Genomic DNA, 57,671 nt, shown 5'->3' with positions numbered 1-57,671 from the left:
CTTCAAGCGCGGCGTCATTGGCAATACTTGGCGCATCCGTCATCAAGCACGCTGCGGCTGTGGTTTTCGGGAACGCAATGACGTCACGAATGTTCTCAGTGCCAGACAGCAGCATCACCAAACGGTCCATACCAAATGCCAAACCTGCGTGTGGTGGGGTGCCGTATTTTAGCGCGTCGAGCAAGAAACCGAACTTCTTGCGCTGATCTTGTTCGTCAATGCCCAGGGTCTCAAAGACGGCTGCTTGCATTTCTGGGTTATGAATACGCACCGAGCCACCGCCGACTTCATAGCCATTAATCACCATGTCGTAGGCATTGGAGTTCGCCGCGGCCGGATTGGCTTTTAGCTGCTCTGGCGTGACGTCAGTTGGCGCTGTAAATGGGTGGTGCATGGCGTGCAGGTTGCCTTCGTCGTCTTCCTCAAACATCGGGAAGTCCACTACCCACAGCGGGGTCCAAGCTTGGGTGTCGGTCAGTTCAAGATCCAAACCTAATTTTACACGCAATGCGCCCAGCGCTTCGGTGACTACCGATTTTTTGTCGGCGCCGAACAAGATAATGTCCCCGCTTTGCGCGTCAGTGCGTGACAGAATGCTCTCCACGACATCCGCGTTAAGGAACTTGGCGACGGGCGATTGAATACCGTCAAAGCCGGCGTCGCGATCGTTGACCTTCATCCATGCCAAGCCTTTGGCGCCGTAAATGCTAACAAAATGGGTGTACTCATCAATTTGTTTGCGAGATAAGCTGGCGCCACCTGGCACGCGGATGACTGCCACGCGGCCTTTTTCATCGTTCGCTGGACCAGAGAAGACTTTAAATTCAACATCTTTGACAATGTCGGCCACATCGACGATTTCAAGCGGGTTACGCAAGTCTGGCTTATCAGAGCCAAACCGACGCATCGCTTCTTCATATTTCATGATGGGGAAGGTACCCAAATCAACGTTGAGTAGCGACTGCCACATTTCGCGGATCATTTGCTCGGTCACGTCACGTACTTGTTCAGCGCTCATGAACGAGGTTTCGATATCGATTTGGGTAAATTCTGGTTGGCGATCCGCGCGCAAGTCTTCATCTCGGAAGCACTTCACGATTTGGTAATAGCGATCGAAGCCGGACATCATCAGTAGCTGTTTAAACAGCTGTGGCGATTGTGGCAATGCATAAAAGCTGCCTTTGTGGACGCGGCTTGGCACCAAGTAATCGCGTGCACCTTCCGGGGTTGCTTTGGTCAGTACCGGGGTTTCGATATCTAAAAAGTCGTTCTCATCCAGGAAACGACGGACAAAGCTGGTGGCCTTGGCACGCAGTTTAATGCGATCGCTCATCTCTGGACGACGCAAGTCGAGGTAGCGGTACTTAAGACGCTGCTCTTCAGAGATAAACTGGTTAAAGTCAATCGGCATCGGTGCGCTGCGGTTGATAATCTCCAACCCTTTCGCCACCACTTCGACTTCGCCGGTGGCCATATCACGGTTGATTTGGCTATCTGGACGTGCACGGACTTCACCACGAATGGCAACACAGAATTCGTTACGCAGTTTATTGGCATGTTCGTAAACATCACCCATATCAGGATCAATCACAACTTGCACCAGACCTTCACGGTCGCGCATGTCGATAAAAATCAAGCCGCCCAAATCACGACGACGATTAACCCAACCACAAAGACTTACTTCTTGCCCGACATGGGCTTTATTCAGGTGACCACAATATTGGGTGCGCATAGACTATTCCTGATCTGTTCTGATAATTCTGCTTGCCCCCTTGGGCACAAGCCTGTCAATTCTGAGGGAAATTCGACAACAGCCTTTGTCGTACCTGACGGTACGCCCCCGCGACTGCCGTTACTGTCAAAGACCTGCCATTATAAAGGAAAAGCCCCGCTCTTGGTAAAGCGATCGCGTGTTTTTATTCTGTTTCTCCTTCATATGGTTTTTTTCCCCGGTTGCGATTAGGCTACCGCAACGTGTATTGACTGATCATAACGACGCCATGTCTCTGATGCTACATCAACTGTCCGATCCGCCGTTGCGCCTTGGTTTGACCCAGTGGTCTCATCCCAGTTGGCAGCACCATTTTTATCCTCCAGGTACCCGTTCGGGTGAACGTTTAGCCCGCTACGCAGAGGTATTCAATACGGTTGAGGGCAATACCACCTTTTACGCGTCGCCGTCGCCACAGACGGTGGCGAATTGGGCGGCCGCGACGTCAGACACTTTCCAATTTACTTTTAAGTTTCCCAAAACCATTACCCATCAATGCCAGTTGCGCCATGCGCAAGATTTAACGCGGGATTTTATTCATTTGATGGCGCCTCTCCATGACAAGATTGGTCAGTGGACGATTCAGCTCCCGGCCCGTTTTGGTCCTGAAGGCTTGCCGGATCTGGCCGCCTTTTTGCAAAGCTTACCGGCGGATATCTTTATCGGCGTGGAAGTACGGCACCCGGCTTTTTTTGCCAAAGGCGAGGCAGAGAAGGCGTTGAATCGACTCTTGATCGCCCATCATGCCAACCGAGTGATCATGGACAGTCGCCCTGTGTTCGCGGCGAAACCGGACACGCCAGCGGTGATTGATGCACAAAAGAAAAAGCCGCGTGTCCCCGTGCATGCGATTGCCACCAGCAATGCGCCTATGGTGCGGTTTATTGGTCATCCTGAGCTGGCAGACAATAGCGCATTTTTTGACCCATGGATCCCACGTTTATCTCAGTGGATAGCCGCCGGTAAAACGCCCTATTTAATGATTCATACATCGGACAACGACCACGCTCCGGCACTCGCGGCTCAACTGTATCAACGTCTTGATTTATCAACGCCACTGGCTTCAGTCACCCGCGCCGCGCAAAGTCAGCAAGGGGCACTGTTTTAGTGTATCCACGCAAGGTGCAGGCTCACCGTGCAGACAGACGCTGAAAAATTCACTACAATACGCCGCTTTTGCGATAGGGTTTGCTGGCGTCAGGTGCTCACACTGGCCAGCTGGGCTGATTTGTAGGGGCTTATATGGCTAATCAGGATAAAATTTTCGCGGCGCCGATTGAGAAGATGGGCGACTTTACCTTCGATGAGAATGTCGCCGAAGTGTTCCCGGATATGATCCAGCGCTCGGTGCCTGGGTACAGCAACATTATCTCGGCGATTGGTATGCTGGCGAAACGCTTTGCCACGCCAGATAGCCATATTTACGATCTCGGTTGCTCGTTGGGCGCCGCCACCCTGTCGATGCGCCGCCATATTCCTCATGACAGCTGTACCATCATCGCGGTTGATAATTCACAAGCGATGGTGGAGCGTTGCCGTTTGCATGTGAATGCCTATCGCGGCGCTGCCGATGTTGAGGTGCGTGAGGCTGATATTCGCGATGTGACGATCACTAATGCCTCCATGGTGGTGCTTAATTTTACCCTACAATTTTTAAGCCCGGACGATCGCCAAGCGCTACTCACCCGCATCTATCAGGGATTAAAACCGGGCGGGATCCTGATTTTGTCGGAGAAGTATTGCTTTGAAGACGAAACCGCCAATGAACTGCTGATTGACTTGCACCATGACTTTAAACGCGCCAATGGCTACAGCGAGCTTGAGATCAGTCAAAAACGCAGTGCGCTAGAAAACGTGATGCGTCCAGATAGCATTGATACCCATAAAACGCGATTGAGCGAGATTGGTTTTAGCAGTGTCGCCATGTGGTTTCAATGTTTTAACTTTGGGTCGATGTTCGCGATTAAATAAGATAAGCGATGACATAAAGCGATGCGTCCCGTCATCCTGGAACGCTATTGATCTATTTAGATCATTGATCCAGTTACACCATTAATCTATTTACACCATTAATCTATTTACACCATTGATCGAGTTACACCCTTGATCCAGTCAACCCTTTGATTCAGCGAAACACGCCATTAAGTACGAGTAATCTGATGTTTGATTTTTCCGATTTTTATCAACTGATCGCCAAAAACCGTCTCTCTCATTGGTTAGAAGTTCTGCCGGCGCAATTGGCGGAGTGGCAAACCCAGCCCCATGGCGATATGCCAAAGTGGATAAAAGTGCTGAATAAAATCCCGACCGATGCGCCCGAGCAGGTGGAGCTAAAAGATAGGGTCCAGATTGGCGATGCCACCAGCTTGCCTGCCGGTGAGCGTAAAAAGTTAGAAAATCTGCTCCGTAGCTTTCACCCATGGCGCAAAGGGCCTTATCAGGTTCACGGTATGGATATCGACACCGAGTGGCGTTCGGATTGGAAATGGGATCGGGTGCTTCCGCATATCTCTCCGCTCAAAGGGCGCTATGTGCTCGATGTCGGCTGCGGGAATGGCTACCACATGTGGCGGATGTTGGGTGAAGGGGCGGCTCTGACCGTAGGTATTGATCCCTCTGAGCTCTTCTTAATGCAGTTCGACGCCATTCGTCGTTTAATGGGCAATGATCAACGCGCGCATCTGCTGCCCTTAGGAATCGAAAAACTCCCTGCTCTGCGTGCATTTGATACCGTGTTTAGCATGGGCGTGCTTTACCACCGTCGCTCGCCGCTCGATCATCTAATGCAACTCAAAGATCAGTTGGGGAAAGACGGTGAGCTGATACTGGAAACCTTGGTGATTGATGGCGATGAAAACGCCGTATTGGTGCCATCAGGCCGCTATGCACAAATGCGCAATGTCTACTTTTTCCCTTCGGCGCGTGCGCTCAAAGTGTGGTTGGAAAAAGTCGGATTTGTCGATGTCCGTATTGTCGATGAATGTATCACCACCACCGACGAGCAGCGCAGCACGGCGTGGATGACCCATAACTCGTTGCCAGAGTACCTAAACCCAGATGACCCGACGCAAACCATCGAAGGGTATCCGGCGCCTAAACGCGCAATTTTAGTGGCGCGCAATCCTGATTAAATCGCGCCAGGCGGCGTGTGCTGTGGTTAATTTGATCGAGTGTAGTTAATTTGACCTAGAGCACACGCAACGCTGACGCTGATGTCGCGATCTGCGCCCTTTTATTGTTGTTCACTTTATGCACAAGGGCGCGACTGCCTGTTTTCGGGCAATTTTTCACCGATAGCGTTGAGATAATCAACGTTTAGTCAATTCTGACTAACATTTGACAGAATCCCTCTATCCATCTTGGTCGCATCCTTTAGAATCTGCGTCCACGGCTTGTAGTTTCATCCTTCCTGTCAGGCTAGGCAACATAAACCGACTGATGAAATAAAATCGGCTTCGCGACTAAGTCATCGACAAGCTATATTTCAAGCATATACGAGAATTATCTTTCCAGCGCCGAGGGTTTTACATGGTTTATCGCTACACATTGATTGGTGGTTTGCTCGTTATCGTTTCTGGCTGTACCTTGACTTCACAGCACCAGCACAAAGAAACGCTAAATACCATTCATTCCACCGCCACCCATGTGCATGAGCAACAAACGGCCACACAGGACCAATTAAAAGCGCATGACAAGACCCTGATCGTATTGACCGACGAGATGCGTCAACTGGCTGATAAATTAAACGTCATGCAGCGGACTCAGGCAAAAATGTATGCCAATTTCGCCAACCCAAAACCGGAAGTTAAAATCCAAGAAAAAGTGGTCCGGGTGCCCGTGAATAACGACAAAGTGGTCCTCGGCGGACGTGAATGGGTTTGGTTTGATGAAGTCAAAAGCACCTTCCAGTCGCGCGTAGATACCGGCGCGGCAACCTCGTCGCTCAATGCGGTAGATATTCAAGAATTTGAGCGCGATGGTGATACCTGGGTCAAGTTTAATGTCAATCATAGTGAAAACAATGACCAGCCAGTATTTATGGAAATGCCCGTAAAGCGCTGGGTTCTCATACGGCAATCATCGACCGATAAAACTGACCGCCGCCCCGTGGTGGAAGCGTGGATCCGGGTGGGTAACATTCACGAAAAAACCGAATTTACCCTCGCGGATCGCACCAATATGGAATACCCCGTATTGTTGGGCCGCTCGTTTTTTAAAGATTTAGCCGTGGTAGATGTCAGCCAAGTGCACATTCATCCGCAATATCAGCCGGACACTCCCCCGGAGCCTAGTAATGATGATCGTCAGCCGCCATCAGCGTCTAAAGAATAGGCTTTACGAAAAACTAGGCTCTTCGAAAATAGGCTCTACGAAAATAGGTAATCGACATGGTTTCACGGGTTCCTTTTTACTTTTTGATCGGCTTTTTAATTTTGGCCGGTATCGCACTCAGTGCCTATCGTCACCTAGGCTATGGTGTGCCTTGGCAAGCGGATGACACCCGCCAAGTCTGGCAAATTGAGGCCAGAATTAACTTTGATGCCGACGATGGCCCAGTAAAAGTTAGCCTTGCTGCACCAGATAGCCAACCTGGGCTTACGCTTATCGATGAGAGCACCTCCTCGGCAGGCTATGGTTTTTCATTGCTTAACACTGAACATGGCCGCCAAGCACAGTGGTCGACGCGCCAAGCCAACGGTGAGCAAACCCTTTATTTTAAAAACCAAATGTTAGTCGACGACAGTGCGCGCTATACCATGGCCCCACCTGATGAAGAGCCGGTGACGCTTCCTGTGATGGATAATGCTGCCAAAAATGCGGCCTTAGCACTGCTGGATCGAGCTCGGGCGCGCTCCGCGGACAACATTACGTTGACCCGTGAGCTCATCAAACAATTTAATAGCCCAGATAGTCAAAACGCGGCTTTGTTACTCAATACCCTCGACAAACCCGACGCCCTACGAAAAACCTTGGCACTGGAAGGTGTGCATGCGCGCGTGGTCGGTGGCTTGGAGCTTGAAGATGGGCGACGTCGCCAAACCATTTCTCCCATGCTACAAGTGTGGCAAGACACACGCTGGCACTTGTTTGATTTAACCACTGGGCAAAATGGCCATCACAGTAATGTTCTGCTCTGGAACCAGCACGGCGGACCATTGTTAGAAGTGATGGGCGGTGAACATAGCCAGGTACATTTTTCAATTATCTCCCAAGATATCAGCCCACAACAGGCCACTTCGGCGAAGGTTTCCGCCGATAACCTACTTAACTTTTCTATTCATAGCTTGCCCATTGAAGAGCAGGCGATGTTTAAAACCATTATGCTGATCCCGATTGGCGCGCTGATTGTGGTGTTCTTGCGCGTGATCGTGGGGTTAAAGACTTCAGGGACCTTTATGCCAGTGCTGATTGCGGTCGCCTTTGTGCAAACCCAATTACTCACTGGGATTGTTGGCTTTGTGTTGATCGTCGGCACTGGGCTGGTGATAAGAAGCTATCTCTCCCGGCTTAATTTACTGCTGGTGGCGCGAATTTCCGCGGTGATTATCACGGTCATTTTAATTATTTCGGTATTTAGCGTGATCGCGTTCCGTATCGGCTTAATGGAAGGGCTAACCATCACCTTCTTCCCAATGATTATTCTGTCATGGACCATCGAGCGGATGTCGATTTTATGGGAAGAGGAAGGCGCAAAAGAAGTGGTCATTCAAGGCGGTGGCTCACTCGTCACTGCGGTGTTGGTGTATTTGGCGATGACCAATGAGTTGGTCCGGCATCTGACCTTTAACTTTATTGGCTTGCAGCTGGTGATCTTGGCATTGATATTAATGCTGGGTAATTACACCGGCTACCGCTTGTCGGAGTTGAAGCGGTTTCGCCCGTTAGCACATCAGGATGGGAGCGGTCGTGATGATTAAATTCTTTTCAAGGTTCGCCTCTCCCTTTCGCCTGAGTCACGCCGGCATCATGGGGATGAACCAGCGTAATATCCGTTACATTGGTCGTTACAACGACAGGCGTCTTTATCCATTAGTGGATGACAAACTTAAAACCAAGTTGATCGCCCAGCAAGCCGGCGCTACCGTCCCTGAGTTGATCGGCGTGATTGATAGCCAAGCGCACGTCAAACGTATTCATCACATGGTGGCAAATTGGCCCGGTTTTGTGATTAAACCGGCGCAAGGCTCAGGCGGTAAGGGCATTTTGGTGGTGACGAAAAATCATCAAGGTGTTTATACCAAGGCCTCTGGCAAGACCGTGAGCCACATCGATGTTGAACGTCATATCACCAATACGCTCGCGGGCCTGTTCTCGCTCGGAGGCAAAGCGGATGTCGCTGTGGTCGAGAACTTGATCGCGTTCGACGATAGCTTCAGCGGTTTTAGCTATGAAGGGGTCCCTGATATTCGCGTGATTGTGTTTCAAGGGTATCCGGTGATGGCGATGATGCGGCTGTCGACCTCAGCATCTGATGGCAAGGCCAATTTGCACCAAGGGGCAGTAGGCGTCGGGCTAGATATGGCCACCGGTAAGGCGCTAAAGGCGGTGCAATTTAACCGCCCCATCACCCATCACCCGGACACGGAACATGACCTTTATACCCTGAAAGTGCCTCATTGGCAGCAGCTGCTCACGCTGGCAGCCAGCGCCTGGGAGATGACCGACTTAGGTTACATGGGGACAGATATGGTATTAGACAAAGAGAAGGGCCCGATGGTACTCGAGCTTAATGCACGGCCTGGTCTTGCGATCCAAATTGCTAATGGTTGCGGATTGCTGCCAAGGTTACGGCTGATTGAGTCACTTCCACCTCGGCGCTACCCGCTGATGCCAGACGATCGCGTGGCGTTTTCGATGCAGCATTTTGCTGGACAAAGTACGCAGCCATTGTCGCCCCAACTGGCACAAACCGGATAAAAAAGCACTAAAGTTTACCGTACGCGGCCGATACCCTATTACACATCCGCACAATCACGATATGAATTAGGGTAACCGCAGTGACTATCCATACCATCGACAAAGCGCAGCTTATTAGCGACGTCCAGTTTGGGGGCAACCTCAATCAGGCGGTGGTGCAAGGGCGTCGTTCCGACTTTGCGTTGATGATGGCGCTGCTTTCCGGGGATGCGAATGAGTCAACGCCACTCACACTCACCGATAACCCTATCAGTAATGATGCGATATTGCGCCAGCAGTTCCAGCTGGCAGAGCCGCAACCCTTGGCGGCCAGCAATGAAGAAGATTATCAGCGCGCCAGTGCCCAAGCCGATGCCTTTCACCGTGGCGGTTTAGCCAGCGCTAATTTGCGCTTTCAACTTGCTCCGGCCGCTATGCATTATCCGCCCCAGGGTACGCACGGCTTTGATGAAGCGGTCTACCATAATCTTTCCGGTCATGAGCGTCGTCACTTAGCTGATGCAACCCCAAGCCGCCCCGCTTTTAACCCTGCCACCTTGTATGAAAAACTCACCACATCGCATTGCTTCGATAAAATGCGTGTAAGCGCATAACAACGAAGATCGCAAGTTGATCCTGAGAGGGTTTCATGATCCTTATCGAAATTGTGATCGTCTCTCAATTCCCAACAATATTTCTGCCAGACGACCAGACGTTTTGAGCCTTTTTTTCGCAGTCGGCGTAATTATGGTCCAGTATTATCTTCCCACGCTTGAATAAGGTGTGAGTAAGCTGTCATTTTCACGTGATTAGCTAGAGTATAAAAGGCAAGGCGTGATGCGCTAATTTATTGATACTATTAAGGAATTGACCATGAAGATCGATAACGCAGTGGTCGTTATTACCGCCGGCGGCTCATCATCGGGACGCGCAATGGCAGAGCATTTTTGCTCGCTTGGTGCTGACGTCGCATTGCTCGATACTGAATGGCCAGCACTGCGCTTAAGTGCCGATCAATGCCGTCCCTATGCTGGGCGCGTCCAGCCGATTTGTTTGGCCGATGATCAACCGGCTTCTATCCATGATGCGTTCGCACAAGTGACGCAACTTTTTGGCGGCATTGATGTGCTCATTAATCAATGGCAAGGCGACATATTGCCCAGTTTATTTAACAATGGTGCTTGGTGTGATATGCCGAGAATGCTGACCAATACAACCTCGCCGTGTTATCTGGTGGTTCAGCACGCGGCAGAGTGTATGCAACAACGTGGTCGCCCCGGTGTGATCATTAATGTCGCTGGCGCTCATCTTACCCCTGATACGGTTGCCAATGCCATGATTGGCGGCTTAACCCAGCGCTGGGCCAAAGAGCTTTCCGGGCTAAAGATCCGCGTGGGAGGCATTGTGCCACGCCACCGACATCGCGCAACCTTTGAGATGGATGACGAATTAATTCGAAACGCGGAGTATATTGTCTCGAATGATTCTTTTAATGGCCGGTTGTTAGAAGCAAGTGGTTAGAAAGAGCAAAACCCCCAATGCAAGCACGAGGCTGCTTTCTCTAGTCTCTAGAAGCGAAGCGTCTCGTCTCTTTCCGTATTCCGTAAGCGAAGCGCTCTGAATTCCAATTCCCGAATATCGCGTAGGTCGGCATAAGCGCCAGTCCGATGTAAGCCTCGTGCATCGATGTGCCCTGCGCGCCATCCGACATTGAGGTCAAATTTGGCGCTGATCGTGACAGGCGCCCGTTGACAATGTGCACTTATCCAACATCTTGCCGGGGCTTGTGTCACCTACGCCAATGGCACCACCGATATATAAACCAGGCGTAGGTCGGTATAAGCGCCAGCACAACGCCAATCATTATCACGATGTGGGCCGCGCGCCATCCGACACCGGGGCCAACGATTAACCTCGATCGTGACAGGCGCCCGTTGACAATGTGCACTTATCCAACATCTTACCGGGGCTTGTGTCATCGTCGCCAATGGCACCACCGATATATAAACCAGGCGTAGGTCGGTATAAGCGCCAGCACAATGCCAATCATTATCACGATGTGGGCCGCGCGCCATCCGACACCGGGGCCAACGATTACCCCGATCGTGACAGGCCCCCAGGAAGCATAGCGCATCATTGTTGACATCTTACCGGGGCTTGTATCATCGTCGCCAATGGCACCACCGATATATAAACCAGGCGTAGGTCGGTATAAGCGCCTTCTCGATCGCGCAAGCTTGGTGTGATTTCCGCCGCGCGCCATCCGACACCGGGACCAACGATTAACCCCGATCGTGACAGGCGCCCGTTGACAAGGTGCACTTATCCAACATCTTGCCGGGGCTTGTGTCATCGTCGCCAATGGCACCATCGATGTATAAATTTTGTCATTGTATGCATTCCCACGCAGGAGCGTGGGAACGAGCAAGAAGCGACACGTCTCGTCTCTTTCCGTATTCCGTAAGCGAAGCGCTCTGTATTCTCGTGTCATCGTCGCCACGGGTAAAATCAAAAAGACCCGCCGGTGGCGGGTCTTTTTCGTTAAGCGGTTGCCTAGGTTACATTAGGCGTCTGCTTTTTGGTCCTTTTGCTCAGCTTTCGCTTTTGCGTCAGCTTTAGCCGCTTTGGTCTGCGCTGCAGCGGGTTGGTCATCTCTTTTTTTGATAACCGTGGTGCCTTCAAAGGTTTCACCTTCAACGTAAGGCTTGCCATAGTAAGACGCAACCAACACTTCTTTCAGCTCTTTGATGAGTGGGTAGCGTGGGTTTGCACCGGTACATTGGTCATCAAACGCTTCTTCCGCCAGCTCGTCCAGTTTGGCCATGAAGTCTGCTTCTGGTACACCCGCCGCTTGGATAGAGGTTGGGATGTCTAGTTTCAGCTTCATGTCTTCAAGCCAGGTTAACAAACGCTCAATTTTCTGTGCGGTACGGTCACCGGTTTGAGCCAGACCCAAGTGGTCAGCGATTTCTGCATAGCGACGACGTGCTTGTGGGCGGTCGTACTGCGAGAATGCCGTTTGCTTGGTTGGGTTGTCATTGGCGTTAAAACGTACCACGTTTGAAATCAATAATGCGTTCGCCAGGCCATGCGGCAGGTGGAACTCAGCACCGAGTTTATGCGCCATGGAGTGACACACACCCAAGAAGGCGTTGGCAAACGCGACACCGGCAATGGTGGCACCATTGTGCACTTTCTCACGTGCGATTGGGTCGTTAGCACCGTGCGTATAGCTTGCTGGCAGATAGTCTTTCAGCAGTTTCAGTGCTTGCAACGCTTGCCCTTCCGAGTACTCATTTGACAGGATAGACACGTAAGCTTCCATCGCGTGAGTAATCGCATCGTAACCACCAAAGGCTGTCAGCGACTTCGGCATGTTCATCACCAGGTTGGCATCAACAATCGCCATTTGTGGTGTCAGCTCGTAGTCAGCCAGTGGGTATTTCGCACCGGTTTCGTCGTCAGTCACAACCGCAAACGGCGTGACTTCTGAACCAGTACCTGAAGTGGTTGTTACACAAACCAATTCGGCTTTTTTACCCATTTTCGGGAATTTGTAGATACGTTTACGGATATCCATAAAGCGCATTGCGAGCTCTTCGAACGCGGTTTCTGGATGCTCGTACATTACCCACATAATTTTCGCTGCGTCCATCGGTGAACCACCACCAAGAGCGATAATCACGTCAGGCTGGAAGCTTTGCATCGCTTCAGCACCTTTGCGTACCACACTTAGCGTTGGATCCGCTTCCACTTCGAAGAAAGTGTTTACATCCATGCCTTGCGCTTTAAGCAGTGACTCAATTTGCTCTGAATAACCGTTGTTAAACAGGAAGCGGTCAGTCACGATCATCGCACGTTTCTTGTCTTCCAAATCACCCAGTGCGATTGGCAAGCTGCCGCGGCGGAAGTAGATAGATTTTGGTAGTTTGTGCCACAGCATATTCTCAGCTCGCTTCGCAACAGTTTTCTTGTTCATCAGGTGTTTAGGCCCAACGTTCTCAGAAATTGAGTTACCACCCCATGAGCCACAACCCAGTGTGAGTGACGGTGCAACGTTAAAGTTGTACAAATCACCGATACCACCGTGCGTCGTTGGAATGTTCACCAGAATACGTGCTGTTTTCAGGCGGTCACCGAAATACTTAATGCGGTCTTGGTTGACATCTTGGTTGGTATACAGGCCTGATGTGTGACCGATACCGCCCATTTCTACCATTTTGCAAGCCATGTCGACGGCGTGCTCGAAGTTTTTGGCACGGAACATACCCAGGGTTGGTGAGAGTTTCTCGTGTGCAAATTCTTCTTCAATGCTGATTTCCAGGCCTTCACCAATCAGAATTTTTGTGTCTGATGGGACGCTTACGCCTGCCATATCGGCAATTTTTGTTGCTGATTGACCGACGATATCTGCGTTCAGGTTGCCGTTAATGAGCAACACTTTACGCACTTTGTCGGCGTCGGTTTTACTCAATACATGGCCTTTGTGAGAGGCGAAACGTTCTTTGACTTCGTCATACACTTCGTCCATCACGATAACCGCTTGCTCTGACGCACATACCACGCCGTTATCGAAGGTTTTAGACATGAGTACAGAAGCTACAGCACGCTTAATGTCTGCAGTCTCGTCAATCACGACAGGTACGTTACCCGCACCCACGCCGATAGCTGGTTTACCAGATGAGTATGCCGCTTTCACCATGCCTGGGCCACCCGTGGCCAGAATCAGGTTGATGTCATCGTGCTTCATCAGTGCGTTAGAAAGCTCAACAGACGGTTGATCAATCCAGCCAATAATGTCTTTAGGCGCACCGGCGGCAACCGCGGCGTTGAGAACCAGTTTTGCGGCATCATTAGTGGAGTTTTTCGCACGTGGGTGTGGCGAGAAGATGATGCCGTTACGGGTTTTCAGTGAGATCAGAGATTTGAAGATCGCTGTCGACGTTGGGTTCGTGGTTGGAACGATACCGCAGATAAGACCCACTGGTTCGGCAATGGTCATGGTGCCGAATTCGTCATTCTCTTCAAGAATGCCGCAGGTTTTATCGTCTTTGTATTTGTTGTAGATGAACTCAGACGCGAAGTGGTTTTTGATAACCTTGTCTTCGAGGATACCCATGCCTGACTCTTCGACGGCTTGTTTAGCCAGCGGGATACGCGCGTTGTTTGCCGCCAGTGATGCAGCACGGAAGATCTTGTCTACTTGCTCCTGTGAATAGGTAGCAAATTCTTGTTGTGCCTTTTTGACACGCTCAACCATCGCGTTGAGTTCGGCAATATTAGTAACAGGCATAGTTGTCTCCTGGTTCATATTTGAAAATCATTTAGTAACTGCTTGCGACCACCAGCGTACCCGCTTGGTTGGGTTTTTGATGGCTGCCTGGCGTTTGACCCCTCTAACCGAGATTTCTTCACCCTAACAGCATCGCATTTAGTAAATAACTTTCAAAACTGAGTATAAGTTTTCACAGCGATAGCAACTTGATCTCGATCATTTGTTATCAAATCAATCACAACGAATTTATTGCTTAACCCCCATGTACATTGGGTTTATTCATCATGTAGCACACAGGCTACGTGTCCAATATTTTCACCAAAGTAACACGACCTTTACATGCGAGGCCAACAAAAGCGGTGATTTTGTATTATTTTTTCAACAAAAAGTGAGTGTCTACCATAAAGCTGTTTCTTTTATTCTTGTAAGCCCACCAATGTGACTCTTTTTCCTCTAGTGAGTAAAAACCGTTTAGTGGCTCAGTATAGTCTGCGCTAACAATCTTGCTCACTCATTTGGGGACTTTTTTGCTCCCTCCCATGACTTCACTAAAACCGCAATCAAGACTTGCAGAAAATGCTAGGTTAAGCGGTTGGTTTTTAAGCTGAGGTCGCTATACTGGCCCCACCTTTTAACCCGAGAGAAACTGGACTTCCTCACAGCATCACGAGATTCGCCATGGCCGTTTTTGACACCATGATTTTTGTACAGTTTTTTGTCGGGCTTTTTGCCGCCGTGAATCCCATCGGTATTATGCCCGTTTTTGTGACCCTTACCGTGCATCTTGATAAGCAAGAACGAAACCGCACTGCGTATACCGCAGCGATCGCGGTGGCGATTATCTTGATTGTGTCCTTGCTTGCCGGTCAGATGTTGCTCGACTTGTTCAGTATTTCTTTAGACTCTTTCCGTGTCGCCGGTGGCATGCTGCTGCTCAGTATCGCTTTTACGATGATGAATGGTAAGTTAGGAGAAGGTAAACAAAACAAGCAGGAGCAGTCAGAAACCATCAGTCGTGAGCAAGTGGGCGTGGTGCCGCTTGCCATGCCGTTGCTTGCGGGCCCCGGCGCGATCAGTTCGACCATTGTTTACGGCTCCCAATACCCTGATACATGGAGTACGGTCACGCTTATTTCAACCCTGGTGATCTTCGCCGCTGGCATTTGGAGCTTATTTAAAGTGGGACCTGCGGTGGTAAAATTCTTGGGACAAACCGGTATTAACGTGATCACTCGAATCATGGGTCTGATTCTCGGCTCTCTCGGGATCGAGTTTATTGCCTCTGGCATGCGGGCTTTGTTTCCAGGCCTTAACTGACCCTGTCGCAGATTGGCCTTAGGCTACACGGTAAACAAATATCAAAAACCGGCACGTTGAGCTTTGTAGCCATGTTATGTGTTGCAGTGTCGGTTTTTCAGCTCAATCATCATGTTTTTCGAGCAAGGAAAGCCCATGAACAAACCACAAAGCCGATTGCAGCATTACTTATATACCACAATTTTTGGTACGGAAACCAAGCACGGTAAGGTGTTTGATCTGGCATTGATCGTCATGATTTTGGCATCAATGGTGGCATTGATGCTGGAGTCGATCGCAAGTGTCCACGCCCGCTGGTCACAATGGCTATATTGGATTGAGTGGGGATTTACTGGCATTTTTACCATTGAGTATTTGCTACGTCTTTATTGCTCCCCACGCCCATCCGCCTATGCACGTAGCTTTTATGGCGTCGTGGACCTGCTTGCCATTCTCCCCACTTACATCGCCGTATTTGTTCCGGGCACGACTTATATGATGGTGGTGCGTCTGCTCCGTGTATTACGTATTTTCCGTATACTGAGACTCATGCGCTTTTTGGAAGACTCCAATATTCTGATGCGTTCGATGATCATGTCATCACGCAAGGTGATGATTTTCTTTTCCACAGTCATGATTCTGGTCACAGTATTCGGCGCTCTAATGTATGTGATAGAAGGACCAGAGAATGGTTTCACCAGTATTCCTTATGCCATTTATTGGGCGATAGTAACGCTTACCACTGTCGGATATGGCGACTTGGTCCCCCAAACGGATATTGGTAAGACGCTGGCCTCTTTCACTATGCTGATGGGCTATTCCATTATCGCTGTCCCCACCGGGATCATTACTGCTGAAATAGGCCAACAAATGACACTGCATCGCCAGTTAGTCAAATGCCCAAATTGTTCAAAAGGGGGGCACGAGTCTGATGCGGACTTTTGTAAACATTGTGGTAGTGAACTGCCTGAGCCCGATAAGCGTGAAGTAAAGCCTGGACGGTAATCCAGGCCGGTGCCTTCACGCATTTGACCTTCTGTGTCACACGATTATCACACCGACAATAACAAACGGAGCCTTATTTGGCTCCGTTTTCATTAAATTGCTATTATCCTCGGCCGGATGGCGCTTTATCTGCTTACTTACGGCGCCAGGTGGTGCCTTGTGGGCCGTCTTCCAGCACAATACCCATCGCTGTGAGCGCATCGCGCGCCGCATCGGCTGCCGCGAAGTCTTTGGCTTTACGGGCATCATTACGTGTTTGAATTAAGGCTTCAATGTCAGAAACTTCATCATCAGCGCCAGCATCACCTTGCAAGAAGTTATCGGCGTCTTGCTCGAGCAAACCAAGAATAGACGCCAATTTGCGCATTTGCGCGCCCAGCGCAGACGCGGCGGCCATATCGTCAGCACGGAGGCGGTTAATCTCACGGGCCATATCAAACAACACTGAATAGGCTTCTGGCGTATTGAAGTCGTCATTCATTGCCGCTTCAAAACGCGCCACGTATTGGTCGCCACCTGCCGGGGTTGCCTGAGTGTCTAAACCACGCAATGCGGTATAAAGGCGCTCTAATGCTGAGCGGGCTTGGTTAAGATTTTCGTCGCTGTAATTAAGCTGGCTACGATAATGGCCTGACAGCAAGAAATAACGCACGGTCTCAGCATCGTAGTGCACCAGCACGTCACGGATGGTAAAGAAGTTTCCAAGTGACTTAGACATCTTCTCACGATCGACCATCACCATGCCGCTGTGCATCCACGTATTCACATATGGGGTGTCATGGGCACAGCACGACTGAGCAATTTCGTTTTCATGATGCGGGAACTGTAGGTCTGAGCCGCCGCCATGAATATCAAAGTGCTTACCCAGAAGCGCTGAGTTCATCGCTGAGCATTCAATGTGCCAACCTGGGCGGCCCGGGCCCCAAGGGGATTCCCACGTCGGCTCGCCGGGTTTCGACATTTTCCACACCACAAAATCCAGCGGGCTGCGTTTCGCAGTTTCAATATCCACACGGGCACCAGCTTGGAGCTGATCCAAGTCTTGTTTAGACAACTTACCGTATTCATCAAACTTAGCGACTTCAAACATTACATCGCCGTTATCGGCCACATAGGCAAAACCACGCGCAATCAGCGTTTCTACCAAGGTAATGATTTCGTCAATATAATCGGTCGCACGCGGCTCGATATCAGGACGCACCATGTTTAAGGCATCAAAATCTTGATGCATTTCACCAATCAAACGTTCTGTTAACGCATCGCAGGTCTCGCCATTTTCAGCGGCACGCTTGATGATCTTGTCATCAATATCCGTAATGTTGCGCACGAAGGTCAGATCAAAGCCCAGATAACGCAGGTAACGAGAAATCATGTCAAACGAAACGAAGGTGCGCCCATGTCCGATATGACAAAGATCGTAAATCGTCACCCCACACACATACATACCAATTTTTCCTGGCGTGATAGGCTGAAAGACGGCTTTTTCTCGCGTCAGTGAGTTGTAGATCTTTAACGGGGGGGTTTGCATCGACATAATAATTAGATGACTCGTTACAGTAATGACAATGAGTAAAGTGAAGCTGCTATTACACCTTTTCTGCTAGCGTGACGCAAGCATCGACCCGGTGTCTGGCCCGATAAAGCGCGACGACCGAGTTCACAAGTTAAGAGAAAAAGCACGATTTGAACCAAAACCGACCAATCGGTGCTTGAGTTGGGTCGGGGTGATCATTTATTTTTCGGTAAAGAATCTTTATCGATAACCATTATGACAAAAAATTCAACGCGCACGCACCCAGCAACCACGGCTGCTTCAAAAAGCCAAGAACAAGGTGTTACCCCATCACAAGCTGACAAGGTTGATCTCATTCTGAGCCAGTGGCACAGCGAACGCCCTGATATTGATCCGAGCCCCATGGCGATTACAGGCCGGTTGGCACGTATCAACGGCCACATTAATCCCAAACTGCAGCATGTTTTCGGCCAATACAATCTAAACCCAGGGGAATTCGATGTGCTGGCCTCGTTACGGCGTGCGGGCAAACCCTACACGTTAACCCCAAATCAGCTGCTGGATGCTTTAATGCTCACCTCCGGCGCCATGACTAACCGCATTGATCGGTTGGAGCACAAAGGCTTGGTGGCACGCAGCCCCGATCCCAACGATCGCCGTGGGGTCTATGTCTCACTCACCGACGCAGGGCTGGATTTGATCGATAAGGCGGTGACCGATCATACCAATAACTTGCATCAGCTCCTGGCTGGACTCACCACCAGTGAGCAAGCCAACTTAGCTGATTTACTCAAAAAGTTGCTCGGGCATGTTGAACCTGTATCGTCAGAATGATCTCGATGAATAAAAGTGATCTTGAGAAATAAAAGTGATCTCGAGGAATTAAAATGACAATGCGCCCCTGCAAATCGGTACTTTGGGGTCACTTAGCGATGATTAATTCCACATCCAGGGCGATCATGCTTGATCACCCGGCTCGTTAGGCTAAAATCTGTGATCCTTTTTAGCCAAGCCAATGACAGGATTACATCATGGTAACTCTTCATACCACGTTCGGTGATATCAAACTCCGCATGTATGCAGACGAAGCACCGGCCACGGTCGAGAACTTTTTACAATATTGCCGTGACGGCTTTTATAACGGAACCCTGTTCCACCGTGTTATCGACGGCTTTATGGTCCAAGGCGGTGGCATGGCCTCTGGCATGGAAGAAAAGTCGACGCGTGCACCGATCAAAAACGAAGCGGATAACGGTTTAAGTAACCTTACCGGTCGTTTATCCATGGCGCGTACCATGGAGCCGCATTCAGCCAGTTCACAATTCTTTATTAACGTGAATGACAACTTATTCCTGGATCACAAAGCCAAGACGCCAGACGGTTGGGGCTACTGTGTGTTTGCCGAAGTCGTCGACGGCATGGACGTGGTCAATAAGATCAAAGGCGTTGCCACCGGCAATTGGGGTTATGTACACCAAGACGTCCCTGTTGAAGAAGTATTAATCAATAGCGTGACTATCGAAGACTAAGCCGCACTCGTCAACAAGGGTAGCTAAAGCTACCCTTTCTTTTTGAGTGAGCCGCTCGTTTTGCCAATAAAAAGCCAATACATGCCACATACCCTCTTTATTGCTGATTTACACCTCAGCCCTACTCGGCAAGATATCACTGATTGCTTTTTACGATTTATGTCCGAGGAAGCGGTCCACGCTGATGCACTCTATGTGCTGGGAGATTTGTTTGAGGCTTGGATTGGCGATGATGATCACAGCCCCTTTCATCAGCAAATCAAAACCGCCTTTGCGACCCTCACACAGCAAGGCGTACCTGTGTACTTTATTCATGGCAATCGTGATTTTTTAATCGGAAAGCGTTTCGCCCGTGAAACAGGCATCACCTTGTTGGATGAGCACACATGCATTGATTTATATGGTACGCCGACCTTGATTCTCCATGGCGATACCCTATGTTTGGCGGATGCCGACTACCAAGCATTTCGTCGCAAAGTCCACCAGCGCTGGCTACAACACGTGTTTTTATGCTTACCCTTAGCGTTGCGACGTCGTATTGCGGCCAAAATGCGCGCGGGCAGTGCCAATGCCAATCAGCAAAAGTCGTCCACCATCATGGATGTGACGCCACAAGAAGTGCAGCGCCAGTTAGATAACGCGGGAGTGGTTAACATGATTCACGGCCATACCCATCGCCCCCATGTCCATCAATGGTGTGATCAAGGCCACGATTACCAGCGCATCGTGTTAGGCGATTGGTACCAACACGGGTCGGTATTAGTGTGTGGCCCGCAAGGCTGTGACTTACAAACTCGCGACTTTATCCATCACTAAGCTGTTCAGCCTATCGTTAAGAGATCTTTATGCAGACTGATTTATGCCCTTGTTGTAGTAACAAACCCTACGCCGAATGCTGCGCGCCCGTTCATCAACATCCGGCCAACGCTGCCCACCCTGAGCAATTGATGCGTGCTCGCTACAGCGCACATCCGAAAGGCTTGGTGGACTTTATTGTCGCGACCTATCACTGCGAATGCGGCGCCGAGGCATTTCGGGATGATATTGCCATGATGACCGACCATCAGTGGCAATCACTTGAGGTGCTCGATAGCGAGGTATTAAACCACGGTGAGCTTGGATTTGTGACCTTCAAAGCCCACTTTATTGCCGACGGTGAGCCTCAGTGTTTGCATGAGCGGTCTCGGTTTGTCCAAGAAACAATCAATGGACAGCCTCAATGGCGATATATCGATGGTGTTTTCCCCGGCCATATCAAAGCCGGCCGTAATGACCCTTGCCCGTGTGGCAGCGGGCGTAAGTTTAAAAAGTGTTGCAGCTAGCCCCCTAGCCTCGCCATTCTAAATAACTTATGGTTAAAAAATCATCAAGTTTGGTGCTTCGTGGTCGATACTAATAGTAAGACCAAAGGAGGACCCATCATGAACTGGCTTGGCAATTTGAGTCCTGTGTATCGCACGCCGCATGCACCGCCCACGAAAGTATGGGCGATCCGCAAATCGGAACACATTGATGCGCGTAAAGAGCGGCGGCTAGACGATCTCAATGATCACGCTCAGCAACCGCACCAAGAGCACGAGGAAAAAACACCTAAAAAAGACGGTGAACTCGATATTTATGTCTAGCCTCGGTGTCGACGCTCTCGCTGTTCATGGCGATGGCGACGCTTACGGCGATAGCGACGCTTACTTAGCATGAAGACACGTGAAAAAAACGCGCTTTGACTGGTTGCAATCCAAACGGATTTTGATATGGTCATAAACAGTTAAGCTTTTTGGTATAGAGCTTATTTTTATCACAGAGCGTACTTTCGTTAGATAATGGACGACCAACAATGATTTCAGCACTAATGACCATGCATCACCACCATCATCCTGACTAGTCTTTCGGGAGGAATGGTTTCGACTGGAAGACGAGTAAAAAGCGCTTCCGTCGGTCATTAGCAAGCTAACAGATTCAGACCCTCGGGAGCATCGTCTTCCGAGGGTTTTTTCTTTTTTAGCTTTTCATTTTTAGACAAGGAAGCACACATGCAAACACAACGCTTACGTATCGCCATCCAAAAAAAGGGCCGCCTCGCCAAAGAATGCCAAGAGCTGCTTAAACGCTGCGGGGTAAAAATCAATTACACCGGTGAACGTTTAGTGGTCCACGCCGAAAACATGCCCATCGATCTGCTACTGGTTCGTGATGATGATATCCCTGGCCTTATCATGGACGGCGTAGTCGACTTAGGTGTGATTGGTGAGAACGAATTAGAAGAAGTTCGCCTTGAGCGCATCAAGTTGGGTGAGCCAAGCCAGTATCAGCTGCTTCGTCGCCTCGACTTTGGTGGCTGTCGTCTTTCCATTGCGCTGGATAAAGACCAAAATTACAACGGCCCACAAGATCTCGCTGAGCAACGGATTGCGACCACCTATCCCAATATTCTTAAAGCCTACATGGACAAGCAGGGTGTGAATTTCAGCACCTGTATGCTCAATGGCTCCGTGGAAGTGGCGCCACGTGCGGGGCTCGCCGATGCGATTTGTGATTTGGTCTCAACGGGCGCCACCTTAGAGGCCAACGGCTTGAAAGAAGCCGAAGTCATTTTTCGCTCCAAGGCAGTGTTAATTCAGCGTGAAGGCAGCTTCAGCGAAGAGAAAACCGCATTAATTGAACGCTTGCTCACTCGCATGCAAGGCGTGATTCAAGCCAAAGAGTCGAAATACATCATGCTTCACGCGCCAAGCGAGGCGCTAGAAAAAATTGTTGAGCTGCTTCCCGGTGCCGAAGACCCGACCATTTTGCCGCTCGCACACGAAAAAAGCCGTGTGGCGGTGCACCTTGTCAGTACCGAAAACCTGTTCTGGGAAACCATGGAAAAGCTCAAACAATTGGGCGCAAGCTCAATCTTGGTCCTGCCGATTGAAAAGATGATGGAGTAAGTCACCATGCGAACAGTAGTCTGGAAATCACTCGGAGAGTCACAAAAAGAGGGCTTGATGCGCCGCCCTGCGATCACAACCGGTGCCCAAACCCAAGCGAGCGTCGCGGAGATTATCGCCGATGTCCGAGAGCGCGGAGATGAAAGTTTAAAGGCGCTGACAAAAAAATTTGATGGTGTCGACCTCGATAGCATCAAACTCGACAAAGCGATCTTGGCCGATGCCGAAGCGCGATTGGGAGAAGATATCAAACTCGCCTTGCGCCAAGCCTACGACAACATCAGCACCTTTCACCGCGCACAAAAAGCCCAGCCGTTGAAAGTCGAAACCATGCCAGGGGTGGTATGTGAATCCATCACTCGCCCGATTAACCGCGTCGGGCTGTATATTCCTGGCGGGAGCGCGCCCTTGCCGTCTACTGTTTTGATGCTGGGCGTGCCGGCGCAAATTGCCGGCTGCCGTAAGGTGGTGCTGAGTACCCCGCCGCCGGTGGCCGATGAAATCTTATACTGTGCCAAACTGTGTGAGATTGATGAAATTTATACCCTTGGCGGCGCACAAGCGGTGGCGGCGATGGCCTTTGGCACTCAAAGTGTGACCAAGGTGGATAAGATTTTTGGCCCGGGCAATGCCTATGTCACCGAAGCCAAACGTCAGGTGAGCCTTGCTGCCAATGGCGCAGCGATGGACATGCCTGCCGGCCCCTCTGAAGTCTTGGTGATTGCTGATGCCGGCGCGGATCCCGACTTTGTTGCCGCGGATTTACTCAGCCAAGCGGAGCACGGCCCCGATTCACAAGTAGTGCTAGTGACGCCGGCACCCGAGATGGCAGAAAAAGTCGCCGATGCGGTGCAGCAGCAATTAACCACGCTCAGTCGTGCAGAAATTGCCAAGCAAGCGCTGGGCAGCAGTGTGATTATTATTGCCGATACTCTCACCCAATGCGTGTCGATTTCTAACCGCTACGGGCCAGAGCACTTGATTGTGCAGACTCAGCAGCCTCGAGATTTGTTGCCACTGTTGGATAACGCTGGCTCGATTTTCTTGGGCGCCTATTCGCCCGAATCCGTGGGTGATTACGCCTCAGGCACCAACCATGTGTTGCCGACTTACGGTTATACCCGTACCTACAGCAGTTTAGGGCTGGCCGACTTTAATAAGCGGATGACAGTGCAACAGGTCAGCGAAAGCGGCTTACAAGCACTGGGCCCGACCGTGATGCGAATCGCAGAAGCCGAGGGCTTGGATGCGCATCGCCAAGCGGTCGATATTCGTCTAAATAAGCTACAACAAGCCCAAGCCTCAGAGGACCCGTTAGTATGAGCATCGATAAACTCGCCCGTGAGCAAGTACAAGCGCTCACGCCCTATCAGTCAGCTCGCCGTATCGGTGGCAGCGGGGATGTGTGGCTCAATGCCAATGAATCCCCCTTTGACAATGCTTATACCCTGAGCGGCCAAGGACTCAATCGCTACTCCAGCTGTCAGCCGGCATCATTGATTAATGCCTATGCCAACTATGCGGGGGTAGACACGGGCCAAGTGATTACCACTCGTGGCGCCGATGAAGGGATTGATTTATTGCTGCGCGCGTTTTGCGAGCCAAACCAAGATAGCGTACTGATTTGCCCACCCACCTATGGCATGTATGCGGTCAGTGCAGAAAACCAAGGGATCGCCACCACCCAAGTGCCGCTCACCGCCGACTGGCAGCTGGACATGGCAGGAATTGATTCCGCCTTGGAGGCAGATGCCAACATCAAGCTTATCTTCGTATGTAGTCCTAATAATCCGACCGGTAATTTAATTAACCGCGACGACATAGAAGCGCTACTCACCCGCACCCAAGGTCGCGCGATTGTGGTGTTGGATGAAGCCTATATCGAATTTAGTCCAGAAGCGACCTGCACCGATTTACTCGCGCGCTTTGAGAATCTGGCCATTTTGCGCACGCTATCAAAAGCGTTCGCTCTGGCGGGACTACGTTGCGGCTTTACCCTCGCCAATCCCGCTATTATTAACTTGATGCTCAAGGTGATCCCGCCGTATCCGGTGCCGGTGCCCGTGGCAGATATTGCCGAGCAAGCGCTCTCCGAAGCGGGCTTGGCGCGGATGAAGTATCAGGTTTTGGACTTAACCGCCAACCGTGCCTATTTGCAAGCCGGCCTCAGTATGCTGCCCGGCATCAAGGTGCATCCAGGCTTTGGTAACTACCTGCTGATAAGCCTGGACGACACCGATGCGGTGTTCGAGCACTTGGGTAATGCGGGGATTATTGTGCGCCGTACCGCGATCGAGAACAGCTTACGCATCAGTATTGGCAACCGTGACGAATGTGAAAAAGTGTTGGCTTTTATCCGCCAGCAGCTCAGTGAATAAGGACAACCACTGTGAAAGACAAGATTTTATTTATTGACCGTGATGGCACCTTGATTGTGGAGCCGCCTGAAGACTACCAAGTGGATCGTCTGGATAAATTGGCCTTTGAGCCGGACGTGATCCCCGCACTACTTAGCCTGCAAGCGGCGGGCTACACCTTGGTGATGGTGAGCAATCAAGATGGTTTAGGGACCGATAGCTTCCCGCAAGCGGACTTTGATGCACCACACAACATGATGATGGCGCTATTTCGCTCACAAGGGATCCATTTTGAAGACGTGCTGATTTGTCCGCACTTTGATAGCGACGACTGTAGCTGCCGCAAGCCCAAATTAGGCTTGGTAAAAGACTATCTGCAGCAAGGCCGGATTGATTTCGCCCAATCGGCGGTGATTGGCGATCGCGACACCGATATCACCTTAGCCAACAATATGGCGCTACAAGGGATCAAATACCAACGTGGGGTGATGGGCTGGCCGCAGATTGTCGAGCGTCTGACCTTGCAGCCGCGCATCGCATCGGTGACTCGCACCACCAAAGAAACCGACATTCAGGTGGCTGTTAACCTGGATAAGAGTGGCGGCAGCCGCATTGAAACCGGACTGGGCTTTTTTGACCACATGTTGGATCAAATCGCCACCCACGGCGGTTTTCAGCTGAGCGTTGGCGTTAAAGGCGATTTGCACATCGATGACCACCACACCATTGAAGACACCGCCCTCGCCTTGGGCGACGCGCTTAAACGGGCGCTGGGCGATAAGCGCGGTATTGGCCGTTTTGGGTTTAGCCTGCCGATGGATGAATGCTTGGCGCAATGTGCGTTGGATTTATCCGGACGTCCGTTTCTTAAATTTGAGGCCAGCTTCCCGCAGCCACAAGTGGGCGATATGTCGACCGAAATGGTCGGACACTTCTTCCGCTCATTGACCGACACCTTGGCCTGTACTCTGCACCTGACGGTGTCGGGCGAAAACACCCACCACTTGGTGGAAAGCTTATTTAAAGCCTTTGGCCGCACCTTGCGTCAAGCCATCAAGGTCGAAGGCGATGCCTTGCCAAGCAGTAAAGGAGTGCTGTAATGCGCAAACAGACTGTCATTATCGATACCGGCTGCGCCAATGTCTCCTCGGTACGCTTTGCTGTCGAACGCCTGGGGTATCAAGCCATATTGAGCCGCGATCCCGACGTAGTGCTGGGGGCAGACAAGCTTTTTTTGCCCGGCGTCGGCACAGCCAGCGAAGCGATGAAAAACCTCACCGAGCGCGGCTTAGTGGATTTAGTTAAACAGGTTGAGCAACCGCTACTGGGAATTTGTCTTGGCATGCAAATGCTAGGCACGCGCTCCGATGAAGGCGATAGCCCGGTTGAGTGCCTTGGCCACATCCCCGCGCCGACCAAGCTAATGGATACCGATGGCCAGCCTTTACCTCATATGGGTTGGAATCGGGTCGCCACCGTCAATGACCATCCCTTATTCGACAGCATTCCCGCTGGCAGCTACTTCTATTTTGTCCACAGTTACGCGATGCCGGTCGGTGATTACACCTTGGCACAATGTCATTATGGTCATGCGTTCAGTGCGGCCATCAATCGAGGCAATTACTTCGGGGTTCAGTTTCACCCTGAGCGCTCGGGCAAAGTGGGCGCGCGTTTGATTCAGAATTTTTTGGAGATGTAAGCAAGGATGATTATACCAGCACTCGACTTGATAGACGGCCAAGTGGTGCGCCTTTATCAAGGAGATTATCAGCAAAAAACCGACTACAGTTTTGACCCGCGTGAGCAGTTTGCGCGTTACCATCAAGCGGGCGCGGATTGGTTGCACCTCGTGGATTTAACCGGTGCCAAAGATCCGACTGCGCGTCAGGTCGACTTAATCACCGAGATTTTGCAATCAACGCCCGCCAATATCCAAATCGGCGGCGGCGTGCGCACCGAAATGGACGTGATTGAGCTGCTAAACACCGGCGCGCAGCGCGTAGTGATCGGCTCCACCGCGGTCAAATCCCCCGATTTGGTCAAAGGCTGGATGCAAACCTACGGCCCTGACCGGATTGTATTGGCACTCGACATTCACATTGACAGTGACGGGACGCGACGCGTGGCGGTGTCCGGCTGGCAACAAGACTCCGGCGTCACCATTGAAGCGCTACTCGACGATTATTTGTCCGTCGGGCTAGAGCATGTGCTGTGCACCGATATCTCCCGCGATGGCACCTTGCAAGGCAGCAATGTGGCGCTTTACCGAGACTTGTGTCAGCGCTATCCGAGCATTGCGTTTCAATCATCAGGCGGCATTGGCAGTCTCGAAGACATTCGCGCCTTGCGCAATACCGGCGTCGCAGGCGTGATCGTCGGCCGCGCCCTACTGGAAGGCAACTTTAGCGCAGAGGAGGCGATCGCATGCTGGCAAAACGGATAATTCCTTGTTTGGACGTCCGCGACGGACAAGTGGTTAAAGGCGTGCAATTTCGTAATCACGAAATCATCGGCGATATCGTCCCACTCGCCAAGCGTTACGCCGAAGAAGGCGCTGATGAGTTGGTGTTTTATGACATCACCGCCTCCAGTGACAGCCGGGTGGTCGATAAAAGCTGGGTCAGTCGCGTCGCGGAAGTAATTGATATCCCCTTTTGCGTCGCCGGTGGAATTAAATCCGAAGCCGATGCCCAACAAATCTTGGAATTCGGCGCGGATAAAATATCGATTAACTCACCCGCCTTGGCCGACCCAAGTTTGATCACGCGGCTGGCCAATAAGTTTGGCGTGCAGTGCGTGGTGGTTGGGATTGATTCCTTCTTCGATGAAGCCACCGGACACTATCAGGTCTATCAATTTACCGGCGATGAAAGCCGCACTCAGGCCACGCCATGGCAAACCGCCGCGTGGGTTGAAGAGGTCCAGCAACGGGGCGCAGGCGAAATCGTACTCAATATGATGAACCGCGATGGCGTGCGCCAAGGCTATGACTTAACCCAACTAAAAATGGTGAGAGAGCGCTGTCAGGTGCCCCTGATTGCCTCCGGCGGTGCCGGTGAAATCGCGCATTTCGCCGACGCCTTTTTACAAGCAAATGTCGATGGCGCGCTGGCCGCTTCGGTGTTTCACAAGCAAATCATCGCGATAAGCGAATTAAAACAAACATTAAAACAACAAGGGATCGAGGTAAGAGTATGACGGCAGCGTGGGTAGAACGTATCGATTGGGAGAAAAACGCCGGCTTGGTGCCTGCGATTATCCAACACAGTGATAGCGGCCAAGTATTGATGCTGGGCTACATGAATGCCGATGCACTGAACGCGACGCTCGAAACCGGTCGCGTCACCTTTTGGTCGCGCAGCAAGTCGCGTCTTTGGGTAAAAGGCGAAAGCTCCGGTCATGTGTTGAGCCTGGAACACATTGCACTCGATTGCGATCAAGATACCTTATTGGTCACGGCGACGCCACACGGGCCCACCTGTCACCTCGGCACGACCACCTGCTTTGACAGTGACAACAAACCGCCACACACGGGTCCCGGCTTTTTGTCGAGCCTTGAGCAAGTGCTTGCCAGCCGCAAAGACGCCACGCCTGATGACTCTTACACCGCAAGCTTATTTGCCAAAGGCACCAAGCGTATCGCGCAAAAAGTGGGGGAAGAAGGCGTCGAAGTCGCCCTCGCTGCCACGGCAGGCGATAAAGCCGAGCTATTAAACGAAAGTGCCGACTTGCTCTATCACCTGTTGGTGTTGCTGCAAGACCAAGAGCTTAGCCTCCATCAAGTGACCGAAGTCCTCGCCTCTCGCCACCAAGGCTAACAGCGAAGCGCGTTAACCTAACCATGGTCCCTTCAAAGCGCCGTCCACATGCGGCGCTTTTTGCGACTGACATATCAATAAAGTACTAGCATCCGCCGTCTATCGCTTTTAACCCATAAAAACAAAACGCCACTCTGATACTATCGCTCCTTAAGTATTCAATATAAAGGCACAATTCGAGAAGCCTTAAAACATCAATGCCTCCATGAGAAAACAGCTTATTACAGAGAAATACCGCTCACTAAGGCTGGCTGTACTGAAACAAACGCAAAGCGAGTTTGAGCAGCTTCAACCTGATTTAATTGACTGTATCTCGTTAACTGAAATCAATGAATTAGCGCTTGTTGCTCAAAACCAGTGGCATCCCTCACCGGTTCGTCAGATTGGCTGGGATTGGCGACAAATACTGCAACAGTACCGCAGAGATCATATGGCTAGATTAGAGCTGGCGATATGGCACCACCAGGATCTTAGTGGCCTAATGATCGGGAAAGCGAGTGAGGGCAGACTAGTTGTAAAAATCAACTATATTCAAGGAGGAGACGCAGTAAACCCCTTGAAAGGTTATATTCTTCCCATCGCCTCGCGATGTGCCGAACTGTTCGCTGCTGCTATCAATGCCGGATGGATTGGAATCCAAGATCCAATAGAGAATGAAGACTTACTCCATTACTATCACCTATTAGGTTTCAATCAACGCGATCCATTCGATCCAAGAAACAATGCATTGTTCAAGCGTATCAGCTGAGCACTCAGCAGCTTTGCAACCCCATTTTATTCGGTTATAATTACATCAATATGGAGGTACGTATGACACAATTAGCGACAAAAAAAACAGATGACTTCGATTTGGAAAAAGCGCTTAAACGTATGCAATATCATGCGGATAAAACTCGCTTATCATTCGATAAAGCACTGAAAGTCAAATCACCAAAGACACTGGCTGGCCGCCTTGCTGGTCCAGCGAAAGCATAATTGTTATCGCTTTCTGCCTACGCGCTCACTTAGCACCACGTATTATAAATTTTAATCGCTGACCACCCATTATCACCAGAACGCCCTAGCAGATCGCCAAATCCTGCTCAGATCAGTTAAACTGCCTGTATTCCCGACAGTTAGTGACAAGGCGTCCTATGTTTAACGGCAAATCCATTCTGATCACCGGCGGTACTGGTTCTTTTGGTAAAAAGTACGTCCGCACCCTGCTTGAACGCTATCAACCACGTCGCCTCGTGGTGCTCTCTCGCGATGAGCTCAAGCAATATGAAATGCAGCAAACCTTTAATGCCCCTTGCATGCGCTATTTTATCGGCGATGTGCGTGATGGCGATCGTTTAATGCAAGCGATGCAAGGCATTGACTATGTGATTCATGCAGCTGCACTTAAGCAGGTACCTGCCGCCGAATACAACCCGATGGAATGTATCAAGACCAACATTCACGGTGCAGAGAATGTGATTCGCGCTGCGATTGCCAACGGGGTGGAAAAGGTGATTGCGCTCTCGACCGATAAAGCCGCCAGCCCCAATAATCTCTATGGCGCCACCAAACTGTGTTCAGATAAATTGTTTGTCGCCGCTAACAATATGACCGGAGGCCAAAAGACACGTTTTTCGGTGGTGCGCTATGGCAATGTGGTCGGCTCGCGCGGCTCTGTGGTGCCTTTGTTTAAGAAAAAGGCAGCGGAAGGAGCGGATCACTTGCCCATTACCCATCCTGAAATGACCCGTTTTTGGATTACCTTGCAGCAAGGGGTGGATTTCGTGCTGAAAAACTTTTCGCGCATGTATGGCGGTGAAATATTTGTCCCTAAGATCCCATCGGTTCGTCTGACGGATCTCGCCAGCGCCTATGCCCCGAATACTCCCGTCAAGGTGATAGGCATTCGTCCCGGCGAGAAAATGCATGAAGTGATGTGTCCGGCTGATGATGCGCACCTGACGCTCGAATTTGCCGATCATTACGTGATTTGTCCCACCATTAAGTTCTACGATGCCGATGATGACTATCGAGAAAATGCGTTGGGCGAAAAAGGACAGCCCGTGCCAGAGGGCTTTGAGTATCAATCAGGCACTAACCCAGATGTGTTAACCGTCGAGGCTATTTTGCAACTCGACACCGAGCAGTAAAGGAGTATGGCGTTGATCCCATACGGAAAGCAGCATCTTAGCGAGCAAGACTGTGCCGCTGTGCTTGAGGTGCTAAAAAGTGATTATCTGACGCAAGGCCCGCAAGTTCCGGCTTTTGAAGCCGCCGTCGCCGAACTCACCGGGGCTGCGCATGCGGTCGCCGTTAATAGCGCGACATCTGCCCTGCATCTGGCTTGTCTGGCGTTAGGACTGGGCCCAGGCGATCGTTTATGGACCTCCCCCATCACCTTTGTCGCGTCAGCCAATTGTGGCCGATACTGTGGTGCTGAGGTGGACTTTGTCGATATCGACCCGAACACACGTAATCTATGCCCCCAGCAGCTCGCGAAAAAGCTGGCACAAGCGGCCGCTACTCACAGCTTACCCAAAGTGCTGGTGGTGGTGCATATGGCCGGTGTCAGTGCGCCAATGGCCGAGATTGCCGCGCTCGCCAAACGTTATCAGGTAGCCATTATTGAGGATGCGTCACATGCGATGGGCGCCTACTATCAAGAAGCGGCGGTGGGTGGATGCCAGTACAGCGATATTAGCGTGTTTAGTTTTCATCCAGTCAAAGTGGTCACCGCGGGAGAGGCAGGGGTTGCCACTACCCAACATGCCACATTGGCGAAAGCGCTGCGTCAGTTACGTAGCCACGGGATCACCCGTGACGCAGAAGACTGCCACGCAGCCTTGCCGCCTTGGGGTTATGAGCAGCATGCATTGGGGATGAACTATCGCCTCTCGGATATTCATGCCGCACTTGGCCGTTCACAATTAACCCAGCTTCGTTCCTTTATCGCCAAACGGTTTGCACTCGCTGAGCGTTACCATCAGGCACTGGCGGATTTGCCCGTCAAGCGGCCCATTTTAGACCCTGAGTCGGCATGGCATTTGTATTTGATTGAGCTTGAGCACGCCGATACACGCCGCGCCGTTTTTGAGGCAATGCGTGCGCAAGGCATTGGCGTGAACGTGCACTATATTCCCGTGAATACGCAACCTTACTATCAGGCACTGGGCTTCCAGCCCGGAGATTTCCCGCTTGCCGAACAGTATTACGCGGGCGCACTCACTTTGCCGCTTTACCCCGATTTAACCGAGCAACAGCAAGACACAGTGATTGCTGCGCTACAAAAAGCCATTAAGGACGCGTGACCGATGAATGTATGTATTATTCCCGCCCGAGGTGGCAGCAAACGCATTCCGGGCAAGAACCTCAAACTGTTTAACGGTGCGCCCATTATCACTTATGCCATTGCGACAGCACGTCAAAGTGGGCTATTCGATCGCGTCTTGGTTTCCACCGATTGCGAAGACATTGCCAGTGTGGCGCGCGATGCAGGCGCTGAAGTGCCTTTTGTACGTCCCGCCGAGATTGCCGGTGATCACGCTACTACCTTGGATGTGCTTGAGCATGCGATCCAGTGGCTTAACCCGTCGCCACAGCAAACGCCTTTGCAAGCGATATGCTGCCTGTATGCGACCACTCCCTTTGTCACCACGGATGACTTGCGCCAAGGCTTAGCGTTACTGGACGGCGACACCGTCAAATACAGTTTTGCCGCCACCCGCTACGCCTTTCCGATTCAGCGCAGTATTCATGTCGATGCCGATGGCAGTGTCAGCATGTTGTGGCCCGAGCACTTCACCACCCGTTCACAAGACTTACAGCCGGCCTACCACGATGCGGGAATGTTTTACTGGGGCACGCCAAGTGCTTTTTTAGCGCGCGAACCGGTTTTTTCCCCTCACTCGAAAGCCGTGTTGATCCCTCATTACCGCGTGCAAGACATTGATGAGCCGGATGACTGGCTACGCGCTGAGCTAATGTATCAACTGTTGGAGCAACAAGCCTTGCTATGAGCCATATTGCCATTCGAGTCGATGCCTCCCAAGCGATAGGTACCGGCCACATCAGCCGCATGCATGTGTTGGCTAGCATGCTACAAGGGTCTGGCCATCAGGTGACCTTAGTGTGTCGCGACTTGCCCGGCAATTTGATAGCAGTCAGCCATGAACAAGGCTTAACGGTGGCGGTGTTGCCTGCTCCCAAAAACTCGCTTAGCAACACCGATTGGCTGGGTGTGAGCCAGCGGCAAGATGCCGAAGAGACAACCGCATACGTCGCTAACCAGCCGGTGGATTTGATGGTGGTGGATCATTACGCCCTCGATGCCCGCTGGGAGCAGTCAATTCACATCCAATTGTGCTGTCCGGTGATGGTAGTCGATGATTTAGCCAATCGGCCCCACGATTGCGCGTTTTTGCTCGATCAAAATCCTTGGCCTGATCTCACCACGCGCTACGCATCACGGCTTGTAAATCCACAAACCCGATGCTTATTGGGGCCAGACTATGCACTATTGCGTCCAGCATTTGCCGCCTTACATCAGTCTCCGCCGCCGCGGGAAGATAAGGTAATCGCCTTTTTCTCCGGCACGGACCCGACCGGTGAAAGCCGCAAGCTCGTGGACGCGGTGAAGCACCTAGAAGCCGTTCAACACCTAGAAGAAGAGCAAAAGCTCGATAGGCTGCCTTTCTCGCTATTAATTGTCACCGGCCGGCGTAACCCAGACCGCGATGCATTGTGTAAAGAGCCTGTCCCCGATGGGGTTAGCGTAGTGGAAGCACTGTCGGACTTTGATGCCCACATGGCACGGGCACGCTATGCATTTGGGGCGGCCGGTGTGACCGCCATTGAGCGCAGCTGCTTGGGGGTCCCGAGCACCTTGGTGTGTGTGGCGGAAAACCAACACGCCATGGCCGAGTATCTCGCCGGACAACCGGGCTATCAATACTTAGGACGCGGTGAGCACACCCGCTGGCAAGATTACGCGTCTGCACTGCAGCACCTTGCGGCAAATTGGTATCAGCTTCCTACTCTGCCAGCGATCACCGATGGAAAAGGCGCAGAGCGCGTGGTCGCGGCCTTGGAGCATGACTTATGCAACTAATTTTTAAAGCGGTGAGTCACGCGGACAGTGATACCTTATGGCATTGGCGCAATCGTCCCGCTGTTCGCCAGTTTATGTACACTCAGCATGAAATTAGCCATGATGAGCACAAGGCATGGTTCAGCCATATGCTTGCCAACACGCACCGTTATTTCTATATCGTCTACAAGCGCGTAGACAGCCAACCAAACACCCCGCTTGGCGTGGTCAACCTTGACCTCGATAGCGAGAATAGGACAAGTGCGACCTGGGCTTTTTATGCGGCCCCAGATGCACCGCGTGGCAGCGGCGCACTCATGGAATTTGGCGCATTAAGTTTAGCATTTGAGACCTTGGGTGTGACCCAGTTGAACTGTGAAGTGCTCAGTCATAACCAGGGAGTGGTTCGGCTACATCAACGCTTTGGCTTTCGTGAAACGCCGCAAAGTCGGCAACGCACCTTTTCCCTGCCTGAGGGAAAAACAGTCGAGATTGTGTGCCTGTCTTTGTCCGCTGATGAGTGGCAGCAAGACGCCAGCGCCCTTCAAACCAAACTGAATATCGATGCGGTTTATGAACAACGACATTAAAATTGCAGGCCGTTTGATCGGTCCCCAGCATCCTCCCTATATCATTGCCGAAATGTCGGCCAACCATAATGGTAGCCTTGAGCTTGCCAAGCAAACCATCTCCATGGCCAAAGCCTGCGGTGCCGATGCTGTCAAAATGCAAAGCTATACCGCCGATACCATTACCCTTGATTGCGACCACGATGAATTTCAGATCAAAGGCGGACTGTGGGATGGTTATAGTCTCCACCAACTATATCGCTGGGCACAAACCCCGTTTGAGTGGCACAAGCCGTTATTTGATCACGCACGAAAGGAGGGTATCACCCTATTCTCTTCTCCTTTTGATTGCTCAGCGATTGACTTGCTCGAGGATCTTAACGCCCCCGCCTATAAAATTGCCTCGTTCGAGGCGATTGATTTGCCTTTGATTCGCTATGCCGCGCAAACCGGTAAACCGATGATCATCTCAACCGGCATGGCTGACGAGACAGAGATCGCCGAGGCGGTAGCGACCGCCCGTGATAACGGCTGTCGTGAGCTGGTGTTGCTTCATTGTATCAGCGCCTACCCCGCGCCAATTGAACAAAGCCATCTGCGAACCATTCCAACCTTAGCCAGCCGCTATCAAACATTGGCGGGTTTATCCGATCATTCGCTGACCAATACCGCCGCGATCGCAGCCGTGGCACTCGGCGCGTGCGTGATTGAAAAACATGTGATGCTCTCTGAAAATTCGGGAGGCCCGGATGCTGCTTTCTCGCTTACGCCACCTGCACTCAGTGCGCTTTGTGAGCAAACCCACGCGGCGTGGCAAGCGTTAGGAGAAAGCGCCCTCACCACCCGAGAGGCCGAGTCGAGCAACCGTCAATTTAGGCGCTCTTTGTATGTCTGTGAGGATATCGCGCCCGGTGAACCACTCACGCCCGATAATGTGCGCAGTATTCGTCCTGGCTTTGGGCTGGCGCCGAAACACTATGATGCCGTGATCGGAAAACGAGCAACACGCGCGTTAACCAAAGGCACCGCGTTGTCATGGGAGGATATAGGCTCATCGTCTGAGTGAAAAACGCCTTGGCCACTAACAAAAAAACCCGGCTCACTCGCCGGGTTTTATCATCGTGCGATAACACTATTATTACATTTGAGCGATCATGTCGTCTGCAAACTCAGAGCACTTACGTAGGCTCGCACCTTCCATTTGACGCTCGAAGTCATAGGTCACAGTTTTGTTGGCGATGGTTTTTTCCATTGATTTGATCACCAAATCAGCGGCTTCAAACCAGCCCATGTGACGCAGCATCATTTCTGCTGACAGGATAAGCGAGCCTGGATTTACCTTGTCTTGGCCCGCGTATTTTGGCGCCGTGCCGTGGGTAGCTTCAAACAGTGCCACACCGTCACCAATGTTGGCACCTGGGGCGATACCAATACCACCAACCTGCGCTGCCAAAGCATCAGATACGTAATCACCATTCAAGTTCATGGTGGCAATCACATCATACTCTGCAGGGCGCAACAGAATTTGCTGCAAGAAAGCATCTGCGATGGAATCTTTAATAATGATTTCTTTACCGGTTTTTGGATTTTTCATCGTCATCCACGGACCGCCATCAAGCAACTCGGCACCAAACTCTTTATTGGCTACTTCGTATGCCCAATCTTTAAACGCCCCTTCGGTAAACTTCATGATGTTACCTTTGTGGACGATGGTCAGTGAGTCGCGATCGTTATCGATGGTGTACTCGATAGCCGCACGAACCAGACGCTTGGTACCTTCTTCAGAAATCGGCTTGATACCGATACCACACTGCTCTGGGAAACGGATTTTGTTGGCACCCATTTCTTCGCGCAGGAATTTAATCACTTTATCGGCTTCTGCGGTGCCCGCTTTAAACTCGACACCCGCGTAGATGTCTTCTGAGTTTTCACGGAAGATCACCATATCGGTATCTTCTGGCTTTTTCAGAGGGCTAGGAACGCCAGTGAAGTAACGTACCGGACGCGCACAAATGTAGAGATCGAGCTCTTGGCGAAGGGCCACATTCAGAGAACGAATACCACCGCCAACAGGCGTTGTCAGTGGGCCTTTAATCGCCACTTTGTATTCACGAATAAAGTCGAGTGTTTCAGCCGGTAGCCATTGATCATCACCGTATACCTTGGTGGATTTTTCACCGGTGTAGATTTCCATCCATGAAATCTTACGCTCACCGTTGTAGGCTTTAGCAACTGCGGCATCAACAACTTTGATCATTGCAGGGCTAACATCCATCCCGATGCCATCCCCTTCAATGTAAGGGATCACAGGGTGGTTAGGGACTACCAGTTTTGTGCCGTCGAGTGTAATTTTTTCACCTTCCGCCGGTACAACTACTTTACTTTCCATTTTAATCTCCTAGCGTCCATTTGTTATCTTTGTGTAAGATGCGCAACGAGGATACTCGAATTCATACAACACGCCAAACAGATTATTACGTGTATAATACCAAAGTCTCATTTGCCGTTTAATCTATTTGACAGCCCGTATGCCATATAAATCCCGCTCTCAGCCAGCGTCAAAGGCTGTTTCAAACACCACTGCCAAATCATCTCAACACGCACAGGATTCACGCGCGACGGCGATGACCACTAAAGTGATACTTGTTAACAAACCTTATAACATGTTGACCCAGTTTAGCGGTGAGCCCGGTGACAGCACATTAGCCGACATCGTCTCCGTAAAAGACGTGTACCCGGCCGGTCGACTCGACAAGGACAGCGAAGGCTTGCTGGTGCTCACCAATAACGGTGTCTTACAAGCCAGATTAACCCAGCCTTCATCTAAATCTCCCAAAACCTATTGGGTCCAAGTGGAAGGTGAGCCCAGCGATGAAGCGATTCAAGCGCTTTGCGACGGTGTGGAGCTAAAAGATGGTCTAACGCTACCCGCTGAGGTATCAAAAATGGCGTCACCCGCCGTGTGGGAACGCCATCCTCCGGTACGCTATCGCGCCAACATTCCCACTACCTGGTTAAAGGTGGTGCTGCACGAGGGGCGAAATCGACAAGTACGCCGGATGACTGCCCATATTGGCCACCCGACGCTGCGCTTGATTCGCGCCCAACTCGGCGCCTGGCAGCTGGATGATTTGCAGCCAGGCCAGTGGTGTGAGGTTGATCCGCCGAAAGGCTTTGAGCAGTTCACCCCTAAACCCAAAGGGCCAAAAGGGAAAGCACCGCGTGGGCGCACTCGATCGTCCAAGCGCGCACCGTCGAAGAAGGCTCGATAAAGCCAAGCTTCACAGCAATTGTCGTCACCGCTCTGAGATTAGATACCACGCACAGACACGCCGTGAATCCATCCCTGGAGGCTCCGCCGCGCCATCCATGGCGCGGAGGGTCTTTGCGCGGCACCCAATCACAGACTATGTCCGCCATTGATATTTAATCGCATCAACATAAGCTACATCGGTCGCCGTCCACGCAACCATCTATCTACTTTAGATAACGGTTAACGTGTGAGCCTTATCACATCTGTATCCGGCGATTTGATTCTGTTAAACTCAGCGTCCGTTTATTGATAGCAGCATTTGTGATCGCCATGTCAGATAACAGCAGCAAAAAAGTGATTGTCGGAATGTCCGGCGGTGTTGATTCGTCCGTTTCTGCCTACTTGTTGAAACAACAGGGTTATCAGGTCGAAGGCCTGTTTATGAAAAACTGGGAAGAAGATGACAACGAAGAATACTGCTCTGCTGCAGAAGACTTGGCCGATGCGCAAGATGTCTGCGATAAGTTGGGCATTGAGCTACATACCATTAATTTTGCCGCTGAGTATTGGGACAATGTGTTCGAGCATTTTTTGACCGAGTACAAAGCAGGCCGTACGCCGAATCCAGATATTCTGTGCAATAAAGAAATTAAATTTAAGGCATTTCTCGAGTTTGCCGACGAAGTGCTAGACGCCGATTATATTGCTATGGGCCATTATGTGCGTCGATCTTTCCCCGACAATGGTGAAAAAGCACAGATGCTGCGTGGCCTTGATAGCAATAAAGACCAAAGCTACTTCTTATATACACTCAGCCACGATCAGATTGCACGTAGCTTATTCCCAGTTGGCGATCTCGAAAAGCCACAAGTGCGCCAAATTGCCGAAGAACAAGGCTTGGTGACCGCAAAGAAAAAAGACTCCACTGGGATCTGCTTTATTGGTGAGCGCAAATTTACTGACTTTTTATCGCAGTACTTACCCGCGCAACCGGGGCCCATCGAAACGACCGATGGCGAGAACATCGGTGAGCACCAAGGTCTGATGTATCATACCCTGGGCCAACGTAAAGGCTTAGGGATTGGCGGATTAAAAGGCGGTAACGGTAGCGAAGCGCCCTGGTATGTGGTCGATAAAGACGTTGAGCGCAATGTACTGATTGTAGGTCAAGGCCATGATCATCCACGCTTATTCTCTGCAGGCTTAATAGCAGCCCAATTACACTGGGTCGATCGCGAGAATGTGACCGAGACACGCCGTTGCACAGTCAAAACCCGATATCGTCAACACGATATATCATGTACTATCACGCCTGTTGATAATGACACCATAAAAGTGACATTCGACGAGCCGCAAATTGCGGTCACCCCTGGCCAATCCGCTGTTTTTTATGACGGCGACGTGTGTTTAGGTGGTGGTATTATCGAGCAACGTATTTAAGGAGCCGTGATCAGTGGCAGAGACGATTTATGATCGCACCCTCGCTTTTGCGAGCATTTGTCAGGCAGCAAAACTGGTGCAAGATGTGTCCCGTCAGGGCTATTGTGACCAAGACGCGCTCAGTACCAGCTTAAGCAGCATCGTGATGACGAACCCGTCCTCGACGCTCGATGTGTTTCGCGGTGAGGTCGGTAATGTCACTGGCGGCGGTGAGTCAGGGCTCCATTTAGGCTTGGAAGCGCTGATCAGCCAGCTGGATAATAGCAGCAACGGTAGCGAGCTAATGCGTTATCTGATCAATTTGCTCGCCTTAGAGCGCAAGCTTGCCAGCCGTCGTGATGCCATGGCGCAATTGGGCGATCGGATCGAAACCATCGAGCGCCAATCGAGCCACTTTGATCTGCTTGATGAGCAAATGATCAGTAATCTTGCCAGTATTTATCTCGACGTCATCAGCCCATTGGGCCCGCGTATTCAGGTTTCTGGCGACCCGCAACACCTACAACAAACCGGCGTGCAACATCGTGTGCGTGCCCTCTTGTTATCTGGTATCCGTAGTACCGTACTATGGCGCCAAGTAGGCGGTAAACGCCGACATCTCATTTTTGGTCGTAAACAAATGGTTGAGCAGGCCAAAACTATTCTAGCCCGTAGCTAATCAGATTGAACTCAGGAGACATAAAATGGAACTGTCAGCGCTGACTGCTGTTTCCCCGGTCGATGGCCGATATGGTACGAAAACGATTGCGTTACGATCGATTTTCAGTGAATTTGGATTGCTAAAGTATCGCACCATCGTTGAAATCCGCTGGCTGCAAAGCTTGGCAGCCACTGACAGCATCAAAGAAGTGCCTGCATTTAGCGATGACGCCAACGCCCTCCTCGATCGGATTGCCGCTGAATTTGATGAGCAAGACGCCGCCCGAATCAAAGAGATTGAGCGCACCACTAATCACGACGTCAAAGCGGTTGAGTACTTTTTAAAAGAAAAAATTGCTCAACACCCAGAGATTCATGCGGTTAGCGAGTTTATTCACTTTGCCTGTACCTCGGAAGATATCAATAACCTATCTCACGCACTGATGCTTAAAGACGCGCGTGATACGGTGATCTTACCGGAAATGCAGCAGCTTGCCGATGCAGTTAAAGACTTGTCACAACAATTCCGCGATGTGCCGATGCTCTCTCGCACCCACGGCCAACCGGCTTCGCCGTCGACCATGGGTAAAGAAATGGCGAACGTTGCCTACCGCATGGCGCGTCAGATTAAGCAAGTCGAAAGCACTGAAATCCTCGGCAAAATCAACGGTGCAGTGGGTAACTACAACGCCCATTTGTCGGCCTACCCAGAGATTGATTGGCACGCCTACAGCGAAGCCTTTGTCACTTCGCTCGGTATCGACTGGAACCCGTACACCACTCAAATTGAGCCGCATGACTACATTGCTGAGCTCTTTGATGCCGTGGCGCGTTTTAACACCATTTTGATCGATTTTGATCGTGATATCTGGGGCTATATCGCGCTGGGTCACTTCAAGCAAAAAACGGTTGAAGGTGAAATTGGCTCGTCGACCATGCCACATAAAGTCAATCCGATTGATTTCGAAAACTCGGAAGGTAACCTCGGCCTGGCGAATGCAATTTTCTCTCACCTGGGGCAAAAGTTGCCGATTTCTCGCTGGCAGCGTGATCTGACCGATTCGACAGTATTACGTAACCTGGGTGTCGGCGTGGGTTACACCCTAATTGCTTATGCCTCGACCCTTAAAGGGATCAGCAAGCTAGAAGTCAACCAAGCCGCGCTAGAAGCCGAGCTGGATAAGAACTGGGAAGTGCTTGCCGAACCGATTCAAACCGTAATGCGTCGCTACGGCATTGAAAAGCCGTACGAGAAGTTGAAAGAGCTCACGCGCGGTAAACGGGTGGATGGCGAAGGCATGCGTGCTTTTGTTGATGGCCTCGACTTACCTGAGCATGAAAAAGCGCGCTTGAAGCAAATGACACCGGCTAACTACATTGGTGATGCGGTCAAGCTCACTGACAAACTTTAAGCAAAACGTTCTCATACCTCACGGCCTCCATTGGGGGCCGTTTTTTATCCCCCTCGCACCGCCCCGCTCAGCGCGTTATACTGCCGCAAATTCCTTAACCTGTGATGCTATGTATCAGTTTCAATTTTCCATTGCCGACTTTATGTCCACCTATTGGCACCAAGCGCCTACCGTTATCCGTCAAGGCTTTATAGACTTCGAGGATCCCATCGACCCAGAGGAAGTCGCAGGCTTGGCGATGGAAGCCGATATTGATTCTCGCATGGTGACACACGCGAATGGTCAATGGCAGGTTGCCCACGGACCGTTTGAGGATTTTAGCAACTTTCCTGATACTCACGCGCAACTGATTGTTCAGGCAGCCAACCACTGGCACCCAGGCGCCCGCGAGTTAGCCAGTGCCTTTTCGACACTGCCTCAGTGGTTATTCGACGATCTTATGGTGTGCTATTCCCAGCCGCAAGGTGGCGTGGGACCCCATATCGATCAATACGATGTCTTTATTGTTCAAGGGCAAGGGCGTCGTCGCTGGCGCGTTGGGCCGAAAGGCGATTATCAAGATGCCAATCTCGAGACCGGTCTCAAGCAAATTACTGGCTTTGATGCCATTATCGATGTCGAACTAGCCCCTGGCGATATTCTTTATATTCCACCCGGTTTCCCGCACGAGGGTGATACCCTAGAACCTTCGCTCAGTTACTCGATTGGTTATCGATCGCCAAAAGCGCGCGAGCTACTCAGTAGCTACGCGGATCAAGTGATTGTTGATGAAGCGGGCGATAACCACTTCCATTGGCCCGCGATGCCAGCGCAACCCGATGCGCCAGCGGCACTCGACCCACAACATCTCGCCCAAATGGATGAGATGATGATGGCATTAATGCAGGACGAAACCCGTAAAAAGCGCTGGGTTGGCGAGTTTCTCTCTCAGGCTCGACACGAGCTCGATTTGCTCAGCCCCGATCCGCAGTGGCAGCCTGATAGCCTCAAAGCCGCCATGCAAGATGGTCTGTGTTTAGAAAAACTCAGTGGCTTACGTGCTTTTTATCACGCTGATCAGTCAGAAATAATTTTTATGCTCGGTGAAAGCTTTGACTTACCGGAAGGCTGTGAGTCACTGACGCCTAAGCTGTGCAATCAGCGTTTTATCGATTGGGAAATGCTCGGTGAAGCCGCTGAAAATAGCCTATTTTGGCCGATGCTCACGCTGTGGGTAAACCGCGGCTACTGGTATCCTTTAGACGAGGTACCAGAATAACCGCGATTTTTTGCAAAAGATCGCGCTCGATGGTTGATAAAAAAGCGCAGGAAACACACCTGCGCTTTTTTTCATATTACGTTTTTTACGACGCCAAAAGCTGTCGATTATCTATCTTTTGGATCCAGCGCATCACGCAAACCATCACCGACATAGTTAAAACAGAATAGCGTCAGCACCATAAAGGTCGCTGGGAACAGCAGCTGCCAGATTGCTATTTCCATCGTTTGTGCCCCTTCTTGTAGCAAAGCACCCCAGCTGGTCATTGGCTCTTGCACGCCCAGACCCAAGAAACTGAGGAAGGATTCGAACAAAATCATGTTCGGCACCAACAAGGTCGAATACACAGCGACAATCCCTAATACGTTCGGCACGATGTGGCGGGTAATAATATGACGTGTGCTCACCCCTGAAACATGCGCCGCCTCAACAAATTCTTTACTGCGTAAGCTGAGCGTTTGACCACGAACGATACGGGCCATATCCAGCCAGGCAATACAACCAATCGCCACAAAGATCAGTACGATATTCCGACCAAAGAAGGTCACCAACACAATCACGAAGAACATGAATGGAATCGATTGTAAGATCTCAACCAAGCGCATCATCACCGCATCGGTACGGCCGCCAATAAAGCCAGAAGTTGCACCATATAGTGTACCAATCAGGACGGCGACAAAGGCCCCCATGACACCAACCATGATCGATATACGCCCGCCCATCATGGTACGCGTAAACAGATCTCGCCCAAGGGCGTCAGTGCCAAACCAGTGGCCATCAAGACCCAATGTCGGGGCCGCATGGATGGCGTACCAGTCGGTCGCATCATAAGCATAAGCACTCAGGGACGGACCCAATAGAACACTCAAACCAATAATGACAAGGATCACCAAGCTGGCCATCGCGGCTCGGTTACGTTTAAAGCGTATCGCTGCGTCCTGCCAAAGGCTTCGCCCTTTTACATCCACTTCTTCTGCGAAGTTTTCTAGGGCGTCAATGTTTTCTTTTTTCGTCAGCATCATGTCACCCCTAGTAACGGATCTTAGGATCGATATACGCAAGTAGGATATCGACAATGGCGTTGAAAAGAATGGTCAGCGTCCCGATTAAAATCGTACAACCCAGTACCAGTGAATAGTCACGGTTAAACGCAGCGTTAACAAATAGCTTACCGATGCCAGGTAGCCCAAAGATGGTCTCGATCACCACCGAGCCGGTAATAATCCCAACAAAGGCTGGCCCCATATAAGACACCACCGGCAACATCGCTGGCTTAAGCGCATGCTTGACAATAATGGTCGGGTAGCTCAACCCTTTGGCGCGTGCAGTACGAATAAAATTACTGTTCAGGGTTTCAATCATGCTGCCACGGGTCACACGCGCAAACGTGGCAACGTAGAGTAACGACATGCCAATCACGGGGAGCACCATAAAGTGCCAACCTCCCCCTTGCCAGCCACCGGCCGGTAACCAGCCCAAATTAATGGCGAAAATATAAATAAGCACAGGCGCGAGCACGAACGATGGCATGACCACCCCGAGCATCGCGGTCGACATAATGGTGTAGTCAATCCAGGTATTTTGTTTCAGCGCGGCAATGGTACCGATCGTGACCCCAAACAGCAGGGTGAACACAAATGCTATCGCGCCGATTTGCGCCGAAACAGGGAGAGAGTCAGCAATCAATTCATTAACGCTATAGTCAATATATTTAAACGAGGGACCAAAATCCCCTTGTAAGATATTGCCTAAATAGGTGGTGTATTGCTCAAACACGGGCTTATCTAAGCCGTATTTGGCATTAATATTTTCCATTACCGCCGGGGGCAATGGACGTTCACTTGAAAAAGGGTTGCCAGGCGCAAACCGCATCAAGAAGAAGGAAACAGTGATTAAGACCAACAGCGTTGGGATCGCTTCCAATATTCGCTTCGCGATAAATTTCAACATAGCTCTACCGTCAACATTAGCTCTTGCATAAATACGAGCTGTTCCATGTTAGTTAAGCATCACAGCAAGCGCTGCCTTGGGCATTTCCACAAACAGCGAAACCATCAAGGGAGTCGTAATAAACGACTCCCTCACTTAGCCGTGAATCAGGGGTTACTCCGCTTTGATGTAAAGATCTTTGGAGAAGATCTTCTCTTCCGCGTTATTGGCTGGGAAGCCACCGACTTGGGGGCTAAGCAGACGCGCTTTTACATACTGATAGATTGGCGCAATCGGCATGTCTTTCGCCATTTGTGCCTCTGCATCAAGGTATAGTTTGCTACGTTCCGCCTCGTCTGTAGTGGTCATCGCTTTTTGCATGATAGCGTCATAAGCTTGGCTATCGTAGTGCACACCGCCTGAGGTATTGGTGCTTCGCATTAAGCTGAGGAAGGTCGACGCCTCGTTGTAATCACCACACCAGCCGGCACGGGCCACGTCAAAGTTACCCTCGTCTTTGGTGCTTAGGTAGGTTTTCCACTCTTGGTTGTTCAGATCGACAGACACGCCGAGCTTGTCTTTCCACATTTGACCAATCGCAACGGCCAGTTTTTTGTGGTTTTCACTGGTGTTATACAGCAGTGAGAAATCAAGCGGATTATTTTCACCAAATCCTGCCTCTTTAAGCAAACGCTTAGCTTCTGCATCACGCTCTTCTTGGGTCATTTTGGCGTATTCTGGCAATTCAGGCTCAAATCCGGCGGTGATCTCTGGTGTTAAGAAATAAGCCGGTTTTTGGCCCTGACCCAGTAAAGCGTCAGTGATTACATTGCGATCAATGGCATAAGACAATGCTTTACGGATGCGGACGTCATCAAAAGGTTCACGCTTGGTGTTAAAGATGTAGTAATAGCTACACAGGTTACCCACGATAGAGAGGTCGTCTGGATGCTCGCTTTTCAAACGACGGAAATGCTCATTGGGGATCTCGTAAGTCATATCAATTTCACCGGCCAAGTAGCGGTTCATTTCTGCGACTTGGTTTTCAATCGGCAAGAAAGTGACTTTGTCGAGTGTGGTATTGTCGTTATCCCAGTACTGCTCATTACGCATTAATTCGATACGCTCGTTGATTACCCAGTTATCGACCACAAACGCGCCATTACCAACGAAGTTTTCTGGTTTGGTCCACTGATCACCATGCTTTTCTACGGTCTCTTTATGGACTGGCTTCATGGTGGTGTGACCCATCATTTTCACCAAGTACGGAACCGCTGAGTCAAGCGTGATCTGTAACGTGTGATCGTCGAGTGCTTTAACCCCTAAGGTGTCTTTATCTTTTTCACCTTTGATGATGGCTTTGGCATTCTCCATGTGGGTATAACCCAGATACCATGAGTAAGGCGACGCCGTCATTGGGTCAGCGACACGTTTAAAGCTGTATTCAAAGTCTTGTGCAGTGACGGGATCGCCGTTTGACCATTTGGCTTCATCGCGCAGGTAGAAGGTAAAGACTTTGTTATCTTTGTTTTCCCAGCGCTCAGCCACACCAGGAATCACATTACCGTCGGCGTCTTGGTTAACCAGACCTTCGAGCAAGTCACGAATAACATGTGACTCTGGCACGCCTTGGGTTTTATGTGGATCGAGAGAAGCCACTTCCGCCCCATTACCACGAACTAGCTCTTGTACATCAGCAAGTTGGGGTTCGCCGGCGGCGGTTTCAGTTTTTTGCTCAGGGGCTGTTTGGGAGGTTTGTTTTTGCTCGGGCTCACTGCATCCTGCGAGAGCCAAAGAAAGGCCAGCGCCCATAAAAAGGGTTCGGGTGATCGTGTTTAGCTTCATCGTGTAACTCCATAACAATCGCTATTGCATCCATGACAATCGTCGCAGCCAGCGGGAGCATCCATTTGCACAACTCTAGAAGTTGTACTACGCCGTGCTGCGCGACTAAAGGCAAAACATTACCAATCAATACTGTGTTTTGCCATAAACCTGAAGTATTTTGCCATAAAATGAGATTAAAAACTTATCTTTCACTACACTTAAGTCACATAAAAAAACGTTCAGCTGGTAAGACAAGGCAAATTTAGCGCTTTATTCATCACCAGTAACAAAAAACGGTACAAATTGCTGTTTATACTGAATCTGCGGACTTTAAGGCTAGGACTTCACTGGCTTACCGTTTAGAAAGCACACAAGCCTCTACCGAACTCTTTCACCTCAGTGACTTTAACTGGCAAACTACATTAATGTTAATCAATTGTAACGACGATAATAAACGCTATTTGTCAAAAAAACTCAACATAAAAGCGCACGTGTGATGTCAGACAGGTATCAAGGTCACAAAATCGATGGTATTTCAGGTGACCGCTGCGGGAGGGTATTTGCGGTGTCATTCTCTCTGTATAGCCAGCGTGAAAACGCTGGCTATAAGTGATGCCTGTTACTTTTTGGCCTCATCCGGGGTAAATGTCGGACTTTCATCAGGCGAGTGATCATGCGCCTGATCGTTGAGGGCATGGTGTTCCTCGCGGGCCTTCTCCATCTCCGGCATCACATTGTTCAACATCTCTTTCATTTTCTTATTGCTATAGCGCTTGTGTTTCATTGTGTCCTCCTGAACGGATCAGTGTTTGGCACAGTCACACAAAGTAATCATAAACTAGGTAATCACAAACTAGGCAATCACAACCTCGATTGCGTTTTTATTACTTTGGTACAAACCGCTTGTGCAATTTTTAAGCTACACCCTTGTCTCCAAGAAAGCAAAAGATGATCATATTAGCGATTGCATCGACACGAGCCTGATGATGGTCATCTCAACAGCCACGCGGTTATCGGCGTTTTATCAACCAAATTTAAGAAGATTAACTGATAATAATTCGCTTTTTAGAAGAAATACCAATATCGACCACTTTTTAACCAGATTATCTTGTTATTCATTGCTATCTCCCCCATCCTTGTACAAGTGGTGAGACGTTCCCTATCACCACCTTATTTTTCTTCCGACAAAAGAGTGACAAGCAAGACTATGAGACCACAAAGTTCAACCTCGCGCCCCCTGTGCGCACGCGTTCGCCATGGTTACAATCCATACAAAGGAAAAAAACCTCAGGTTAATCGCTAACGCGGTGTTGAAGTGACGATGCGTCAATCTAATAGCCTCCCATGTTGGAGGCTATTTTTTTAATTGCACAATACGCGATTGCACAATGCAGGCCATGAAGCGGATTTGCATTGCAAATTGCGATTTATTCAACCGTCGGTTATGGCTTAAGCCGCTAGAAACGTGCCAAACCCCCGATACAGTTAAGTTTTAAAAAGTAGGCACCCCTTTTGCAGTATCTAGATTATTAGACCAAACCATTGCTCACCAGGAGGTGTACCATGGGACAATCAACACCCATTCTGTTCAACGATCGCCATATATTACCGGGTGGACGCATTCCTCTTCGGATCCCAACCGGAGAAGCGTTGCAAACACTGGTCTTTGCCTTAAAACACGGTCTGCCTTTGGGGGTGTGTATGGCAGAAAGCCAGGCTCAGCGTCAGCATGTCAATATTGGTACCTTTATCGAGATTGAAGATTACACCCGCAGTCAAGAAGATGGATGTTTGGTTGTTACTGCCCGCGGCATTGCGCGTTTTGCGATTCGAGCCTTCAACCACCAGCATGATGAGATGTTATTCGCGACCGTGAGTCCACTCCCTCGCTGGCCTGACTGCCACGTCGATAAGCAAAGCGAACCACTGGTTGAGCGCTTACAATCCATGTTTGAGCGCCACCCAGAGCTACAAAGCATGCATCGTGAGGCAGAGTTCTCCAATTTAACTTGGTTATGTCAACGCTGGTTAGAGCTGTTACCGCTGCCAACCGATGAAAAACAAGCATTAATGGCCAATAACTCTTGTGTCGCTACACGCGATTACCTACTGAGTATGATGCAGGATCCTCACTAGATAGAGGACGATGCTTTCTGTGCTACCTTGCCAATTACGCCCATTTTTCTGTCTTTTTAGGGTGAGGGATAATGCGCTGCGTTATCCCGTTTTTTCACTTTTTATCGTACTTTTCTTCTCCTGCTCACATTTTCGCACCAAGCGTTTCTTCTTAATTCGGACGATTAAGGTAACATTAACGTAATTTTTCTGTCTGTTTAGGTCTCTCGGCAATGCGCCATCCAACGCTTTCTGATCCAGCGATTTCCCACCAAACCGTGTCTGATCAAGATCGATCAGCGCAAAGATCGTCTCACCAAGCAAACGTGACGTCTTCAACACGTATTGTCGCCCTTGGCGGCGGGCATGGCTTAGGGCGAGTATTATCTGCATTAAGTGAGCATGGAAATCGCGTGACCGGCATTGTCACTACGACAGATAACGGTGGATCAACGGGCCGTATTCGCGCCTGCCAGGGAGGAATAGCCTGGGGTGATATTCGTAATTGCTTGAATCAATTAATTACCGAACCATCAGTGGGCTCTATGCTGTTCGAATACCGATTTAAAGGCAAAGGCGAGCTGAATGGGCATAATTTAGGCAATTTAATCCTGACGGCGCTCGATAATTTATCCGTTCGCCCCTTAGAAGCGATTCAGCTGATTCGCGATCTATTAGATGTACGTCCGCATCTTCTGCCGATGTCTGAACACCCAGCAGAATTAGCCGCATTAACGGCCGACGGCGAAACCGTCGCGGGGGAAACACACATTGATGAGCTCTCTGCGCCCCCCACACGTTTATTTCTCTCGCCAACCGTACCGGCCACACGTGAAGCCATGGATGCAATTGCACAGGCAGACATGATACTGCTCGGCCCCGGCAGTTTTTTAACCAGTGTCATGCCACCTTTACTGGTTCCCGAATTGGGACGAGCGCTCAAGCATACGCAAGCAAAAATTGTTTTTATCCGTAATTTAGGCAAAGAAATCGGTCCGGCGGGCGAGATGTCTCTCGATACTATGTTGGCGTGGTGCGAACGTGCGATGGGAGGCAAAAAGGTTGATGTTATACTCGGAGAGAAAAGCGCGACACAGCTTGACCCAGACTATCAACAAAAAGAGGCCGAGCTGGCCTCTTCAAATCATCATTGGCGTCACGACCGGGATAAGCTACGTCAAGCTATTGATGAAGTCCTGCTCGACTGCCATCTCCCGGTATGTTGACGCCGTCCCTTGCAGCATTTCGGTAAGCTCATCCAGATGATGTGACATCCACTCGCGCTGGCCTTGCTTAACACGCGATTCGCACTCGCGCGCCATTTCGGCTAAATCATCGGCACCAAAACTGGCGGCACTGCTTTTAATCGCATGGCTGATTTCACGGATTTGCTCAATTGATGGCGAGCCAGCCAGTTGAGAGTGATACTGAGATAATTCATCACTAAATACAGTGAGCAAAACGGTCACCGTATCCTCTCCCACTTCTAATGCCAATCGACGCAATGTTTCAGTATTTACTGTGGTGGCCATACATCCGTTCCTATCATTCATTCGCCGCCGTTTTTTGCCAGGCTTGCAGTTTTCGGTACAAGGTTGAAGGACTCACTTCGAGTAACCCGGCCGCTTGCGGGATATTGCCATTACACACATCAATCGCCGCTTCAATGGCGCGCTTTTCAATTTTCCATAAAGGCTCGATATCCGCTTTACTCAACGACGAAGGCGTTGAATCTGATGACTCTCGCGTCACCAGGTGATTCGGCGAAAAGGCACTCGTCGTGACTTCAGACCCTGCGTTATGCTGCGGTGATGCAATTTCGGCACCAGAAACGCGATTCACAGGAGAAGGAAGCATTTCTTTGCTGACTTCTTCACCATTATGTAGCACAACGATGTTGCGAATCACATTTTGCAATTGACGAACGTTACCCGGCCAGTCATAACGCAGCAGGAGATCGGCTACCTCATCACTGAAGCGACAAAAATCTTTACCCTCTTCTGCAGAAAATACAGCGAGCAAGGCATTGGCAATCGCGAGTACATCGTCACCGCGTGCGCTTAAAGGTGGCAGTTCAAGTGGAATCACGTGCAGGCGATAATAGAGGTCTTCACGAAACTTTCCTTGCTGAACCTGAAGCCAAGGATCTTGGTTGGTTGCACAAACAAATCGAACATCCACGTTTTTGACATGCGAAGAACCGACTTTTTGAAAGCTACCCGTTTGAATGAAACGTAGCAATTTGGATTGCAAATCCATATCCATTTCGCAAATTTCATCTAAAAAGAGAGTGCCGCCATGCGCCATTTCTGCCGCCCCTTCACGCTCAGCCGCCGCCCCGGTAAACGCGCCTTTAACATGGCCAAACAGCTCACTTTCAATCAGATCTTTGGGAATAGCGGCACAATTTAATGCAACAATAGGCTTATTACTGCGGGTGCTGGCTGCATGAATGGCCTCGGCACAGACTTCTTTCCCGGTGCCACTTTCACCTGTAATAAAAACAGTCGCTTTGCTGGGGGCGGCGGATTCAATCACGCGGTAAACCGCTTGCATCGGTAAGCTACTGCCGATGAAGCCATGATATTCGCTTTCGGGCTTGCTGGTTTTGGATTGATGGCTGGATTTAGGCTTGAGCGACTTATTCACCGTGACGCGCAATTGATCCGCTTCACAAGGCTTAATTAAGAAATCATTGGCGCCATGGCGCATCGCGTCGACTGCCGCGTCAATCGAGCCATGAGCGGTCATGATGATCACCGGCAAGTCTGGCGCGACAGCACGGACTTTTGCCAGCACATCAATCCCTGACATATCGGGCAGGCGAAGATCCAGAATGATCAACGCAAGTTGGTCGCCTTCTTGTTCAAAGAAAGTCAGCGCATCCTGCCCTTTGCCCACAATGGTGACATCGACATCCAAGGGATTTAAATACGATTTGTATAACGCCGCGACCGACGCTGTATCTTCCACCATCAATATTCGTTTATTGGGTGACAGTGCTGGCATTTATCCTCCAAGAATCACATCGCTGCCTGGGGTCTTCATAAAGCATACAGTCTTCATTGAGCCCATAGTCTTCATTGAGCCCATAGCCTTCATAGAGCCTGTAATATTCATTGGCTCAATTGCACGAGCGTATGCGAAATGCGTTGCATTATGCAAAATTTCCCACATTGTATCTTTGCTTGTGGCTTAAAACCACACGTTTTGTCGATGTAATCGCCTTTTTAATTTTTGGCACGCCAAATGCATCCTATTGTGTGACCCTAAGGGGTCACCTAGCCAACTGACGTTGTTTGTGAGTTATTACTCACTGAAACACTGTAGCCAACCTGACTTTTAGGTTGGCTTTTTTTTATCTAGCTTTTTATCTAACTATTGGCGATAAACTGCTCGCGCAGCCCCTGGAGCTGATCGCGCAATTGTGCTGCCGTTTCAAACTCAAGGTTTTGTGCCGCTTCTAACATTTGGCTTTCAAGCTTTTTAATTTCCGCATCAATCGCTTGCGGGGATTTCAGTGCATAATCTGCATCTGGCTCGGCAACAGCACGTAACGACTTCGCGGACGATTTATTCGCCTTGCTTCGCTTACCGGTGCCGATTTCCATCACATCCATCACTTTTTTGTTCAATTTCTGCGGTGTGATGCCATGTTCTTCATTGTAAGCCACTTGTTTGACGCGACGCCGCTCGGTTTCATCAATCGCACGCTTCATCGATTTGGTGATCCGATCACCATATAAAATGGCTTTACCGCGCAGGTTACGCGCAGCACGGCCTATGGTTTGAATCAGCGAGCGTTCAGAGCGCAAGAAACCTTCTTTATCGGCATCCAAAATGGCAACCAAAGAGACTTCTGGCATATCTAACCCCTCTCGTAGCAGGTTGATCCCCACCAAGACATCAAACTCGCCAAGCCGTAAATCGCGAATGATCTCCATGCGTTCAACCGTATCAATATCAGAGTGCAGATAGCGCACGCGCACATCGTGCTCTTGCATATATTCGGTTAGGTCTTCGGCCATACGCTTGGTTAATGTGGTCACAAGCACCCGTTCATTCAGTTCGCGCCGGGCACGTACTTCTGAGAGTAAATCATCGACCTGAGTGGTGACCGGGCGCACTTCAATTTCAGGGTCAATAAGCCCCGTCGGTCGCACCACTTGATCGATGATGTCTGACCCTGATTTCTCTTGCTCATAATTGCCCGGTGTCGCCGAGACATAAACTGTCTGTGGGGCAAGTGCTTCAAACTCATCAAACTTAAGTGGCCGGTTATCCAGCGCCGACGGTAAGCGAAACCCATAATCGACCAGTGTTTCTTTACGTGATCGATCACCTTTATACATGGCACCAATCTGAGACACAGTCACGTGAGATTCGTCGATAATCAGCAAGCCATCAGCCGGCAAATAATCAAATAGCGTCGGCGGCGGCTCGCCTTGAGTCCGGCCACTCAGGTAACGTGAGTAGTTTTCAATCCCGGAACAATACCCCAGCTCGTTCATCATCTCGATATCAAACTGCGTGCGCTGAGTTATCCGCTGCTCTTCCAACAACTTGTTATTTTCAAGCAGCGTTTTTTTGCGATCAGCGAGCTCCACTTTTATCTGCTCAACCGCTTCCAAGATACGCTCTCGCGGGGTGACATAATGCGTTTTGGGGTAAATGGTACAGCGTGGCATATCTTTGACGCTGACTTGACCGGTCAATGGGTCAAAAACGCTAATGGTTTCAACTTCGTCATCGAAAAGCTCAACTCGGATCGCGTCTTTGTCTGATTCGGCGGGGAAAATATCAATCACTTCACCGCGAACTCGGAATGTGCCGCGCTCAAATGCCAGATCATTACGGGTATATTGGAGTTCCGCGAGACGCTGTAAAATAGTGCGCTGATCCAGAATATCACCGCGCCGGATATGTAACATCATTTTCAGATACGCGTCGGGATCCCCCAAGCCGTAAATGGCCGATACCGACGCCACAATGACGACATCACGCCGCTCCATTAAGGCTTTAGTTGCCGAAAGCCGCATTTGTTCAACCTGATCATTGATTGACGCGTCTTTTTCGATAAAGGTGTCGGTTGAAGGCACATAGGCCTCTGGTTGATAGTAGTCGTAGTAAGAAACGAAATACTCCACCGCGTTATCCGGGAAAAACTCACGCATTTCACCATATAACTGAGCCGCTAGGGTTTTATTGGGCGCCAGTATCATCGTGGGTCGATTCAGTTCCGCAATCACATTGGCCATCGTGAATGTTTTACCTGAGCCCGTTACCCCCAATAATGTTTGATGCGCGAGCCCCGCATCGAGCCCCTCACATAATCGGTGAATGGCTTCAGGCTGATCGCCCGATGGTTGAAAAGCAGAATGCAGCGAAAACGTTTTACTCATGAGGCTGTCCTGTTGGGTCATCTGACCAAGTCATCTTATTGTCCTGACTCACCTGACGGAGTCAACGACTCTGACTGCTTACTGGTTGCGTGTAAAATGCGATCTTTTTCGCGTAGAGTTCTTGATCTGAAAATCGGACCTAGGTAACCTATCGGTCCTCTTTTGGAACCCTTACCCCTCCTTCCCGCAAAAAAATCGCAACATTCAATGATCATCACTGTATTTATCCCCGATACTCAATGACTGACGAAAAAATAATCTGTGCATAATATTGACATTCCGCCTTCGTCATACTCGCGCGCACTCACCCATAAAAAATCAATAAAATCATAACCATAAAAACACAAAACAATTTCTTGATTATCGATGTTTTGCATAAAATCAACCATGTAGCGAGTTTATCAAGATTCACACACATGGTTATCCACAGAATCTGTGGGTAACCACTGAAAGCCCTTGCCTTACTGGGGTGAATAAAAGTCAAGTCCAAGTTCGCATCAATGCTTAATCGATCGCCATTGTGGTGCTTTTATCAACGCCAACGGCTAGCTTTTCAGCAGTCAGTTGAAAAGATGGATTTTCTTAGGGTTGATGAGTTGACACTTTTTCAGGGGCTCGCTAAGATTCGCCCCGTTCTCAAGGCAATTCCCCCATAGTTCAGTTGGTAGAACGGCGGACTGTTAATCCGTATGTCACTGGTTCGAGTCCAGTTGGGGGAGCCAACCTTGAAATCAAAAAGAATACATCAGTAAATCGATTCCCCCTTAGTTCAGTTGGTAGAACGGCGGACTGTTAATCCGTATGTCGCAGGTTCGAATCCCGCAGGGGGAGCCACTTCCTTCGTTTTAATTCTACTCTTTCCAAGTCACTGTCTGATCTGCTTCGCAGATTATGTCGCAGGACTGGGCGTCCCCGTTCAATCCCGCAGGGGGAGCCACTTCCTTCGTTTTAATTCTACGCTTTCCAAGTCACTGTCTGATCTGCTTCGCAGATTATGTCGCTATTTAACCAAACGCTATTTAACCAACGTTGACTGAGCTGTCTGCTTAGCCTTGACTATTCTCTCCCTCGAAACAGCATTCTTATATTGATCGCCCCTTCTGTTCTACCACTACCCTTTACTAAGCCGGTCGCAAATCAAGCGTCACTGATAGCTTACAGCGGATCAGGCAAAAACCCTGCTTGATGGCGGTTGTTATAGCCGCTTCAAAGGTCGATAATAGGCAGATCACAAAAACACTAAATGATTAAATAGCATGGTTGAGTATTTGTTGCTATTAGTGGGCACTGTCTTGGTCAATAACTTCGTTCTGGTGGAGTTTTTGGGCCTGTGTCCATTTATGGGCGTATCAAAAAAACTAGAGACAGCGATTGGCATGGGCTTAGCCACAACCTTTGTGCTGACCCTGGCATCGGTGAGCTCGTACCTGGTTGAAACCTATATCCTCATTCCGTTAGATCTTGGCTACTTGCGCACACTGAGCTTTATCCTGGTCATTGCCGTGGTCGTGCAGTTCACTGAGATGGTGGTACACAAAACCAGCCCTACGTTACACCGGTTATTGGGCGTTTTCTTGCCACTGATCACCTCAAACTGTGCGGTGTTGGGTGTTGCTTTGCTCAACGTAAAACAGCAGCACAGCTTTATTGAATCCATCATTTATGGTTTTGGTGCGGCTTGTGGTTTCTCGCTGGTGTTGATTCTATTTGCCGCGATGCGTGAGCGTATTGCCGCGGCTGATGTGCCGGCTCCCTTCCGGGGCGCGTCTGTTGCTATGATCACCGCAGGTCTGATGTCGCTCGCCTTTATGGGCTTTACTGGATTGGTGACCTTATCATGAGTGGAATCGTGATCGCAGTGATTGTTATCGCTGCCCTCGCCGCTATTTTCGGCGCAATTCTTGGTTTTGCCTCGATCCGCTTTAAAGTCGAGGCCGATCCCATTGTCGATCAAATTGATGCCATCCTGCCACAAACGCAATGTGGCCAATGTGGTTATCCTGGTTGTCGACCCTATGCCGAAGCGATTGCTAATGGCGATGAAATCAATAAATGTCCCCCTGGCGGGCAACAAACCATCGAGAACCTCGCCAACCTGATGGGCGTTGAGGCGACAGAATTGGCGCATGATGAAGAAAAAAGTATCAAAACCGTTGCCTTTATCCACGAAGAAGACTGCATTGGCTGCACTAAATGCATTCAAGCGTGTCCTGTTGATGCGATTGTCGGTAGCACCAAAGCCATGCATACCGTGATTGAACAAGATTGCACTGGGTGCGATCTCTGCGTAGCACCCTGTCCGACCGATTGCATTGAAATGATCCCCGTCCAGGACACACCAGAAACCTGGAAGTGGCAGCTCGACCAAATTCCGGTAGTAAACATAACCGACAATCAGGGGGCACGCACCTGATGGAAAGTCTCATTGAACAAATTAAACACGGTCAGATCTGGGATTTTCACGGCGGTATTCATCCACCCGAGCACAAAACCCAATCTAACCAAAACGCGATTCTTGAGCACATACTGCCATCTGAACTGGTTATTCCGTTAAAACAACATATTGGTAGTAAAGGCAAACTACTCGTTAGCCAAGGCGATCAGGTCCTCGCTGGTCAAGCTCTCACCGAAACCGACATTCAGCAATGTGTGCCGGTGCATGCTCCAACCTCAGGCACCGTGATTGCAATTGAAGATAGAACCATCGCCCACCCTTCTGGGTTATCCGATCGCTGTGTTGTGATTCAACCGGACGGTAACAATACATGGGGCGCAAAACCCGCTTTTGCTGAGTATCACACCCAAACACCTGAGCGCCTGATTGATCATATTCGCGCAATGGGCATTGCGGGAATGGGGGGAGCGGGTTTCCCTACCGCCCGTAAACTACAAACCGGCCTCGCACGAACCGAGATACTGATCATCAACGCGGCCGAGTGTGAGCCCTATATCACCGCCGACGATCGCTTGATGCAAGATTGCGCCGATGAAATCGTCGCGGGCATCCAAATTCTCAACCACATTGTGAAGCCAAAACTGGCGGTGATTGGTATTGAGGATAACAAGCCCGAGGCGATTGCTGCGTTAAATGCCGCTGTCGACGCGGTGGAGGACGACATCCTCATTCAAGTGGTGCCGACCAAATACCCATCAGGGGGTGAAAAACAGCTCATCCAACTGATCACAGGAAAAGAGGTACCGGCCAAAGCCTTTCCGGCCAGCATCGGCGTGTTGATGCAAAATATTGGCACCACATACGCGATTAAGCGCGCCGTGCTAGACGGTGAGCCGCTTATCAAGCGCGTGGTAACCCTGACCGGGAAAACGCTCAAAACCCAGCAAAACCGCTGGGCACTATTGGGCACGCCGATTGGCGAACTATTAGCTCAGCACGGCTATAAAGCGGATAAAAAACAGCCACGGGTGATTATTGGCGGCCCGATGATGGGCTTTACGGTGCCTCACGCCAAGGTGCCCATCACCAAAACGACTAACTGTGTGTTGGTGCCAACCCGCAAAGAAATAGCACCAGCCAAACAAGAAATGGCCTGTATTCGGTGCAGTGCCTGTGCCGATGTGTGCCCCGCGCATCTTCTCCCGCAGCAGCTGCAGTGGTACGCGAAAGATCAAGACTATGACAAATGCCAAGACTACGATCTATTTGATTGTATTGAATGTGGCGCGTGTGCCTACGTCTGTCCTAGTGAGATTCCGCTGGTGCAATATTATCGCCAAGCCAAAGCCGAAATCCGCGAGATTGAAGCAGAAAAAGAGGCGGCCGAACGGGCGCGCCAACGCTTTGAAGCCAAAAAAGCGCGGATGGAACGAGAAAAGCAAGAGCGAGAAGAAAAACACCGCAAAGCAGCGGAACGTCGCAAACAAGCTGCACAGCAAAATGCCGGCTCTGGCGATGCCTTAAACGCTGCAGTTGAACGGGTGAAGGCGAAAAAAGCGGCGCAATCGGCCGATAACGACGTGAAACCTGCAGTCGCCGCTGCGATTGCACGCGCAAAAGCCAAGCAAGCCGAGGCAGCGAAATCCGGCAGTGATGAGCCAGATAACAGTGAAATGATGAAGTTGCGCGAGGAGCGCAAACGACAAGCCCGAGCGCGTAAGGCGGCGAAAGAGACGCAAAAACCCGCGCAAGCCATAGCGTCGCAGGCAGGATCAGAAAACACTGACAACCAAGATGGTAAAAAAGACGCCGTAGCGGCTGCCGTTGCCCGCGCCAAGGCCCGAAAAGCGGCGCAACAAGGCGAATCAAGCGCTGATTCGTCGGCTTCGGCTGAAAGCCAAACCGCAACAGCCAACAAAACGTCAGACACTGGCGAGGCCAGCGATAAAAAAGCCGCTGTCGCCGCTGCCGTTGCCCGT

Annotated in this window: 51 protein-coding genes, 2 tRNA genes, 1 pseudogene and 1 other annotated feature (1 of these 55 running past the window's edge); of the genes and pseudogenes, 43 read left to right on the top strand and 11 right to left on the bottom strand. The window is 50.4% G+C overall.

Going from position 1 to position 57,671, the window contains the following annotated elements; genetic code table 11:
- Nucleotides 1–1,732: the 5' portion of an aspartate--tRNA ligase gene (gene aspS, locus BZJ21_RS09220; protein ID WP_077669628.1), read on the bottom strand. It extends 53 nt beyond the left edge of the window; only the first 1,732 of its 1,785 coding nucleotides appear in the window; it begins with the start codon at nt 1,730–1,732; the stop codon falls past the left edge of the window.
- A 277-nt stretch (nt 1,733–2,009) separates the two neighbouring features.
- Here aspS and BZJ21_RS09215 point away from each other — a divergent pair, with 277 nt between their 5' ends.
- From BZJ21_RS09215 to BZJ21_RS09180, 8 genes are all read left to right on the top strand, one after another.
- Complete coding sequence (locus BZJ21_RS09215) at nt 2,010–2,879, top strand: DUF72 domain-containing protein (RefSeq protein ID WP_077669632.1); 870 nt, start codon at nt 2,010–2,012, stop codon at nt 2,877–2,879.
- A 134-nt stretch (nt 2,880–3,013) separates the two neighbouring features.
- Nucleotides 3,014–3,742 carry a carboxy-S-adenosyl-L-methionine synthase CmoA gene (cmoA, locus tag BZJ21_RS09210; RefSeq protein WP_021022363.1) on the top strand — a complete coding sequence of 243 codons (729 nt, stop codon included), beginning with the start codon at nt 3,014–3,016 and terminating at the stop codon, nt 3,740–3,742.
- Between the two features lie 188 nt (nt 3,743–3,930).
- Complete coding sequence (gene cmoB, locus BZJ21_RS09205; protein WP_077669627.1) at nt 3,931–4,902, top strand: tRNA 5-methoxyuridine(34)/uridine 5-oxyacetic acid(34) synthase CmoB; 972 nt, start codon at nt 3,931–3,933, stop codon at nt 4,900–4,902.
- Nucleotides 4,903–5,299: 397 nt separating this feature from the next.
- Entirely contained in the window at nt 5,300–6,103 is an 804-nt protein-coding gene (locus tag BZJ21_RS09200; protein WP_077669626.1) for an ATP-dependent zinc protease family protein, read from the top strand.
- A 56-nt stretch (nt 6,104–6,159) separates the two neighbouring features.
- Nucleotides 6,160–7,689 carry an inactive transglutaminase family protein gene (locus BZJ21_RS09195; RefSeq protein WP_077669625.1) on the top strand — a complete coding sequence of 510 codons (1,530 nt, stop codon included), beginning with the start codon at nt 6,160–6,162 and terminating at the stop codon, nt 7,687–7,689.
- Nucleotides 7,682–8,689 carry an alpha-L-glutamate ligase-like protein gene (locus tag BZJ21_RS09190; protein ID WP_077669624.1) on the top strand — a complete coding sequence of 336 codons (1,008 nt, stop codon included), beginning with the start codon at nt 7,682–7,684 and terminating at the stop codon, nt 8,687–8,689. Before BZJ21_RS09195 ends, BZJ21_RS09190 begins: the two co-directional genes overlap by 8 nt.
- An 80-nt stretch (nt 8,690–8,769) precedes the next feature.
- Complete coding sequence (locus BZJ21_RS09185) at nt 8,770–9,282, top strand: VC2046/SO_2500 family protein (protein ID WP_077669623.1); 513 nt, start codon at nt 8,770–8,772, stop codon at nt 9,280–9,282.
- A 259-nt stretch (nt 9,283–9,541) separates the two neighbouring features.
- Complete coding sequence (locus BZJ21_RS09180; RefSeq protein ID WP_077669622.1) at nt 9,542–10,189, top strand: SDR family NAD(P)-dependent oxidoreductase; 648 nt, start codon at nt 9,542–9,544, stop codon at nt 10,187–10,189.
- 1,042 nt (nt 10,190–11,231) lie between these two features.
- Here the strand turns inward: BZJ21_RS09180 and adhE are convergent.
- A complete protein-coding gene (gene adhE / locus BZJ21_RS09170) occupies nt 11,232–13,979 on the bottom strand; it encodes a bifunctional acetaldehyde-CoA/alcohol dehydrogenase (RefSeq protein ID WP_269087439.1) in 2,748 nt (915 codons plus the stop codon).
- A gap of 642 nt (nt 13,980–14,621) precedes the next feature.
- Here adhE and BZJ21_RS09165 point away from each other — a divergent pair.
- Together BZJ21_RS09165 and BZJ21_RS09160 are read left to right on the top strand one after the other, a co-directional pair.
- Nucleotides 14,622–15,260 (top strand): YchE family NAAT transporter, encoded by a 639-nt coding sequence (locus BZJ21_RS09165; RefSeq protein WP_077669619.1) that lies wholly within the window; start codon nt 14,622–14,624, stop codon nt 15,258–15,260.
- Nucleotides 15,261–15,395: 135 nt separating this feature from the next.
- Entirely contained in the window at nt 15,396–16,244 is an 849-nt protein-coding gene (locus BZJ21_RS09160; RefSeq protein WP_077460414.1) for an ion transporter, read from the top strand.
- 133 nt (nt 16,245–16,377) lie between these two features.
- Here the strand turns inward: BZJ21_RS09160 and cysS are convergent, their stop codons facing one another.
- Nucleotides 16,378–17,772 (bottom strand): cysteine--tRNA ligase, encoded by a 1,395-nt coding sequence (gene cysS / locus BZJ21_RS09155; RefSeq protein WP_101494572.1) that lies wholly within the window; start codon nt 17,770–17,772, stop codon nt 16,378–16,380.
- Between the two features lie 240 nt (nt 17,773–18,012).
- On the opposite strand from cysS, the gene BZJ21_RS09150 reads away from it, so the two are divergent.
- The 21 genes from BZJ21_RS09150 (at nt 18,013) to pseI (ending at nt 35,088) form a co-directional block, all read left to right on the top strand.
- The gene (locus BZJ21_RS09150; protein ID WP_077669631.1) at nt 18,013–18,591 is read left to right on the top strand and encodes a MarR family winged helix-turn-helix transcriptional regulator; all 579 of its coding nucleotides are present in this window, start codon (nt 18,013–18,015) and stop codon (nt 18,589–18,591) included.
- Nucleotides 18,592–18,788: 197 nt separating this feature from the next.
- Nucleotides 18,789–19,286 carry a peptidylprolyl isomerase gene (locus BZJ21_RS09145; RefSeq protein ID WP_021022351.1) on the top strand — a complete coding sequence of 166 codons (498 nt, stop codon included), beginning with the start codon at nt 18,789–18,791 and terminating at the stop codon, nt 19,284–19,286.
- An 81-nt stretch (nt 19,287–19,367) separates the two neighbouring features.
- On the top strand, nt 19,368–20,102 hold the full coding sequence (gene lpxH, locus BZJ21_RS09140; protein WP_077669618.1) for a UDP-2,3-diacylglucosamine diphosphatase: 735 nt from the start codon (nt 19,368–19,370) through the stop codon (nt 20,100–20,102).
- Between the two features lie 29 nt (nt 20,103–20,131).
- The gene (locus tag BZJ21_RS09135; protein WP_077669617.1) at nt 20,132–20,608 is read left to right on the top strand and encodes a YchJ family metal-binding protein; all 477 of its coding nucleotides are present in this window, start codon (nt 20,132–20,134) and stop codon (nt 20,606–20,608) included.
- Between the two features lie 99 nt (nt 20,609–20,707).
- Complete coding sequence (locus BZJ21_RS09130; protein WP_021022348.1) at nt 20,708–20,911, top strand: hypothetical protein; 204 nt, start codon at nt 20,708–20,710, stop codon at nt 20,909–20,911.
- Between the two features lie 232 nt (nt 20,912–21,143).
- Nucleotides 21,144–21,282, top strand: a sequence feature (His leader region).
- Nucleotides 21,283–21,316: 34 nt separating this feature from the next.
- Nucleotides 21,317–22,213: an ATP phosphoribosyltransferase gene (gene hisG, locus BZJ21_RS09125; protein WP_077460410.1), complete on the top strand. Its 897-nt coding sequence runs from the start codon at nt 21,317–21,319 to the stop codon at nt 22,211–22,213.
- Between the two features lie 6 nt (nt 22,214–22,219).
- On the top strand, nt 22,220–23,536 hold the full coding sequence (gene hisD, locus BZJ21_RS09120) for a histidinol dehydrogenase (protein ID WP_077669616.1): 1,317 nt from the start codon (nt 22,220–22,222) through the stop codon (nt 23,534–23,536).
- 2 nt (nt 23,537–23,538) lie between these two features.
- Nucleotides 23,539–24,591 carry a histidinol-phosphate transaminase gene (hisC, locus tag BZJ21_RS09115; RefSeq protein ID WP_101494571.1) on the top strand — a complete coding sequence of 351 codons (1,053 nt, stop codon included), beginning with the start codon at nt 23,539–23,541 and terminating at the stop codon, nt 24,589–24,591.
- 11 nt (nt 24,592–24,602) lie between these two features.
- The gene (gene hisB, locus BZJ21_RS09110; RefSeq protein WP_077669614.1) at nt 24,603–25,670 is read left to right on the top strand and encodes a bifunctional histidinol-phosphatase/imidazoleglycerol-phosphate dehydratase HisB; all 1,068 of its coding nucleotides are present in this window, start codon (nt 24,603–24,605) and stop codon (nt 25,668–25,670) included.
- Complete coding sequence (gene hisH / locus BZJ21_RS09105; protein WP_077669613.1) at nt 25,670–26,269, top strand: imidazole glycerol phosphate synthase subunit HisH; 600 nt, start codon at nt 25,670–25,672, stop codon at nt 26,267–26,269. The genes hisB and hisH overlap by 1 nt, the downstream gene beginning before the upstream one ends.
- Before the next feature lie 6 nt (nt 26,270–26,275).
- A complete protein-coding gene (gene hisA / locus BZJ21_RS09100; protein WP_077669612.1) occupies nt 26,276–27,013 on the top strand; it encodes a 1-(5-phosphoribosyl)-5-[(5-phosphoribosylamino)methylideneamino]imidazole-4-carboxamide isomerase in 738 nt (245 codons plus the stop codon).
- The gene (gene hisF / locus BZJ21_RS09095) at nt 26,995–27,768 is read left to right on the top strand and encodes an imidazole glycerol phosphate synthase subunit HisF (protein ID WP_077669611.1); all 774 of its coding nucleotides are present in this window, start codon (nt 26,995–26,997) and stop codon (nt 27,766–27,768) included. Before hisA ends, hisF begins: the two co-directional genes overlap by 19 nt.
- Nucleotides 27,765–28,388, top strand: coding sequence for a bifunctional phosphoribosyl-AMP cyclohydrolase/phosphoribosyl-ATP diphosphatase HisIE (gene hisIE / locus BZJ21_RS09090; RefSeq protein WP_077669610.1), 624 nt, complete (start codon nt 27,765–27,767; stop codon nt 28,386–28,388). Before hisF ends, hisIE begins: the two co-directional genes overlap by 4 nt.
- 205 nt (nt 28,389–28,593) lie before the next feature.
- Nucleotides 28,594–29,136: a hypothetical protein gene (locus BZJ21_RS09085; RefSeq protein WP_021022339.1), complete on the top strand. Its 543-nt coding sequence runs from the start codon at nt 28,594–28,596 to the stop codon at nt 29,134–29,136.
- Between the two features lie 62 nt (nt 29,137–29,198).
- Nucleotides 29,199–29,363, top strand: coding sequence for a hypothetical protein (locus BZJ21_RS16305; RefSeq protein ID WP_021022338.1), 165 nt, complete (start codon nt 29,199–29,201; stop codon nt 29,361–29,363).
- Nucleotides 29,364–29,521: 158 nt separating this feature from the next.
- Complete coding sequence (gene pseB / locus BZJ21_RS09080) at nt 29,522–30,517, top strand: UDP-N-acetylglucosamine 4,6-dehydratase (inverting) (RefSeq protein WP_025738853.1); 996 nt, start codon at nt 29,522–29,524, stop codon at nt 30,515–30,517.
- Nucleotides 30,518–30,529: 12 nt separating this feature from the next.
- Nucleotides 30,530–31,675 (top strand): UDP-4-amino-4,6-dideoxy-N-acetyl-beta-L-altrosamine transaminase, encoded by a 1,146-nt coding sequence (gene pseC / locus BZJ21_RS09075; RefSeq protein WP_077669630.1) that lies wholly within the window; start codon nt 30,530–30,532, stop codon nt 31,673–31,675.
- 3 nt (nt 31,676–31,678) lie between these two features.
- Complete coding sequence (pseF, locus tag BZJ21_RS09070; protein WP_077669609.1) at nt 31,679–32,383, top strand: pseudaminic acid cytidylyltransferase; 705 nt, start codon at nt 31,679–31,681, stop codon at nt 32,381–32,383.
- Nucleotides 32,380–33,474, top strand: a complete 1,095-nt coding sequence (gene pseG / locus BZJ21_RS09065; protein ID WP_077669608.1) for a UDP-2,4-diacetamido-2,4,6-trideoxy-beta-L-altropyranose hydrolase — start codon at nt 32,380–32,382, stop codon at nt 33,472–33,474. Before pseF ends, pseG begins: the two co-directional genes overlap by 4 nt.
- A complete protein-coding gene (gene pseH, locus BZJ21_RS09060) occupies nt 33,465–34,043 on the top strand; it encodes a UDP-4-amino-4,6-dideoxy-N-acetyl-beta-L-altrosamine N-acetyltransferase (protein ID WP_077669607.1) in 579 nt (192 codons plus the stop codon). Before pseG ends, pseH begins: the two co-directional genes overlap by 10 nt.
- Nucleotides 34,027–35,088 carry a pseudaminic acid synthase gene (gene pseI / locus BZJ21_RS09055; RefSeq protein ID WP_077669606.1) on the top strand — a complete coding sequence of 354 codons (1,062 nt, stop codon included), beginning with the start codon at nt 34,027–34,029 and terminating at the stop codon, nt 35,086–35,088. Before pseH ends, pseI begins: the two co-directional genes overlap by 17 nt.
- Nucleotides 35,089–35,160: 72 nt before the next feature.
- Here the strand turns inward: pseI and icd are convergent, their stop codons facing one another.
- The gene (gene icd / locus BZJ21_RS09050; protein ID WP_077576318.1) at nt 35,161–36,411 is read right to left on the bottom strand and encodes an NADP-dependent isocitrate dehydrogenase; all 1,251 of its coding nucleotides are present in this window, start codon (nt 36,409–36,411) and stop codon (nt 35,161–35,163) included.
- A 139-nt stretch (nt 36,412–36,550) separates the two neighbouring features.
- Between icd and BZJ21_RS09045 the strand changes: the two are divergent.
- From BZJ21_RS09045 to BZJ21_RS09025, 5 genes and pseudogenes are all read left to right on the top strand, one after another.
- Nucleotides 36,551–37,186 (top strand): annotated as a pseudogene (locus BZJ21_RS09045) (pseudouridine synthase); the annotation flags it as partial.
- A 419-nt stretch (nt 37,187–37,605) separates the two neighbouring features.
- Nucleotides 37,606–38,715, top strand: a complete 1,110-nt coding sequence (gene mnmA / locus BZJ21_RS09040) for a tRNA 2-thiouridine(34) synthase MnmA (protein WP_077660681.1) — start codon at nt 37,606–37,608, stop codon at nt 38,713–38,715.
- 13 nt (nt 38,716–38,728) lie between these two features.
- Nucleotides 38,729–39,373 (top strand): high frequency lysogenization protein HflD, encoded by a 645-nt coding sequence (gene hflD / locus BZJ21_RS09035; protein ID WP_021022328.1) that lies wholly within the window; start codon nt 38,729–38,731, stop codon nt 39,371–39,373.
- Nucleotides 39,374–39,398: 25 nt separating this feature from the next.
- Nucleotides 39,399–40,766: an adenylosuccinate lyase gene (gene purB / locus BZJ21_RS09030; RefSeq protein ID WP_077669604.1), complete on the top strand. Its 1,368-nt coding sequence runs from the start codon at nt 39,399–39,401 to the stop codon at nt 40,764–40,766.
- Nucleotides 40,767–40,875: 109 nt separating this feature from the next.
- On the top strand, nt 40,876–42,024 hold the full coding sequence (locus BZJ21_RS09025; protein ID WP_077669603.1) for a ribosomal protein uL16 3-hydroxylase: 1,149 nt from the start codon (nt 40,876–40,878) through the stop codon (nt 42,022–42,024).
- A gap of 107 nt (nt 42,025–42,131) precedes the next feature.
- On the opposite strand, the gene oppC is transcribed toward BZJ21_RS09025, so the two are convergent.
- The 4 genes from oppC to BZJ21_RS16300 all read right to left on the bottom strand — a co-directional run bounded on the left by oppC (nt 42,132) and on the right by BZJ21_RS16300 (nt 46,564).
- The gene (oppC, locus tag BZJ21_RS09020; protein WP_077460389.1) at nt 42,132–43,043 is read right to left on the bottom strand and encodes an oligopeptide ABC transporter permease OppC; all 912 of its coding nucleotides are present in this window, start codon (nt 43,041–43,043) and stop codon (nt 42,132–42,134) included.
- A 10-nt stretch (nt 43,044–43,053) separates the two neighbouring features.
- Complete coding sequence (gene oppB, locus BZJ21_RS09015) at nt 43,054–43,974, bottom strand: oligopeptide ABC transporter permease OppB (protein WP_077576315.1); 921 nt, start codon at nt 43,972–43,974, stop codon at nt 43,054–43,056.
- A 153-nt stretch (nt 43,975–44,127) separates the two neighbouring features.
- Entirely contained in the window at nt 44,128–45,798 is a 1,671-nt protein-coding gene (locus BZJ21_RS09010) for an ABC transporter substrate-binding protein (RefSeq protein WP_077669602.1), read from the bottom strand.
- Nucleotides 45,799–46,399: 601 nt separating this feature from the next.
- Nucleotides 46,400–46,564 carry a hypothetical protein gene (locus BZJ21_RS16300; RefSeq protein ID WP_158009963.1) on the bottom strand — a complete coding sequence of 55 codons (165 nt, stop codon included), beginning with the start codon at nt 46,562–46,564 and terminating at the stop codon, nt 46,400–46,402.
- Nucleotides 46,565–47,343: 779 nt separating this feature from the next.
- Between BZJ21_RS16300 and BZJ21_RS09005 the strand changes: the two genes are divergently transcribed.
- A complete protein-coding gene (locus BZJ21_RS09005; protein ID WP_021022322.1) occupies nt 47,344–47,916 on the top strand; it encodes an LON peptidase substrate-binding domain-containing protein in 573 nt (190 codons plus the stop codon).
- 212 nt (nt 47,917–48,128) lie between these two features.
- A complete protein-coding gene (locus BZJ21_RS09000) occupies nt 48,129–49,121 on the top strand; it encodes a YvcK family protein (protein WP_021022321.1) in 993 nt (330 codons plus the stop codon).
- Here BZJ21_RS09000 and BZJ21_RS08995 read toward each other — a convergent pair.
- From BZJ21_RS08995 to uvrB, 3 genes are all read right to left on the bottom strand, one after another.
- A complete protein-coding gene (locus BZJ21_RS08995; protein WP_021022320.1) occupies nt 49,068–49,427 on the bottom strand; it encodes an Hpt domain-containing protein in 360 nt (119 codons plus the stop codon). The genes BZJ21_RS09000 and BZJ21_RS08995 overlap by 54 nt on opposite strands.
- A gap of 13 nt (nt 49,428–49,440) precedes the next feature.
- Entirely contained in the window at nt 49,441–50,904 is a 1,464-nt protein-coding gene (luxO, locus tag BZJ21_RS08990; protein WP_236719540.1) for a quorum-sensing sigma-54 dependent transcriptional regulator LuxO, read from the bottom strand.
- A gap of 365 nt (nt 50,905–51,269) precedes the next feature.
- Nucleotides 51,270–53,297 (bottom strand): excinuclease ABC subunit UvrB, encoded by a 2,028-nt coding sequence (uvrB, locus tag BZJ21_RS08985; RefSeq protein WP_077669601.1) that lies wholly within the window; start codon nt 53,295–53,297, stop codon nt 51,270–51,272.
- Between the two features lie 646 nt (nt 53,298–53,943).
- Between uvrB and BZJ21_RS08980 the strand changes: the two genes are divergently transcribed.
- The 5 genes from BZJ21_RS08980 to rsxC all read left to right on the top strand — a co-directional run.
- A tRNA-Asn gene (locus tag BZJ21_RS08980) sits at nt 53,944–54,019 on the top strand.
- Between the two features lie 36 nt (nt 54,020–54,055).
- Nucleotides 54,056–54,131: transfer RNA gene (locus BZJ21_RS08975), tRNA-Asn, on the top strand.
- 422 nt (nt 54,132–54,553) lie between these two features.
- Nucleotides 54,554–55,138 carry an electron transport complex subunit RsxA gene (gene rsxA / locus BZJ21_RS08970; protein ID WP_021022315.1) on the top strand — a complete coding sequence of 195 codons (585 nt, stop codon included), beginning with the start codon at nt 54,554–54,556 and terminating at the stop codon, nt 55,136–55,138.
- Complete coding sequence (gene rsxB, locus BZJ21_RS08965; protein WP_077669600.1) at nt 55,135–55,710, top strand: electron transport complex subunit RsxB; 576 nt, start codon at nt 55,135–55,137, stop codon at nt 55,708–55,710. Before rsxA ends, rsxB begins: the two co-directional genes overlap by 4 nt.
- Nucleotides 55,710–57,671: electron transport complex subunit RsxC (rsxC, locus tag BZJ21_RS08960; protein ID WP_077669599.1), on the top strand; the 1,962-nt coding region annotated here is incomplete at its 3' end. The genes rsxB and rsxC, both read left to right, overlap by 1 nt.

The sequence above is a fragment of the Salinivibrio costicola subsp. alcaliphilus genome (assembly GCF_001996185.1).
Classification (GTDB): Bacteria; Pseudomonadota; Gammaproteobacteria; order Enterobacterales; family Vibrionaceae; genus Salinivibrio; species Salinivibrio costicola.
The sequence above is the reverse complement of the archived record's forward strand: the minus strand, read 5'-3'. Positions and strand labels throughout refer to the sequence as shown.

What these genes read in the sequence shown, in the direction of transcription:
- BZJ21_RS09215 (WP_077669632.1), top strand. Translation starts at nt 2,010, where the DNA reads ATGCTACATCAACTGTCCGATCCGCCGTTGCGCCTTGGTTTGACCCAG.
- cmoA (WP_021022363.1), top strand. Translation starts at nt 3,014, where the DNA reads ATGGCTAATCAGGATAAAATTTTCGCGGCGCCGATTGAGAAGATGGGC.
- cmoB (WP_077669627.1), top strand. Translation starts at nt 3,931, where the DNA reads ATGTTTGATTTTTCCGATTTTTATCAACTGATCGCCAAAAACCGTCTC.
- BZJ21_RS09200 (WP_077669626.1), top strand. Translation starts at nt 5,300, where the DNA reads ATGGTTTATCGCTACACATTGATTGGTGGTTTGCTCGTTATCGTTTCT.
- BZJ21_RS09195 (WP_077669625.1), top strand. Translation starts at nt 6,160, where the DNA reads ATGGTTTCACGGGTTCCTTTTTACTTTTTGATCGGCTTTTTAATTTTG.
- BZJ21_RS09190 (WP_077669624.1), top strand. Translation starts at nt 7,682, where the DNA reads ATGATTAAATTCTTTTCAAGGTTCGCCTCTCCCTTTCGCCTGAGTCAC.
- BZJ21_RS09180 (WP_077669622.1), top strand. Translation starts at nt 9,542, where the DNA reads ATGAAGATCGATAACGCAGTGGTCGTTATTACCGCCGGCGGCTCATCA.
- adhE (WP_269087439.1), bottom strand. Translation starts at nt 13,979, where the DNA reads ATGAACCAGGAGACAACTATGCCTGTTACTAATATTGCCGAACTCAAC.
- BZJ21_RS09165 (WP_077669619.1), top strand. Translation starts at nt 14,622, where the DNA reads ATGGCCGTTTTTGACACCATGATTTTTGTACAGTTTTTTGTCGGGCTT.
- BZJ21_RS09160 (WP_077460414.1), top strand. Translation starts at nt 15,396, where the DNA reads ATGAACAAACCACAAAGCCGATTGCAGCATTACTTATATACCACAATT.
- cysS (WP_101494572.1), bottom strand. Translation starts at nt 17,772, where the DNA reads ATGCAAACCCCCCCGTTAAAGATCTACAACTCACTGACGCGAGAAAAA.
- BZJ21_RS09150 (WP_077669631.1), top strand. Translation starts at nt 18,013, where the DNA reads ATGACAAAAAATTCAACGCGCACGCACCCAGCAACCACGGCTGCTTCA.
- BZJ21_RS09145 (WP_021022351.1), top strand. Translation starts at nt 18,789, where the DNA reads ATGGTAACTCTTCATACCACGTTCGGTGATATCAAACTCCGCATGTAT.
- lpxH (WP_077669618.1), top strand. Translation starts at nt 19,368, where the DNA reads ATGCCACATACCCTCTTTATTGCTGATTTACACCTCAGCCCTACTCGG.
- BZJ21_RS09135 (WP_077669617.1), top strand. Translation starts at nt 20,132, where the DNA reads ATGCAGACTGATTTATGCCCTTGTTGTAGTAACAAACCCTACGCCGAA.
- BZJ21_RS09130 (WP_021022348.1), top strand. Translation starts at nt 20,708, where the DNA reads ATGAACTGGCTTGGCAATTTGAGTCCTGTGTATCGCACGCCGCATGCA.
- hisG (WP_077460410.1), top strand. Translation starts at nt 21,317, where the DNA reads ATGCAAACACAACGCTTACGTATCGCCATCCAAAAAAAGGGCCGCCTC.
- hisD (WP_077669616.1), top strand. Translation starts at nt 22,220, where the DNA reads ATGCGAACAGTAGTCTGGAAATCACTCGGAGAGTCACAAAAAGAGGGC.
- hisH (WP_077669613.1), top strand. Translation starts at nt 25,670, where the DNA reads ATGCGCAAACAGACTGTCATTATCGATACCGGCTGCGCCAATGTCTCC.
- hisA (WP_077669612.1), top strand. Translation starts at nt 26,276, where the DNA reads ATGATTATACCAGCACTCGACTTGATAGACGGCCAAGTGGTGCGCCTT.
- hisF (WP_077669611.1), top strand. Translation starts at nt 26,995, where the DNA reads ATGCTGGCAAAACGGATAATTCCTTGTTTGGACGTCCGCGACGGACAA.
- hisIE (WP_077669610.1), top strand. Translation starts at nt 27,765, where the DNA reads ATGACGGCAGCGTGGGTAGAACGTATCGATTGGGAGAAAAACGCCGGC.
- BZJ21_RS09085 (WP_021022339.1), top strand. Translation starts at nt 28,594, where the DNA reads ATGAGAAAACAGCTTATTACAGAGAAATACCGCTCACTAAGGCTGGCT.
- BZJ21_RS16305 (WP_021022338.1), top strand. Translation starts at nt 29,199, where the DNA reads ATGACACAATTAGCGACAAAAAAAACAGATGACTTCGATTTGGAAAAA.
- pseB (WP_025738853.1), top strand. Translation starts at nt 29,522, where the DNA reads ATGTTTAACGGCAAATCCATTCTGATCACCGGCGGTACTGGTTCTTTT.
- pseF (WP_077669609.1), top strand. Translation starts at nt 31,679, where the DNA reads ATGAATGTATGTATTATTCCCGCCCGAGGTGGCAGCAAACGCATTCCG.
- pseG (WP_077669608.1), top strand. Translation starts at nt 32,380, where the DNA reads ATGAGCCATATTGCCATTCGAGTCGATGCCTCCCAAGCGATAGGTACC.
- pseH (WP_077669607.1), top strand. Translation starts at nt 33,465, where the DNA reads ATGCAACTAATTTTTAAAGCGGTGAGTCACGCGGACAGTGATACCTTA.
- pseI (WP_077669606.1), top strand. Translation starts at nt 34,027, where the DNA reads ATGAACAACGACATTAAAATTGCAGGCCGTTTGATCGGTCCCCAGCAT.
- icd (WP_077576318.1), bottom strand. Translation starts at nt 36,411, where the DNA reads ATGGAAAGTAAAGTAGTTGTACCGGCGGAAGGTGAAAAAATTACACTC.
- mnmA (WP_077660681.1), top strand. Translation starts at nt 37,606, where the DNA reads ATGTCAGATAACAGCAGCAAAAAAGTGATTGTCGGAATGTCCGGCGGT.
- purB (WP_077669604.1), top strand. Translation starts at nt 39,399, where the DNA reads ATGGAACTGTCAGCGCTGACTGCTGTTTCCCCGGTCGATGGCCGATAT.
- BZJ21_RS09025 (WP_077669603.1), top strand. Translation starts at nt 40,876, where the DNA reads ATGTATCAGTTTCAATTTTCCATTGCCGACTTTATGTCCACCTATTGG.
- oppC (WP_077460389.1), bottom strand. Translation starts at nt 43,043, where the DNA reads ATGCTGACGAAAAAAGAAAACATTGACGCCCTAGAAAACTTCGCAGAA.
- oppB (WP_077576315.1), bottom strand. Translation starts at nt 43,974, where the DNA reads ATGTTGAAATTTATCGCGAAGCGAATATTGGAAGCGATCCCAACGCTG.
- BZJ21_RS09010 (WP_077669602.1), bottom strand. Translation starts at nt 45,798, where the DNA reads ATGAAGCTAAACACGATCACCCGAACCCTTTTTATGGGCGCTGGCCTT.
- BZJ21_RS16300 (WP_158009963.1), bottom strand. Translation starts at nt 46,564, where the DNA reads ATGAAACACAAGCGCTATAGCAATAAGAAAATGAAAGAGATGTTGAAC.
- BZJ21_RS09005 (WP_021022322.1), top strand. Translation starts at nt 47,344, where the DNA reads ATGGGACAATCAACACCCATTCTGTTCAACGATCGCCATATATTACCG.
- BZJ21_RS09000 (WP_021022321.1), top strand. Translation starts at nt 48,129, where the DNA reads ATGCGCCATCCAACGCTTTCTGATCCAGCGATTTCCCACCAAACCGTG.
- BZJ21_RS08995 (WP_021022320.1), bottom strand. Translation starts at nt 49,427, where the DNA reads ATGGCCACCACAGTAAATACTGAAACATTGCGTCGATTGGCATTAGAA.
- luxO (WP_236719540.1), bottom strand. Translation starts at nt 50,904, where the DNA reads ATGCCAGCACTGTCACCCAATAAACGAATATTGATGGTGGAAGATACA.
- uvrB (WP_077669601.1), bottom strand. Translation starts at nt 53,297, where the DNA reads ATGAGTAAAACGTTTTCGCTGCATTCTGCTTTTCAACCATCGGGCGAT.
- rsxA (WP_021022315.1), top strand. Translation starts at nt 54,554, where the DNA reads ATGGTTGAGTATTTGTTGCTATTAGTGGGCACTGTCTTGGTCAATAAC.
- rsxB (WP_077669600.1), top strand. Translation starts at nt 55,135, where the DNA reads ATGAGTGGAATCGTGATCGCAGTGATTGTTATCGCTGCCCTCGCCGCT.